Annotated in this window: 54 protein-coding genes and 2 pseudogenes (2 of these 56 cut by a window edge); 27 read left to right on the top strand and 29 right to left on the bottom strand. The window is 65.9% G+C overall.

Translation table 11 applies throughout. The features are described 5' to 3' along the window. Window positions 1-140: the 3' portion of a cytochrome C oxidase subunit IV family protein gene (locus G6N42_RS17205; RefSeq protein WP_163730681.1), read on the top strand. The gene continues 139 nt to the left of window position 1, outside the view; only the last 140 of its 279 coding nucleotides appear in the window; the start codon falls outside the window, past its left edge; its stop codon occupies window positions 138-140. Here G6N42_RS17205 and G6N42_RS17200 read toward each other — a convergent pair whose 3' ends face one another. Then, window positions 141-962: a TIGR03621 family F420-dependent LLM class oxidoreductase gene (locus G6N42_RS17200; protein WP_163730680.1), complete on the bottom strand. Its 822-nt coding sequence runs from the start codon at window positions 960-962 to the stop codon at window positions 141-143. A 172-nt stretch (window positions 963-1134) separates the two neighbouring features. Between G6N42_RS17200 and G6N42_RS17195 the strand changes: the two genes are divergently transcribed. Continuing rightward, entirely contained in the window at window positions 1135-2235 is a 1101-nt protein-coding gene (locus G6N42_RS17195; protein ID WP_163730679.1) for a glutamate--cysteine ligase, read from the top strand. Here the strand turns inward: G6N42_RS17195 and G6N42_RS17190 are convergent. From G6N42_RS17190 to G6N42_RS17130, 13 genes are all read right to left on the bottom strand, one after another. Then, window positions 2232-2951, bottom strand: a complete 720-nt coding sequence (locus G6N42_RS17190; protein WP_163730678.1) for an anti-sigma factor — start codon at window positions 2949-2951, stop codon at window positions 2232-2234. The two genes, G6N42_RS17195 and G6N42_RS17190, sit on opposite strands and share 4 nt — an antisense overlap. After that, on the bottom strand, window positions 2948-3529 hold the full coding sequence (locus tag G6N42_RS17185; RefSeq protein WP_163730677.1) for a sigma-70 family RNA polymerase sigma factor: 582 nt from the start codon (window positions 3527-3529) through the stop codon (window positions 2948-2950). Before G6N42_RS17185 ends, G6N42_RS17190 begins: the two co-directional genes overlap by 4 nt. Then, a complete protein-coding gene (locus G6N42_RS17180; protein WP_163730676.1) occupies window positions 3526-4311 on the bottom strand; it encodes a DUF1295 domain-containing protein in 786 nt (261 codons plus the stop codon). The genes G6N42_RS17185 and G6N42_RS17180 overlap by 4 nt, the downstream gene beginning before the upstream one ends. Window positions 4312-4333: 22 nt before the next feature. Then, a complete protein-coding gene (locus tag G6N42_RS17175; protein ID WP_434059620.1) occupies window positions 4334-5608 on the bottom strand; it encodes a class I SAM-dependent methyltransferase in 1275 nt (424 codons plus the stop codon). Next, window positions 5608-6351 (bottom strand): DUF1365 domain-containing protein, encoded by a 744-nt coding sequence (locus G6N42_RS17170; protein WP_163730674.1) that lies wholly within the window; start codon window positions 6349-6351, stop codon window positions 5608-5610. Before G6N42_RS17170 ends, G6N42_RS17175 begins: the two co-directional genes overlap by 1 nt. Then, window positions 6345-7643: an NAD(P)/FAD-dependent oxidoreductase gene (locus tag G6N42_RS17165; protein WP_163730673.1), complete on the bottom strand. Its 1299-nt coding sequence runs from the start codon at window positions 7641-7643 to the stop codon at window positions 6345-6347. Before G6N42_RS17165 ends, G6N42_RS17170 begins: the two co-directional genes overlap by 7 nt. Window positions 7644-7692: 49 nt before the next feature. Next, on the bottom strand, window positions 7693-8757 hold the full coding sequence (locus tag G6N42_RS17160; protein WP_163730672.1) for a poly-gamma-glutamate hydrolase family protein: 1065 nt from the start codon (window positions 8755-8757) through the stop codon (window positions 7693-7695). Further along, the gene (locus G6N42_RS17155) at window positions 8757-9983 is read right to left on the bottom strand and encodes an Nramp family divalent metal transporter (RefSeq protein ID WP_163730671.1); all 1227 of its coding nucleotides are present in this window, start codon (window positions 9981-9983) and stop codon (window positions 8757-8759) included. The genes G6N42_RS17160 and G6N42_RS17155 overlap by 1 nt, the downstream gene beginning before the upstream one ends. A gap of 78 nt (window positions 9984-10061) precedes the next feature. Then, complete coding sequence (locus G6N42_RS17150; protein WP_163730670.1) at window positions 10062-10307, bottom strand: hypothetical protein; 246 nt, start codon at window positions 10305-10307, stop codon at window positions 10062-10064. Between the two features lie 90 nt (window positions 10308-10397). Next, on the bottom strand, window positions 10398-10724 hold the full coding sequence (locus G6N42_RS17145; RefSeq protein ID WP_163730669.1) for a hypothetical protein: 327 nt from the start codon (window positions 10722-10724) through the stop codon (window positions 10398-10400). Window positions 10725-10755: 31 nt separating this feature from the next. Further along, window positions 10756-11832 (bottom strand): NAD(P)H-dependent amine dehydrogenase family protein, encoded by a 1077-nt coding sequence (locus tag G6N42_RS17140; protein ID WP_163730668.1) that lies wholly within the window; start codon window positions 11830-11832, stop codon window positions 10756-10758. Between the two features lie 10 nt (window positions 11833-11842). Further along, window positions 11843-12634 (bottom strand): SDR family oxidoreductase, encoded by a 792-nt coding sequence (locus G6N42_RS17135; RefSeq protein WP_163730667.1) that lies wholly within the window; start codon window positions 12632-12634, stop codon window positions 11843-11845. 145 nt (window positions 12635-12779) lie between these two features. After that, on the bottom strand, window positions 12780-13859 hold the full coding sequence (locus tag G6N42_RS17130; protein WP_163730666.1) for a methyltransferase: 1080 nt from the start codon (window positions 13857-13859) through the stop codon (window positions 12780-12782). Between the two features lie 72 nt (window positions 13860-13931). Between G6N42_RS17130 and G6N42_RS17125 the strand changes: the two genes are divergently transcribed. Next, complete coding sequence (locus G6N42_RS17125; protein ID WP_163730665.1) at window positions 13932-14594, top strand: TetR/AcrR family transcriptional regulator; 663 nt, start codon at window positions 13932-13934, stop codon at window positions 14592-14594. Between the two features lie 3 nt (window positions 14595-14597). On the opposite strand, the gene ku is transcribed toward G6N42_RS17125, so the two are convergent. From ku to G6N42_RS17105, 4 genes are read right to left on the bottom strand one after another with little or no spacing between them, the layout of a single operon-like run. Further along, window positions 14598-15515: a non-homologous end joining protein Ku gene (ku, locus tag G6N42_RS17120; RefSeq protein ID WP_163730664.1), complete on the bottom strand. Its 918-nt coding sequence runs from the start codon at window positions 15513-15515 to the stop codon at window positions 14598-14600. A gap of 9 nt (window positions 15516-15524) precedes the next feature. Continuing rightward, on the bottom strand, window positions 15525-16472 hold the full coding sequence (locus G6N42_RS17115) for a carbohydrate kinase family protein (RefSeq protein WP_163730663.1): 948 nt from the start codon (window positions 16470-16472) through the stop codon (window positions 15525-15527). After that, the gene (locus tag G6N42_RS17110) at window positions 16469-17857 is read right to left on the bottom strand and encodes a mannitol dehydrogenase family protein (protein ID WP_163730662.1); all 1389 of its coding nucleotides are present in this window, start codon (window positions 17855-17857) and stop codon (window positions 16469-16471) included. The genes G6N42_RS17115 and G6N42_RS17110 overlap by 4 nt, the downstream gene beginning before the upstream one ends. After that, on the bottom strand, window positions 17854-18855 hold the full coding sequence (locus G6N42_RS17105) for an NAD(P)-dependent alcohol dehydrogenase (RefSeq protein WP_163737704.1): 1002 nt from the start codon (window positions 18853-18855) through the stop codon (window positions 17854-17856). Before G6N42_RS17105 ends, G6N42_RS17110 begins: the two co-directional genes overlap by 4 nt. Window positions 18856-18970: 115 nt before the next feature. Between G6N42_RS17105 and G6N42_RS17100 the strand changes: the two genes are divergently transcribed. The 7 genes from G6N42_RS17100 to G6N42_RS17070 all read left to right on the top strand — a co-directional run bounded on the left by G6N42_RS17100 (window position 18971) and on the right by G6N42_RS17070 (window position 27235). After that, complete coding sequence (locus G6N42_RS17100) at window positions 18971-19993, top strand: sugar-binding transcriptional regulator (RefSeq protein WP_174262098.1); 1023 nt, start codon at window positions 18971-18973, stop codon at window positions 19991-19993. Between the two features lie 19 nt (window positions 19994-20012). Next, window positions 20013-21377 carry an ABC transporter substrate-binding protein gene (locus G6N42_RS17095; protein WP_163730661.1) on the top strand — a complete coding sequence of 455 codons (1365 nt, stop codon included), beginning with the start codon at window positions 20013-20015 and terminating at the stop codon, window positions 21375-21377. Next, window positions 21377-22351, top strand: a complete 975-nt coding sequence (locus G6N42_RS17090) for a carbohydrate ABC transporter permease (RefSeq protein WP_163730660.1) — start codon at window positions 21377-21379, stop codon at window positions 22349-22351. The genes G6N42_RS17095 and G6N42_RS17090 overlap by 1 nt, the downstream gene beginning before the upstream one ends. Then, window positions 22351-23217 carry a carbohydrate ABC transporter permease gene (locus G6N42_RS17085; RefSeq protein WP_163730659.1) on the top strand — a complete coding sequence of 289 codons (867 nt, stop codon included), beginning with the start codon at window positions 22351-22353 and terminating at the stop codon, window positions 23215-23217. The genes G6N42_RS17090 and G6N42_RS17085 overlap by 1 nt, the downstream gene beginning before the upstream one ends. Before the next feature lie 28 nt (window positions 23218-23245). Further along, window positions 23246-24325, top strand: coding sequence for an ABC transporter ATP-binding protein (locus G6N42_RS17080; protein WP_163730658.1), 1080 nt, complete (start codon window positions 23246-23248; stop codon window positions 24323-24325). Between the two features lies 1 nt (window position 24326). Beyond that, entirely contained in the window at window positions 24327-25586 is a 1260-nt protein-coding gene (locus G6N42_RS17075) for a DUF4032 domain-containing protein (protein ID WP_163730657.1), read from the top strand. A 128-nt stretch (window positions 25587-25714) separates the two neighbouring features. Continuing rightward, window positions 25715-27235 carry an HNH endonuclease signature motif containing protein gene (locus G6N42_RS17070; protein WP_163730656.1) on the top strand — a complete coding sequence of 507 codons (1521 nt, stop codon included), beginning with the start codon at window positions 25715-25717 and terminating at the stop codon, window positions 27233-27235. 6 nt (window positions 27236-27241) lie between these two features. Here G6N42_RS17070 and G6N42_RS17065 read toward each other — a convergent pair whose 3' ends face one another. After that, window positions 27242-27475 carry a hypothetical protein gene (locus G6N42_RS17065; RefSeq protein WP_163730655.1) on the bottom strand — a complete coding sequence of 78 codons (234 nt, stop codon included), beginning with the start codon at window positions 27473-27475 and terminating at the stop codon, window positions 27242-27244. Between the two features lie 31 nt (window positions 27476-27506). On the opposite strand from G6N42_RS17065, the gene G6N42_RS17060 reads away from it, so the two are divergent. After that, on the top strand, window positions 27507-29813 hold the full coding sequence (locus G6N42_RS17060; RefSeq protein WP_163730654.1) for an ATP-dependent DNA ligase: 2307 nt from the start codon (window positions 27507-27509) through the stop codon (window positions 29811-29813). A 309-nt stretch (window positions 29814-30122) separates the two neighbouring features. Continuing rightward, a complete protein-coding gene (locus tag G6N42_RS17055) occupies window positions 30123-33152 on the top strand; it encodes a serine/threonine-protein kinase (RefSeq protein WP_163730653.1) in 3030 nt (1009 codons plus the stop codon). Here the strand turns inward: G6N42_RS17055 and G6N42_RS17050 are convergent. Together G6N42_RS17050 and G6N42_RS17045 are read right to left on the bottom strand one after the other, a co-directional pair. After that, window positions 33149-33763: an FHA domain-containing protein gene (locus G6N42_RS17050; protein WP_163730652.1), complete on the bottom strand. Its 615-nt coding sequence runs from the start codon at window positions 33761-33763 to the stop codon at window positions 33149-33151. The two genes, G6N42_RS17055 and G6N42_RS17050, sit on opposite strands and share 4 nt — an antisense overlap. Window positions 33764-33880: 117 nt before the next feature. Then, a complete protein-coding gene (locus tag G6N42_RS17045) occupies window positions 33881-34894 on the bottom strand; it encodes a hypothetical protein (RefSeq protein ID WP_163730651.1) in 1014 nt (337 codons plus the stop codon). 222 nt (window positions 34895-35116) lie between these two features. On the opposite strand from G6N42_RS17045, the gene G6N42_RS17040 reads away from it, so the two are divergent. Continuing rightward, window positions 35117-36082, top strand: a complete 966-nt coding sequence (locus G6N42_RS17040; RefSeq protein ID WP_163730650.1) for a linear amide C-N hydrolase — start codon at window positions 35117-35119, stop codon at window positions 36080-36082. Here G6N42_RS17040 and G6N42_RS17035 read toward each other — a convergent pair. Continuing rightward, a complete protein-coding gene (locus G6N42_RS17035; RefSeq protein ID WP_163730649.1) occupies window positions 36079-36954 on the bottom strand; it encodes a TIGR03619 family F420-dependent LLM class oxidoreductase in 876 nt (291 codons plus the stop codon). The two genes, G6N42_RS17040 and G6N42_RS17035, sit on opposite strands and share 4 nt — an antisense overlap. 66 nt (window positions 36955-37020) lie before the next feature. Between G6N42_RS17035 and G6N42_RS17030 the strand changes: the two genes are divergently transcribed. Next, a complete protein-coding gene (locus G6N42_RS17030) occupies window positions 37021-37287 on the top strand; it encodes a DUF4235 domain-containing protein (RefSeq protein WP_163730648.1) in 267 nt (88 codons plus the stop codon). Between the two features lie 26 nt (window positions 37288-37313). After that, window positions 37314-38528 carry an MFS transporter gene (locus G6N42_RS17025; RefSeq protein WP_163730647.1) on the top strand — a complete coding sequence of 405 codons (1215 nt, stop codon included), beginning with the start codon at window positions 37314-37316 and terminating at the stop codon, window positions 38526-38528. On the opposite strand, the gene G6N42_RS17020 is transcribed toward G6N42_RS17025, so the two are convergent. Both G6N42_RS17020 and G6N42_RS17015 read right to left on the bottom strand, forming a co-directional pair. Further along, entirely contained in the window at window positions 38468-38755 is a 288-nt protein-coding gene (locus tag G6N42_RS17020; protein WP_163730646.1) for a DUF4873 domain-containing protein, read from the bottom strand. The two genes, G6N42_RS17025 and G6N42_RS17020, sit on opposite strands and share 61 nt — an antisense overlap. Before the next feature lie 28 nt (window positions 38756-38783). Next, a complete protein-coding gene (locus G6N42_RS17015; protein ID WP_163730645.1) occupies window positions 38784-39674 on the bottom strand; it encodes an AurF N-oxygenase family protein in 891 nt (296 codons plus the stop codon). 126 nt (window positions 39675-39800) lie between these two features. Here G6N42_RS17015 and cobF point away from each other — a divergent pair, with 126 nt between their 5' ends. From cobF to G6N42_RS31250, 4 genes and pseudogenes are all read left to right on the top strand, one after another. Further along, entirely contained in the window at window positions 39801-40544 is a 744-nt protein-coding gene (gene cobF, locus G6N42_RS17010; protein WP_163730644.1) for a precorrin-6A synthase (deacetylating), read from the top strand. A 25-nt stretch (window positions 40545-40569) separates the two neighbouring features. Then, window positions 40570-40971 (top strand): phage holin family protein, encoded by a 402-nt coding sequence (locus G6N42_RS17005; protein WP_163687602.1) that lies wholly within the window; start codon window positions 40570-40572, stop codon window positions 40969-40971. A gap of 15 nt (window positions 40972-40986) precedes the next feature. Next, window positions 40987-41229 (top strand): annotated as a pseudogene (locus G6N42_RS31255) (DNA-formamidopyrimidine glycosylase family protein); the annotation flags it as partial. Between the two features lie 153 nt (window positions 41230-41382). After that, window positions 41383-41850, top strand: a complete 468-nt coding sequence (locus G6N42_RS31250; RefSeq protein ID WP_232076610.1) for a zinc finger domain-containing protein — start codon at window positions 41383-41385, stop codon at window positions 41848-41850. Here G6N42_RS31250 and G6N42_RS16995 read toward each other — a convergent pair. Then, window positions 41843-42430, bottom strand: a complete 588-nt coding sequence (locus G6N42_RS16995) for a chorismate mutase (protein WP_163730642.1) — start codon at window positions 42428-42430, stop codon at window positions 41843-41845. The two genes, G6N42_RS31250 and G6N42_RS16995, sit on opposite strands and share 8 nt — an antisense overlap. Before the next feature lie 11 nt (window positions 42431-42441). Here G6N42_RS16995 and G6N42_RS16990 point away from each other — a divergent pair, with 11 nt between their 5' ends. Then, entirely contained in the window at window positions 42442-43191 is a 750-nt protein-coding gene (locus tag G6N42_RS16990) for an SDR family oxidoreductase (protein ID WP_163730641.1), read from the top strand. Between the two features lie 47 nt (window positions 43192-43238). After that, window positions 43239-43616 (top strand): hypothetical protein, encoded by a 378-nt coding sequence (locus tag G6N42_RS16985; protein WP_163730640.1) that lies wholly within the window; start codon window positions 43239-43241, stop codon window positions 43614-43616. A 125-nt stretch (window positions 43617-43741) separates the two neighbouring features. On the opposite strand, the gene pgi is transcribed toward G6N42_RS16985, so the two are convergent. Next, window positions 43742-45409: a glucose-6-phosphate isomerase gene (gene pgi, locus G6N42_RS16980; RefSeq protein ID WP_163730639.1), complete on the bottom strand. Its 1668-nt coding sequence runs from the start codon at window positions 45407-45409 to the stop codon at window positions 43742-43744. 48 nt (window positions 45410-45457) lie between these two features. On the opposite strand from pgi, the gene G6N42_RS16975 reads away from it, so the two are divergent. Further along, window positions 45458-46906, top strand: a complete 1449-nt coding sequence (locus G6N42_RS16975) for an NAD-dependent succinate-semialdehyde dehydrogenase (protein ID WP_163730638.1) — start codon at window positions 45458-45460, stop codon at window positions 46904-46906. An 87-nt stretch (window positions 46907-46993) separates the two neighbouring features. Further along, on the top strand, window positions 46994-48931 hold the full coding sequence (locus tag G6N42_RS16970; protein ID WP_163730637.1) for an SGNH/GDSL hydrolase family protein: 1938 nt from the start codon (window positions 46994-46996) through the stop codon (window positions 48929-48931). Between the two features lie 3 nt (window positions 48932-48934). On the opposite strand, the pseudogene G6N42_RS16965 reads toward G6N42_RS16970, so the two are convergent. Beyond that, a pseudogene (locus G6N42_RS16965) lies at window positions 48935-49241 on the bottom strand (chorismate mutase). Window positions 49242-49442: 201 nt separating this feature from the next. Here G6N42_RS16965 and pcrA point away from each other — a divergent pair. Then, entirely contained in the window at window positions 49443-51755 is a 2313-nt protein-coding gene (gene pcrA, locus G6N42_RS16960) for a DNA helicase PcrA (protein ID WP_163730635.1), read from the top strand. Here the strand turns inward: pcrA and G6N42_RS16955 are convergent. After that, a complete protein-coding gene (locus G6N42_RS16955) occupies window positions 51752-52333 on the bottom strand; it encodes a hypothetical protein (protein ID WP_163730634.1) in 582 nt (193 codons plus the stop codon). The genes pcrA and G6N42_RS16955 overlap by 4 nt on opposite strands. Further along, a complete protein-coding gene (locus tag G6N42_RS16950) occupies window positions 52334-53407 on the bottom strand; it encodes a M23 family metallopeptidase (RefSeq protein ID WP_163730633.1) in 1074 nt (357 codons plus the stop codon). It lies immediately after the preceding gene. Between the two features lie 276 nt (window positions 53408-53683). On the opposite strand from G6N42_RS16950, the gene sucC reads away from it, so the two are divergent. The 3 genes from sucC to G6N42_RS16935 all read left to right on the top strand — a co-directional run. Continuing rightward, a complete protein-coding gene (gene sucC / locus G6N42_RS16945) occupies window positions 53684-54847 on the top strand; it encodes an ADP-forming succinate--CoA ligase subunit beta (protein WP_163730632.1) in 1164 nt (387 codons plus the stop codon). A gap of 12 nt (window positions 54848-54859) precedes the next feature. After that, window positions 54860-55774 carry a succinate--CoA ligase subunit alpha gene (sucD, locus tag G6N42_RS16940; protein ID WP_163730631.1) on the top strand — a complete coding sequence of 305 codons (915 nt, stop codon included), beginning with the start codon at window positions 54860-54862 and terminating at the stop codon, window positions 55772-55774. Window positions 55775-55861: 87 nt separating this feature from the next. Continuing rightward, a protein-coding gene (locus tag G6N42_RS16935; protein WP_163730630.1) for an acetyl-CoA acetyltransferase crosses the window boundary here: on the top strand, window positions 55862-56748 show its 5' portion. It continues 646 nt past the right edge of the window; the window shows 887 of its 1533 coding nt (coding positions 1-887); its start codon is at window positions 55862-55864; the stop codon falls past the right edge of the window.

The following is a 56748-nucleotide window of genomic DNA, read 5'->3' as shown; positions in this document are numbered from 1 at the left end:
CCATCGCGGCGATCAAGGTGCGCCTCGTCGGCCTGGACTTCATGGAACTGCGCCACGCGCCGATACCGTTGCGCGTGTTGTTCGAGGTCTACTGCCTCGCCGTGTGGGCGGTGCTGTCGGGCCTCTACCTCTGGCTGTGACTAGCGCAGTTCCGCGATCACCTTCGCGAACTCCTCGCCGTGTTGCTGCTGCACGGTGATGTAGGTGACCCCGTACGCGTCGCGCAGGTGTCGAATGGTGTCGGCGATGTCCCTCGGCGTACCCGAGAACACCGCGGGCGTCGCCAGCATCTCTTCCTCGGACAGGTCCGGCAGGAACCTCCTCACCAGCGACAGGTCGGGAATCCCCGAGTTGTCGGTGGGCAGCGCGATCACCGACAGGTTCAGTTCGAGCTCGTCGAACCGGTCGCCGGCGGCCTCGCGGACGAAGGCGATGCGGTCGGCGAGCGGATCGACGCCGCCGATGATCGGGTGACCGCCCGTCAGCCCGATGATGTTCGCCTGCTGCGCGGCGAGGGTCAGCAGCTTGTCGCCGTTGCCCGCGATGAGGATCGGCACATCGGCGGCGTGCTCGTTCATGTGCTCGGTGACGTGACGCAGCCACGCGACGCGTTCACCCGCCGTGGGGTAGGGCAGCTCGGCTTGCTCGAACTCCTCTTTGACGTACCCCGCGCCGAGGCCGAGATCGAAACGGCCGCCGCTGAGGTCGCGCAGCGACATGACGTCACGCGCCAGTAGTGCGGGCCGGTAGAAGCCGGCGTTCAGCACAAAGGTGCCGACCCGCAGCCTCTCGGTGGCCATCGCCATCGCCGTCATCATCGGGAACGGTGCGGTCGTGTAGAGGTGGTCGGCCATGTGGATGATGTCGTATCCCATGTCCTCCGCGCGGCGCGCCCAGTCCTGGACCGACTTCTGCCGACGTGCAGCCTGCAGCCCGACACCGAACCGGAAATCTCTGCCCATCGCCTGATCGTAGAAGTTCTGCTCGGCGGGGTTTAGCCGGTGTCAGCAATGGGCATGATTCTGCCGCCGGCTTCGATACCCGAAGCCCGCCACCACCGACTTGTCACCCCGATCCGGTCCGTCGTGAGCAAGCCTCCGACGGGCCGGATCTATTTTCAGACTCGAACACACCATGGCCACTCATCCCACAATCGGCGTAGAAGAGGAATTTCTGCTCGCCGATCCCGCAACGGGCGAACCGGTCGCCGTCAACAAGACGGTCGCCGGTCACGCCGCCGAGCGCGGCGTGAAGCTACAGCTCGAGCTCACCAGCTGCCAGGTCGAAACCGCCACCGACGTTGTCGGCGGCACCCGCGAACTCGCCGACCAGCTGTCCAGGTTGCGCCGGATCACGGCCGAGGCCGCCGAAGCCGGCGGCGCCCGGCTGCTGGCCGTCGGACTACCGCCCACCGTGCCGCACGAATTCCCGATCACCGACACCCCGCGCTACCGAAAGATCGCCGAAAGGCACGGCATGATCGCGCACGAACAAGGCATCTGCGGTGCCCACGTGCATGTCGCCGTGCCGAACCGTGAGGCCGCAGTACGGGTCAGCAACCGGCTGCGGCCGTGGCTGCCGCTGCTGCTCTCGCTCAGCACGAATTCCGCGATCTACCGCAATACCGACACCGGCTACGCCAGCTGGCGCAGCGTGTTGTGGGCGCGGTGGCCGAGCGCGGGACCGCCGCCGGCATTCGATTCCGTCGACGAGTACGACGCCGTCGTGCAGATGCTCATTCGCGTGGGCGCCGCGCTGGACGACGGGATGGTCTATTGGGATGTCCGGCCGTCGGCGAACTTTCCGACTGTCGAGGTCCGTGTCGCCGACGTGCCGGCCACGGTCGCCGAGACCGTGCTGCTGGCGGCGTTGATCCGCGGAGCGGTGATGACGGCGCTGGACGACGAGCGGCAGCGCCAACCGGTATCGCCGCTGGCACCCCATGCCCTGCGGGCCGCCTACTGGAAATCGGCGCGCGACGGCCTCGACGGCGAAGCGCTCGACCTGGCCGGGGGTCACGAGTGTGCGCCTGCGCGATCGTTGTTGGAAAACCTGGTCGAGCACGTGCGGCCCGCGCTCGAGGCGGTCGGCGACTACGACCTCGTCAGCGGCGAACTGCACCGCGTCGCCGAGGAGGGCAACGGGGCGATGCGCCAACGGCGGGCGTGGCAGCGGGGTCACGACGTCGCCGATGTGATCGCCGAGGCCGCAGCGGCCACTCTCGAGGGGACCTAGGTCAGTGGTAGTGCCGCGAAGGGCGCCGTGGTCGGCATCAGTGAACCGCCGGCCGGTTCGATGGTGAACGCCAGAGTGCTCGACCCGTCCAGATCCGGCAGCACCGCGGTGGTCGACGGCGCGATGGCCTGCGCGTCCATGGTTCCCGCCGAATGCGGCCCCTCGTCGTTGATCAACCACATCTGGTAGACGGTGCCGGTTTGGGGCGGCGCGACGTTGTTCATCACCAGCACGCCCGCGTTTTTGTCGCGGGAGAAGACGACCGTCGCACGTCCGCCGCCGGGAATGTCGCCGGAAACGGTCCGCACATCCGGTGCGGCGAAGATCTGCTCCGCGGTCGTCGGTGGGGGCCGCAGCGCCAAGCCGACGCCGAGGGCGCCGAGTCCGACGATCAATGCAGCCGCGGCGGCCAGCACGGCCGTGCGCCACCGCTTCGCGCGGGGTTTCATCGGGATCACCGGTGCCTGCACGGCAGGCGTCCTGCCGATTTCGGCGAGGACACGGTCGCGGAGTTCGTTCGGCGGCTCGACGGCGGTGGCGGCCGATATCGCCGCCATGGTTTCGCGCACCGCACGGACTTCGTCGCCGAAGGCGCGCGCCACGTCGGGCGGTGCACTCGCAAGACGACGGTCGATGTCGGCACGTTCAACCTCGGACATCGCGTGCAACGCATACGGCGTCGCAAGGGCGGTCAAATCGTCTATCGGTTGAGTCATGTCAGCCCCAAACACCTGCGTAGGCCGCGAATGGCATCGCGCATCCGCGATTTGATCGTCGCGAGGTTGGCCGACAGCCGCTCGGACACCTGAACGTAGGTCAGGCCGTCGTAGTAGGCGAGGTGAATGGCCTCTCGCTGAGTATCGGTCAGTGAGCCGAGACATTCGGCCACCTGGCGATGCTCGTCGCTCTGGATCACCGAGTCGGCGACCTGGTCGGACGGTGGCTCGACATTGGCGGCGCCATAGCGGGACTCGCGCTGACCGGCGGCCTGCTCAGAGCGCACCCGGTCCACGGCACGACGATGCGCGAGCGTCATCAGCCACGACATCGGGGACCCCGCGGCGGGATTGTATGAATCCGCGGTGCGCCATACCTGCAGGTAGATGTCCTGCGTGGTCTCCTCGCTGTAGCCGGGATCGCGCAGAACTCGGGTGACCAGGCCGTATACCCGCGCCCGAGTCTGATCGTAGAACTCCGCGAACGCGTCGACGTCCTGCCGGGCCACTTGGCGGAGCAGCTCGTCGAGGTCCCTTGTCACAGGCCGTAGCCTATCGACCGGCGCAATTAGCGTCATGGTATTCGCGATCTAGGTGGACGCGGTACGAAAAATGAAGTACGCGAACGGTATTCGCCGAAGCCGTTTCTACTGGCCATGTACTTCTCGGTGAGGCGGGCTCCGGTGGCGTACACCAGGAAGTAGGTCATGAGCACCGGGGACAGCACGGTGACGAGCGAAATCGCGCCCGCGATGCTGGCCAGCCACAGTCCCCACCACACACATGCGTCGCCGAAGTAATTCGGATGCCGGGTCCACGCCCACAGTCCGCGGTCCATGATGACACCCTGGTTGGCCGGGTCGGCCTTGAAGCGGCGCAGCTGGCGATCGCCGACGGCCTCGAACAGCAAGCCGAGCGCCCACACGGCGACACCAAGGACGAACACCGGGCGCAGCAACGCCGGCGTCGGACCCAGGACAGCTGAAAGTTGCAGGGGCAACGAGACGAACCACGTCGCCGCCCCCTGGATCAAGAACACCTTTCGGATCACATGCCCCGCCGAGAAGTCGCCGCGCAGCAGGTCACGGTAGCGTGGATCCTCGCCCTTACCAGCCGATTTCAGCGTCATGTGCCACGCCAGTCGCAGTCCCCAGACAGCGACGAGCGCCAGTAGGAGGATCCGCCGGAACGCGTCACCCGTGCCGAGGGCGGCAGCGACGGCGGCCACCGCGACGAATCCCAGACCCCACGCGGTGTCGACGACGTTGTAGCGCCCGATCCGGCGGCCGATCAGGAAAGTGATGGTGTGAACGATGACCAGGATGGCCAGCGACGCCGTGGAGACGACGACGAGATTCATTGCCCGCCTCCGGCGGACGGTGTCATGACGCACGTCCCGACGGCGCGAACGTCCACTGGTAAACGTTGAGGTACCCCGACCGGAAACCGGCCTCTGAGTAAGCCAGATAGAGCTCCCACATCCGGTGAAACACGTCGTCGAATCCCAACTCCGCCAGGGCATCTTGGCGAGCGACGAAACGCTCCCGCCATAACCGAAGCGTCTCGGCGTAGTGCAGGCGCAGCGAGAACATGTCAACGGTGCGCAGCCTGGTGGTGGACTCGGTGATGCCGAGGATCGCCTCGGTCGAGGGCAGCAGACCGCCGGGGAATATGTACTTCTGGATCCAGGTGTAGGTGTTGCGGCTGGCCAGCATCCGGTCGTGCGGCATGGTGATGGCTTGGATCGCCACCCGGCCTTCGGGAGCGACCAGCCGGTCGAGCGTCTGAAAGTACGTGGGCCAGAACGGGTATCCAACGGCCTCGATCATCTCGATCGACAGCACGGCGTCATAACTGCCTTCGACGTCGCGGTAGTCGCACAGGTCGATCTCAACCAGGTCGGACAGCCCCGCCTCGGCCACCCGCTGTCGGGCCAGTCGCTGCTGCTCAGCCGACAAGGTGATCGAACGGACGTGTGCACCGCGCATTGCGGCGCGGATGCACAGTTCACCCCAGCCGGTGCCGATCTCGAGCACCCGGGTGCCCGACCCGACCCCCGTGGCGTCGAGGATGCGGTCGATCTTTCGGCGTTGCGCATCCGCGAGGCTCGACTCATGCGCGGGAAGGGACTCGAACAGCGCGCTGGAGTACGTCATCGTCTTGTCGAGGAATTCGGCGAACATGAGGTTCGACAGGTCGTAGTGGTCCGCGATGTTGCGGCGCGCCTGCCGACGGCTGTTGTACTGCGACCGCGGTGGGCGCACGACGGCGAGCGGCCGGAACCTCTGCAGGACAGGAGGAATCAGCTCTGTCAGCCGCTTGCCGAACTCGGTGAGCAGGCCCGCGATATCCGTAGAGCTCCAGTCGCCTGCCATATACGACTCACCGAAGCCGATGAGCCCGTAGCGACCGACCCGGCGAACCATGACCTCGGGCCGATGCACGACCATGGTCGGCAGCGTGGGGTCAGCCGCCCCGATGACGGTCCCGTCGGGATAGACGACGCGGATCGGCAACCGCGACACGGCTCGGCGGAACAACCGGTCGGCGATCGCGCCCGTTGCGGCACTGAGCGGCCCGCCCGGCACTCTGGCCACGGCCGGCCATCTGTCCGAATCGATGGTGGCCGGGGCGGCGGCTGACGTCAGGTCAATGATCACGACTGGTGGACTCTTTCCGGGACGTGGGATTCGCGGGGCACGATGGGGACTCGTCGCAGCCAGAGAGTGATGCCTTGTACCCGAATACCGATCGCACCCATCAACGGAGCCAATGGCGCGACGAGTTGCAGGCGAAGGATCTCGGCAACACCTGCGCGCCTTCGGTTTCCACGCATCGTGACGACGAAGGCCGGCTGGTTCTCGCGGTGCAGGGAGATGCGTACGTCGAGGTTTTCGTCGGGCCGTGGGGCGGTCACCAGGTAGTAGCCGTCCACGTCATTGAATGGTGAGACGTACAGCCTTTTCATGACGATCGTGGGGTGGTCGCTGTCGGGCGGCAGCACGTAGGCATGACGTCCGCCGTAGGTGTTGTGTACCTCGGCGATGATGTGGCGCAGCGTCCCGTCGGCGTCGTGGCACCAGTACAGGCTGAGCGGGTTGAAGACGTACCCGAGGACTCGCGCCTGCAGGAGTGCGGTGACACGGCCGCCGTGCAGGTCGATGCCCCGGTCGGCGAGGAACGCGTCGATGCGTTGACGCAAGGTGTCGTTCGGACCGTCGGATTCGAAGAGGTGGTCGCGTGCGTCGAATCGGGCGAACGGCCGGAGCCATCGGGGCAGCTTGGGTAGCGCGTCGACGTCGACGTACCAGCTGTACCCGCGATGCTCGAAGTAGTGATGCACCGGGGCGCGACGGAGGTGGGTGATCCGAGTGCGGTAGATGGCGGGTGGTGTCAGCATGCCACCGCCTCGCGGGCGACAGCCGGCCAATCGACCCCCAGACGCTGCGCCGCCCGCAATCCGGAGGCCGCCCCGTCCTCGTGGAAACCCCAGCCGTGGTACGCGCCTGCGAATACCACGCGGTCGTCGTCCAAGGTCGGCAAAAGTCGTTGAGCGGCAACAGAGGTCGGCGTGTACATCGGATGGCTGTATGTCATCTCAGTGAGCACGGTGGCGGGGTCGACGCGGTCCCTGCCGCCGAGCGTCACCAGGAACCGGGAGCCGCCGCCGAGGCGCATCAGTCGCGTCACGTCGTAGGTGACCATCACCGATGCGTCGTCGGAGGTCGCCAGGTAATTCCACGACGCCCTCGCGCGTCGGTTCTTGGGCAGCACCGACTCGTCGGTGTGAAGCTGTGCATGGTTGATGCTGTATTCGATGGCACCGAGCACTGCGCGTTCGGTCGGTGTCGGGTCGGCGAGCATGAGCAGTGCCTGATCGGGGTGGGTCGCGATCACGGCGGCGTCGTAGTGCCGCGGTCCGTTGATTTCGTCGGAAACCTCGACGCCATCGGGCAGCCGTGCCACCGAGCGCACCGCGGCGCCCAGGCGCACCTCGTCGATCTCTTTGGCCACCGCGTCGACGTAAGTCACGGAACCGCCGACCACCGTCCGCCAGGTTGGTGAGTCGAACACCGACAGCATCCCGTGGTGCTCCAGGAAAACGAACAGGTAGCGGGCTGGATAGTTCAGCGACTGGCCAGGCGGAGCCGACCACACCGCGGCGATCAGCGGCGTCATGAAGTACTCGATGAAGTACTGGGAGAAACCGTGGCGGTCGAGGAACTCGCCGACCGTCGCGTCGTTCTCGTCACTCTCGAGCAGGCGCAGCGCCGCCCGGTGGAATCGTTTGACCTCGACCAGCATGTACAGGTAGCGCGGGCGGGTGAGCGACGACCACGACGGGAACAACCCGCCGATCCCGCGGGCGCCGGCGTATTCGAGGCCACTCGCGTCGTCGCGCACCGACATCGACATGTCGGTGTCGCGGGTGGCGATGCCGAGTTCGTCGAAGAGCCGGCACAGCGTGGGGTAGGTGCGGTCGTTGTGCACCAGGAATGCCGAGTCGACGCCGATCGTGCGGCCGTCGTCGGTGTGGGGGATCTGGTGGGTGTGGGCGTGCCCTCCGAGCCGGGTGTCGGCCTCGTAGAGGGTCACGCGGTCGCGTTGTGCCAGGACATAGGCGGCGACCAGGCCTGATACGCCGCTGCCGATGACGGCGACGGAGCGTGAAGCGGGGCTGGAACTTTCCACATCCCGTATTCGGAGCCGGGGCAGGTCCGGATGGGTGAGGTGGTGCCCGCTACGCCGAGGGCGATTCCCAAGAACGCGCCGCAGCGGCCAGCCCCTGCACCAACGTCGAAGTCGCGGGGGAGAGGCCGTCGTCACCGGGCAGCTGGCTGCGCGGGCTGATGCCCCGTACCCGCGGCGTGAGTTCGAGCTGGGTGCCGCCCCGGCGCACCCGGTTCACCGGGTTCTCCGGATGCAGACCCCGCAGCTCACGGGGTATGGCGTCGATGTCGGTGACCACCTGATACCCCGGAACGGTGACGTGGTGCGCGACATGTTCGGCCAGTCGGCGGTTGCGGCCACCGGCGAGCAGTTGTGTGCTGCGACCGATGCGGCCGTAGCCGTGCAGCGACACCACCACATCGACATGGTCGAGGAACTCGGCCAGTCGTTCGGACTCCGCGGGGTCATAGCGCGCCGATGACAGGTGGTGCGGGTATTGGTCGGGGTGACGCACCACATACAGCGACGCGTCGGCGGCATCGGCGGCGCGCTCGGCGATGACGTCGGTCATCTGCTCCAGGCCGCCGCCATGGAAGGCCATGAACCCAAACCGGGACCGCAGAGTGAGCTCTTCGACGACGCCGGGGTCCGCGAGTAGTTCCGAAAGTGACTGTGGTCCAGCTGAACTCGGATGTGCCATGCTGCCGGGCCACCGGGTCGGATCCCATCGCCTCAGGAAGTCGATCCAGCGCTGCGGCAGGCCGTGCTGCAGCGCGCCGTCGACGACGCGTTCGAGATAGCCCGGCCGCGGCGGACCCGGTTCGACGCGGTGATCGATGTAGACCCACGCCTGGTACGGGCCGTCGTCGGTGTGCACCGTGAGGCGGTCGCGGCGATACCGCACCGGCACACCTTCCGCGCTGTCGAGGGTCGCGAGGTCGGTATCGGTCAGCTGCCACACGACGCCGTGTACCTGCGACCCATCGAACTGTTCGACAGTCGCCACGCCGCGCTCGTTGATCAGCCAGTCGTGGTCGGCCAGCGTCGCCGGCCGCGGGTCGGCCGCCCCAGGGCACCGCCGCGCCATCTGCCGAACGCACAGGTTCGACCCGTAGGCGAAATAGATATGCCGCATCAGCCCTTGACGGTGAGATAGATCAGCACCACATTCAGCACTGTAATCAACGCGGCGACCAGCCACCCAAGAGCAGTGGTCACCCGATGGTTGGTGTCGTCGCCCATCACTGCGCGGTCACTGGTCAGCCGCACCAGCGGGATCAGCGCAAACGGGATTCCGAACGACAGCACCACCTGGGACAACACCAGTGCACGGCTCGGGTCGACGCCCACCGCCAAGATCACCAGTGCGGGCACGAGGGTGATGAGCCGTCGGGCCACCATCGGAATCGACACGTGGAGCAGGCCCTGCATGATCATCTGGCCTGCGTACGCACCCACCGACGAGGACGCGAGACCCGACGCCAGCAGTCCGATCGCGAACAGCAGGGCGACCGTCGGGCCCAGTGTGTCGCCGACCGCGGCGTGGGCACCCTCGATCGAGTCGGTGTTGTCGCGGCCCTGCAGGTTCGTCGCCGCCACGAGCAGCATCGAGAGGTTGACCGCACCCGCGACGACCATCGCGATTCCGACGTCCCAGCGGGTGACGCGCAGCAGCATCCGGCGCATCGGGCCGGGTTCGGGGTGACCATGGCGGTCGCGGGTGAGACCGGAGTGTAGATAGACCGCGTGCGGCATCACGGTCGCTCCGAGCATTGCCGCGGCAAGCAGCACGCTCTCGGTGCCCGCGAACATCGGCAGCAGACCGGCTGCTGCCTCGCTCGCGGGGGGCGCCGCGACGAACAGGCTGGTGCAGAACCCGATCGCGATGACCAGCAGCAGGCCGGTGATGACCCGCTCGAACATCTGCTGGCCTCGGCGGTCCTTGAGCACCAAGAGCAACAGCGAGACGGCTCCGGTGATCACGCCACCGGTGAGCAGTGGGAGATCGAAAAGCAGGTACAGCGCGATGGCTCCGCCCACCACCTCGGCGAGATCCGTTGCCATCGCGACCAATTCGGCTTGCAGCCAGTAGGCCAGCCGAGTCGAGCGGCGCATCCTGCTGCCGACGGCCTCGGGCAACGACTGACCGCTCACGAGACCGAGCTTCGCCGACAGGTACTGCACCAGGCACGCCATGATGTTGGCCACCACGATGACCCACACCAGCAGGAAGCCGAACTGCGCGCCCGCGCTGACGTTGGCGGCGACGTTTCCCGGGTCGACGTAGGCGATGGCGGCGACGAAGGCCGGTCCGAGCAGCAACCAGCTCGGCCGCAACCGCACGTCAGCGTCCTGTGCCACCAACCCACCTTCTATCGGAACGTCGAATAGAAAAGTTAGGTTAGCCGAAACCTCTGCTGACGCGAAACTAGGGCAGCGTTACCAGCCCAAGCCCCATCCGCCGAGTCCGATGACCAGGCCGCCGCCCCAGTAAGGTCCCCAACCGCCGTTGCTGATCGGTGGCGGTGAGGTGACGATCTGTGAGCTGCCGTTCGTCTGGCACTGTGTCGTGTTCGGGCCGGTGTGGATGCATTCGGGTGTGGCCGCAGCGGCCGGAGCGAAGGCCACGGCGCATGCGCCCGCCATCGCGAAAACTGTTGCGGTATAACGAATCCTGGACCGCATGGTAGGCCTCCTCAAGGCCGCGGTTGGGGTGATCAGCGGCCGCCGTGGCCGCCGCCGCCACCCGGTGGTAGCGCCGCCCCACGACCCCGATCAGGGGAAGAACAAGCCGGGCTCGCCCCACATGTCGCCCCACGGGCCGACGTACTCCTGCTGGGCGGGCGTGTCGTTGATCTGCACATTGCCCGGCGTCGCGCACTCGGTCGCAGAGCCGCCGAGGGCTGCGGAGCCGCCCTCGTTGACGCATTGTGGGAGACCCGACGCCTGCGGACGCTGTTCCTGGACAGGTGCAGGTGCAGGTGCAGGTGCAGGAACAGGTTCGGGTGCCGGTTGGGCGCTGGCCGCCGGGGCGGCCACGATAGCGATCGCTGCCCCGGCAGCGGCAACGAGCGGAGTGAAGATTCGGATTGTGGTCCGCATAGGCGCGCCCTTCATCAAGTTTTTCCCCGGCTTATCGATCAGAGTACAACCCTTTTCCGGTGATCAGGGGTAGGTCCAGGGTGGTCCTGATGCCGGCCGGAGCGGCTACCACCGCGGGGATCGCGTTGACGACGCGGGCCGCCGTTGCCACCAGTCCGGCATGGTTGTGATCACCATTGGGGCTGCTGAGGCAGAGGTCCAAAGCGTAGGACGGCTCACCGGTGATCTCGATGCGATAGGAGCCGCCCTCCTGCGCCGGCTGCGGCCAGTCGGGCCGCAGATCGTCCCGCAACCGGGTGACGTGTTCGAGGACGACGGCCACCTTGCCGTCCTTCTTTCCCTGGACCTCGAAGCGCAGCGCCGCCGCGGTGCCCTTCTCGACATGGCCGGACGCGATGTCGAAATCCTCTGGGGCGGGCTCGCGAACGTAGGTCTCGGTCACCTCGTCCAGTTCGACACCGATGCCCGCGGCCAGCTGCCGAACCACCGAACCCCACGCGAGGCTCAGCACCCCCGGCTGCAAGAGCATCGGAAGTTCGTCGAGCGGCCGGCCGAAGCCCATCACGTCGAACATCACGGTGGCGCTGTCGTAGGTGTCGTAGTTGATGATCTCCATGCACCGGATCTGCTCGATGCTCTGGCACGTTCCGGCCAGTGCGAGCGGAAGCAGGTCGTTGGCGAACCCAGGGTCGATGCCGTTGACGAATATGCTGGCGTTGCCTTCCTTCGCCGCATCCTCGATCGGTTTGAGGAGTTCTTCGGGAATCACACCCCATGGGTATTGGAGGAACACCGCGCTGCTGGCGACCACGTTGACGCCCGCGGCCAGGATGCGCCGGTAGTCCTCAAGCGCGTCGGGCAGACGGTTGTCGGCCATCGCGGTGTAGACCGCACAGTCCGGCTTGGCCGCCAGGACGGCGTCGAGATCGGTCGTGGCGATGATCCCCGTCGAAACATCAAGTCCAGCAAGCTCTCCGGCGTCCTTACCGGCCTTGGACTCCGACGACACCCACACCCCGGTCAGCTCGAACTGCGGATCGTTGATCAGCTGGGTCAGAGCGTGACGTCCGACGTTGCCGGTGCCGATTGCTGCTGCTTTGATACTCAAGAGTTGCTCCTCACAGATCCGGGATGGGCAGGTCGAGGTTGGGGAAGGTGAGGCCGCCGTCGACCTCGAGTGTCTTGCCGGTCAGGTAGGACCCGGCGGGGGAGGCCAGGTACACGGCCGCCGCGGCGATGTCCTCGGGTTGGCCCAATCTGCGCATGGGCGTGGCCTTTTCCATCGGTGCGCGCAGTTCGTCGTTGGAGGCGACCACGTCGAGCGCCGAGGTGAGGATCGAACCGGGGGCGATCGCGTTGACGCGAATCTTGGGGCACAAGTCCAGTGCGGTGAGCCGGGTGTAGTGCGCGAGCGCGGCCTTGGCGGTGCCGTATGCGGCGAATCCGCGACCCGCTTCGCGGCCCATCGTCGACGTGATGTTGATGATGTTGCCGCCGCCCGAATGCTCGAGCATCAACGGGACGGCCGCGACGGTGAGCGCGTGCGCGGTGGCCACGTTGAAGGTGAAGGCGTCGCGCAGGTCCTTGGTGGATGTGGTCAGCAGCGTGTTGGGCATGGTGCCGCCGACGTTGTTCACGACGATGTCTAGTTTGCCGAAGGCCTCGATGGCCTCTCCCGCGAGCTTGGCGGTGTCCTCGGGGTGGGCGAGATCGGCGACCACGACGTGGGCTTTGCGACCGAGACCCTTGATCTGCTCGGCCACCTCTTCGAGTTGCGATTGCGTGCGGGCGGCAATGACCACGTCAGCACCGGCTTCCGCGAATGCCAGCGCCATCGCCGCGCCGAGGCCGCGGCCAGCGCCGGTCACCACCGCGACGTGGTCGTCCAGCCGAAATCTGTCCAGTATCACAATCGTTTCCTTCCGTCGCCCGGGCGAACCTTAGCAAGCCTAGACAGCACCGGAAAGGACTTTCTGAAACACGTTCTACTTATGTCAGGGATGGTGGCGGCGCCGGCGATCGGGCCGTGGGCCGGCCGTTCGACCGACCGTTACTTCAAGCGACTCTTGCCTCGACCAGGCTGTATGGAGACGCCGTCGGTATGACGCGCGTCATCTCGAGTCCGCTTCGGCGCAGTAGGTCGCGATACTCGTCGGCGCTGCGCTCACGGGCGCTTCCGCCGAGCAACATCTCCAGATCGGCCCACTTGCCGATGAAGTCGCGGTCGTGTTCGGGAATCACGAGTTCCACCAACACGATTCGGGCTGCGGGGCCGACAGAAGCGCGGACCGTGCGAAGGATGTCGAGGGCCTCATCGTCGGGCCAGTCATGAATGATGTGCTTCAGGAGGTAGACGTCGCCGTCGGCCGGGACCTTCTCGAAGAACGACCCGCCGTCGATGCGGACACGGTCGGCCACTCCCGCTTTCTCCAGCAGCGCAGGCGCGTTCGCCACCACCTGCGGCAAGTCGTAGAGCACACCGCGGGCGCCAGGCGTAGCAGCCAGGACGGAAGCGAGCAGTCGGCCGTGTCCACCCCCCACATCCACGATCGTCGAGCCGCCGCTGAAGGGGTATGCGGTAATGACGAATTCCTCGGACAGGCCCGAAATGTTGGTCATGGTTTCGTTGAACAAGGCAGCGAGTTCGGGCTCGTCGTCGAGGTACTCGAAGAAGTCCTTGCCGCGTAGCCGCGGAATACTTGCCTGGCCCGTCCGAATCGAGTCGACGAGCATGCTCCAGTGTTCGCGGTGCTGCGGCGAGCCGTAGTACTTCGCGGCCGCGGCCATGGACTGCGGCGCGTCGGACCGCAAGGTGTCGGCAAGAGGATTGAGCGCGTAGCGGCCATGGCGGTCCTGACGGAATACGCCGCGCCCGACGAGAGCTCGTAACAGCCTGCGGAGCGCGTCGGGGTCGGCGTCGACGCGACGCGCCAAGTCCTCGAGGGACAGCGGACCCGACGCCAGAGCGTCGGCAACGCCCAGCTGGGCGGCGGCCTGGATCGCCTGCGACGTCCACGCCGCCAGGATCAGTTCCACCATCGCCACCGGGGCAGGCGCGAGCCGGAGATGCAGTCGGTTGACATGATGCCGTGCGCGCTCGACGACCCTCGCGAGTCCAGGGGGAACGGTAGTCATGGCGGCCTCCATGCTAATTTAGATAAAGCAGCATATATTGGATATAGCGAACTATAAGGAAGTCGAGAATCAGTGTCAACAGCTGCCGAATCAAAGCCGCGGCGCAAGTACGACAACAGCCGCCGGCGCGCCGACGCCGAAGCACGCCAACGCAGCATCATCGAGGCGGCCACCGACTTGTTCGTCGAGCAGGGTTTCGGTCCGACGACGATCGATCAGATCGCCGCCGCGGCCGATGTGTCGGCTCAGACCATCTATGCGACCTACGGTTCCAAAGCCGCTGTCCTCTTCCGCGCCATCGAGATCGCCGTCGCCGGCGATTATGAGGAAGCCCCGCTCATGGATTTCGCGCCCGATCTCGCGGAGCTGTCCGAGCATCGTTCACAGTTCGCCGCCGCCGCGCATTTCGTGCGTGAAATGCATGACCGCGTCGCGGCGCTCATGCGGGTGATGGAGGGGGCCGCTTCGGCTGATCCCAGTCTCGAGGAAAGGCGCACAGACCTACTTCGCCAGATTCGATCCGCGGTTGCGGTGTGGATCTCGCAGATCGGATCGGAGGCGCTGCGGCCCGGCCTATCCGAGGATCAAGCGACCGACGTGGCGTTCACCGTGCAGGCGCCGCATCTGTATTCGATATACACAGCCGATCTTGGCTGGACGCCGGACCAATACGAGGAGTGGCTCGCGCACGCGCTGCCCCGCCTCTTGCTGCGTCCAGAACTTCTGACCGAATGACGGCTACTTCTTGGCAGCGGCCTTCTTGGCCGCCTTCTTGGCGGGCGCTTTCTTCGCGGCTTTCTTGGCCGGGGCCTTCTTGGCCGCCTTCTTTGCGGGTGCCTTCTTGGCAGGCTCGTCCGAACCGCCTTCGCGGCGGGCCTTGACGCTGGCCTCCAGCTTCGCCAGCAGATCCGAGACGTCCTCGGTCTCGTCGAGTTCCTTCGGCTGCTCCTCGGTGGTAAACGCCTCTCCGCCTTCGAGTTTCGCCTGGATCAGCTCGTGCAGCTGTTCCTGGTAATCATCGTGATAGCGGTCGGGCTTGAAGTCGTCGGTCATCGACTCGACGACCTGGCTCGCCATCTTGAGCTCGGCCGGCTTGATGTCGGTCTTCGTATCGAGCGACGGGAAGTCAGGATCGCGGATCTCGTCGGGCCACAGCAGCGTCTGGATCACCATGACGTCGCGCTTTGAGAAGTCCTGCACCCGCAGTGCCGCCAGCCGCGTCTTGTTCCGCAGCGCGAAGTGCACGATCGCGACCCGGTCGGTATCCATCAGCGTCTTGGCCAGCAGCACGTACGACTTCGTCGACTTACCCTCGGGTTCGAGGAAGTAGCTCTTGTCGTACATCATCGGATCGATGTCGCTGGCGGGAACGAACTCCAACACCTCGATCTCACGGCTGCGTTCCTCGGGCAAGGTCGCGATGTCGTCGTCGGTGATGATCACCGTCTGACCGTCGTCGGATTCGTAGGCTTTCGCGATGTCACGGAACTCGACGACCTCGCCGCACACCTCGCAGACGCGCTTGTACCGGATGCGTCCGTTGTCCTTCTCATGCACCTGGTGAAACTTGACGTCGTGGTCTTCGGTCGCGCTGTAGACCTTGACCGGGACGTTCACCAGGCCGAAGGCAATTGAACCCTTCCATATGGAGCGCATAAACCCACGTTAGCCGGGCCGGGGCGACCGCGGGCCGGAGCTCGCCGCTGCAGCCTCACGTGTTGCGCGATCGGGAAGGTCGGCACCGGCACGGCCGACGGTCAGCGCCGACGAGAGCGCCGCCGTCGAAACTACCGAGTTGAGCGCATCGAGACCGATGGCGCGCAGGTCGTGGCGTCTCTCGGCGCCCAGCAGATTCAACTCCCACAACGCATCGATCAGCCCGGTCATGAACGCATCGCCGGCGCCGACCGTGTCGACCACGTCGACCGGGAGGGCCGCGATCCGCGCCGTACCCGCGTCGCACATTGCGAAGGCGCCGCGATCGCCCATCGTCACCGCGACGATGGACGGGCCCAGGCTCAGCCAAGTCCGGGCGATCTGTTTGGCCGTGCGATGCGGGTCGATCCAGCGCAGGTCCTCATCGCTGGCCTTGACCACGTCGCACTTCTCGAGGAGCCGGTCGATGCGGCCCCGCGTGGCGTCACCGTCTTCGATCAGCGCCGGGCGCACGTTGGGATCGAAGGTGATCGTTGCCGACGGGTGGTAGGTGTCCAGTAGTGCCGCGGTGGCACGGCAGCCCGGCTCGTGCCAGCTCGCGATCGATCCCGTGTGCGCGACGAGCGGCGGTGTGACCTCCGGAGTGCCCGTAAGCTCCCAGTCGATGTCGAATGTGTACTGCGCCGAACCGTCTTCGTCGAGCGTGGCGACGGCGGTCGGGGTGTGGTCGGCGGACATACTGCCCGAGACCAGTTGTACTCCAGAGCTTTCCACGTACTCGGCGATGCGTCTTCCGCGCGCATCGTCGCCGATGTGGGTGAGGAAGTCGACTCCCCGGTCCAGCCGAGCCAACCCCACCGCCACGTTGAGCGGGCTACCCCCGACGTGCTCACCAGTCACCTGACCGTCTCGCTCGACGATGTCGATCAGCGCCTCGCCGATCACCAGCGCTCTCATCGCGAATCCTTGCGAAGCAAGGTCTCGAGCGTTGCCCGCGCCCCGTCGCGGTGCAGCGATTCCAGTGCCCATACATAGGCCTCGACGAACCGCGAATCGTTGGCGAGGTCGCCGAACACCTCGGCGTTCTCGATGAACGCAGTCGGGTTCTTTCGTTGTGACTTCGCCAGCGGGACAAGGGTATCGGCCAGTTGGTCCTGAACGTCGATCGGATCACCCTGCTCGTCCACGCCTTCGGCGTACCGCGCCCAGCTGGCCACGGTGGCGGCCGACAGCCGAATCGGTGCATCAGTTCTCAGATTCTCTCTGATCACCGGAAGCAGCCATTTGGGGATGCGGTCGGACGAGCCGTAGCACAGCCGCGCAATCGTGTCCTTGACACCAGGATTGGCGAACCGCTCGATCAGTGTTCGCTTGTAGTCCGGCAGGTCGATACCGGGCACCGGCTTCAGCGTCGGGGTGGCTTCCTCGTCCATGTAGTGCATCAGGAACTCGGCGAACAGCGGATCACCTGCGGCATCGTGCACCAGCCGGTATCCCGCCAGATATGCGAAGTAGCACAGACTTTGATGGCTGGCGTTGAGCAACCGCAGCTTCATCAACTCGTACGGTGTTACGTCGTCGACCATCAGCACATCGACCTTCTCCAACGGCGGGCGGCCATCGGAGAAATCGTCCTCGAGCACCCATGAGGTGAACGGTTCCGCGACCACTGGCCACCGGTCGTCGACGCCGAATTCGTCCTTGACGGTGGCGATCACGTCGGGTGTCGTGACCGGGGTGATGCGGTCCACCATCGAGTTGGGGAACGTGGTGTGCGCGGTGATCCATTCGCCGAGGCCGCGGTGGACACGGTCGGCGTAGGTGGTGAACGCATGCCGGGCCACGTCACCGTTGCCCTCGATGTTGTCGCACGACACGATCGTTGGTGAGGCGATGCCGCGGTCGCGCCGTCGTGCCAGCGCCTCGGCGACGAGACCGAATACGCTTTCGGGTCCCGCCCCGTCGATGTTGTAACCACCCTCGGTGATGGTCAGCGAGATGATGCGAGTGCTGGGTGCGGCGAGCAGCTCGATCACCGACTCGGGATCGTCGGGCGCGTACCGGTAGTCGATGATCGACCCGATCACCCGCGCAGTGCGGGTGCCGTCGGGGTTCTCGAGCAGCAGCGTGTACAGCCCGTCCTGTGCGGCCATCACGTCGGCCATCTTGCGGTCGGCCGCCATGACACCGACGCCGCAGATCCCCCAGTCTTTGGCGAGGCCCATCTCGAGGAGCCGGTCGATGTACATCGCCTGGTGGGCGCGATGGAAGCCGCCGACCCCGAAATGCACTATGCCCACGTTGATCTCGTCGCGATCATAGCTAGGCCTGCTGACTGTCATGACACGGTCACCACCGACTTGACGCTACCCGGCATCCGGTCTGAGTCCAGTGCCTCAGCGGCTTCCTCCAGGGGGAAGCGGGCGGTCACCATGGCATCGAGGTCGACGCGCCCGGATTGCACCAACGCGATCGCCGTCGGCCACGTGTTGGCGTACCGGAACACCCCCGTCAGCACCAGCTCACGATTCTGGATCAACTGCGTAGGCAGTTCCATGGACTCGGCGCCCGAACCGACGAGGACAATCCGTCCCGCGGGACGCACGGCGCGGATGCCGGCGGCGACGGCCGCCGCCGCACCGGACGCATCGATGAATGCGTCGACCGCCAGATCTTCATCGCTCCCGGCGGCGGGGTCGACGGTTGTCGTGGCGCCGAAGGTCAAGGCGCGGTCGCGACGGGTCGGGTCGGGATCACTGACGACGATCTCCGTTGCGCCATAGGCCTTGGCGAGCTGGGTCAGCACGATGCCGATGGGTCCGGCGCCTGCAATCAGCACCCGCGATCGGCCGTCGAGTTCGGCCTTGCGGATCGCGGCGATGCCGACGGACAACGGCTCACACAGGGCCGCGGCATCGTCGGACATCGAGTCCGGCACCGGGTGCGCGAACTCCGCACCGATGGTCACGTAGTCGCACAGCGCGCCGTCGACCGGCGGCGTGGCGAAGAACTGCATGTGCGGACACAGGTTGTAGTGACCGCGCCGCGTCTCATCGCTGTCGGGGTCGGGCCGCTGAGGTTCGATCGACACCCGTTGACCGATACGCGACGGGTCGACCGAATCGCCGACGCCGACGATGGTGCCCGCCGCCTCGTGCCCGAGGACCAGTGGCGCTTCCACGACGAAGCCACCCACCCGGCCATGCCGGTAGTAGTGCGTGTCCGAACCGCAGACACCCACCGATGAGACCTGTATCAGCACGTCACCGGCCTGCGGCGTCGGCACCGGGCGCTGCTGCATTTCGATCCGGCCCGGCTCGATGAGTACGGCGGCCCGCATTCGGGTATCGGACGAAAGTGTTGTGTGCGTCACAGTGAACATGTTAGCGTTATGAGCATCTACTCGCACCCCTGAGCAAATGCTCACGCGGTCGAGGGAAAGAGGGGCGCATCACGTGACCGCTTCGACGTCGAACGGCGAGGTCGCCAGGCCGGCTGCGCAGAGTCGTGCCGGGGCGCCCGAGGACCTTCGGCTCGCGCTGCGGGCGGCGACGCTGTACTACCTGGACGGCCTGACGCAGGCCGAGATCGCTGCCCGTCTCGGCGTCTCACGCCCGACCGCAGGTCGGTTGGTGGCCAGGGCGAAGGCCAAAGGCCTGGTACGCATCGAAGTCGTCGTACCGCCGGATCTGCGTGACAACCTGCACGCCGACGAGGAGCGCGAGCTCGAACGCTGCTTCGGCCTGACCGAGGCCGTGGTGGCCGGACACGGTGTCGACGTCGGATCGCCCGGACGTCCGGCCGCGTACGCGAGCGTGGGTCGCGCCGCGGCCGCGCTGTTGATGCGCCGGCTCTCGCCGGAGGATGTCCTCGGATTCACCTGGGGCCCAGAGCAGGTGGCGGTGGCCACCGGGCTGCTGCCCGGCGTTGCCAGCTGCCGGGCCGTGGTGCAGCTGGACGGCGCGATGTCCACCGCGGCCTACCAGACCGGTACCGAGCTGATCCTCAGCCGTTGCGCAGATATGTTGCGCGCCACTGCGATCCGGCTACCCGCCCCACTCTATGCTGATCCTTCTACCGTCGCCTCGATGCGCAGCGACTCGGTGATCTCGCGGACGCTCGAGGCGGGCAGGCGTGCCGACGTCATGGTGTTCGGCGTGGGCGCGGTTTCGACCTCCACGACGCTGTTCGAAGGCAGTTATCTGGACACCCGCATGCTCGACGAGCTGATCTCGCTGGGCGCGGTGGGGGAGATCGGCGGACGCTTCTTCGACGCCGACGGTGCGCCCGTGGACACCGAACTGCAGCAGCGCGCGGTCTCGGTTCCGCTCGAGGACATCCGCCGCTGTCAGAAGACGCTCCTGATCTCCAGCGGCGTCACCAAATATCCCGCCACGCTCGGTGCACTACGCGGAAATCTGGCCAGGCTACTGGTCTGTGACATCGATTGTGCCCGTTGGCTACTGGCCCAGGCATGATCCAGCGAAAGGTGATGTGATGGTGAAAGTGCTCAAGCGATGGGCCGCATTGACCGCCGTGGCGGGGTTGACGCTGACGGCGGTCGGCTGTTCCGGCGCGGGCAGCCTCGGCGCCTCCGACAACCAGGTGACGATCGCGCTGGTGTCCAATTCTCAGATGACGGATGCCCAACAGCTGTCGTCGGATTTCGAGAAGAAGAATCCGGGCACGAAGCTGAAGTTCGTCACGCTGTCGGAGAACCAGGCGCGCGCCAAGATCACCATGTCGGCCGCGATGGGCGGCAGCGAATTCGACGTGGTCATGATCAGCAACTTCGAAACCCCGCAATGGGCGCGCGACGGCTGGCTGGTGAACCTGTCGGACTACATCGAGAACACGCCGGGATACGACCCCGACGACTTCATCCCGTCGCTGCGGGAGTCGCTGTCGTATGAGGGCGACATGTACTCGGTGCCGTTCTATGGCGAGTCGTCGTTTCTGATGTACCGCAAGGATTTGTTCGAACAGGCCGGCATCGAGGTCAATCAGGACCCGAACTACCAGCCGCAGTGGCAAGAGGTCGCCGACTGGGCGAGAAAGTTGAAGACCGACGACCGAGCGGGGATATGCCTGCGCGGCAAGCCGGGTTGGGGTGAGGTGCTGGCACCACTGGACACCGTGATCAACACGTTCGGTGGCCGGTGGTTCGACGAGCAGTGGAACGCGCGGCTGGACAGCCCCGAGGTGAAGGAAGCTGTCAACTTCTATGTCGACACACTCAACAGCGCGGGCGAACTCGGAGCGTCGTCGACGGGATTCCAGGAGTGCGCCAACCTGTTCGGTCAGGGCCAGACGGCCATGTGGTACGACGCGACGTCGGCCGTTTCGGTACTCGAGGACCCAAAGTCCTATCCGGAACTGCAGGGCAAGATCGGTTACCTGCCCGCCCCCATCGTTGTCAAGCCGAACTCGGGGTGGCTCTACACCTGGTCGCTGGGAATTCCGAAGGGAGCGAAGAACCCCGACGGCGCGTGGAAGTTCATCTCATGGATGACCAGCAAGGAATACCTGAGAATGGTTGGCGAGAAACTCGGCTGGGCACGCGTGCCACCGGGTAGCAGGACGTCGACCTACACGGAATTGCCGGAATACGAGGCGATCTCGAAGGCATACGGCCCATTGACGTTGCAGTCGATCAGGAACGCGACGCCGAACGACCCGACGGTGAAACCTGTTCCGTACACCGGCGTGCAGTTCGTCGGGATCCCCGAGTTCCAGGATCTCGGGACGAGAGTGAGCCAGCAGATCAGCGCCGCAATCGCCGGACAGAAGTCGGTCGAAGACGCGCTCGCACAATCACAGGAATACGCCGAAGTCGTCGGCCGCACATATCAGGAGAAGTGATGACCGTTACCGCTGATGCCGCGGCCGAGGCCGACGAAAGGGCCGTGGCCGAAAGGGTTCGAAAAATTCGGGAGGCCCAAGACGTCGGCGTGAGCCGCGCCGAGGGCTGGCGGCGGCGCGGGCCGTTGCTTCCCGCCCTGATCTTCATGATCGCCGTCACGCAGATCCCGTTCTTGCTCACGCTCTACTACTCGACGCTGTCGTGGAACCTGGTGCGTCCCGGCTCACGGCAGTTCGTCGGCCTGCAGAACTACATCGCGGTCGCCAAGGACAGCCAGTTCTGGTCGGTCGCCTTCAATACCGTCATTCTCATCGTCGTGGTGGTATTGATCTCGGCGTTCTTCGGCCTGTTACTCGCGCTGCTCTTGGACCGGGCATTTCTCGGACGCGGTGTGGTCCGAACCCTTTTGATTACGCCGTTTCTCGTCACACCCGTTGCGGCAGCATTGATCTGGAAGACCACCATCCTCGACGCAACGAACGGCATCCTGAACTGGGTGCTGTCGCTGGTGGGCATAGGCCCGGTCGACTGGATAGGCCAGTTCCCCCTCACCATGGTGATGGTTGTCCTGATCTGGCAGTGGACGCCGTTCATGATGCTGTTGATCCTCGCCGGCCTCCAGTCGATGCCTCGCGACATCCTGGAGGCCGGTCGAGTCGACGGTGCGGGCGCGTTTCAACTCTTCCGCGAGTTGACGCTGTCCCACCTTCGACGCTTCATCGAGTTGGGCGTGGTGCTCGGCGCGATCTATCTGGTAAACACCTTCGACACCATCTACATGTTGACTCAGGGTGGTCCGGGTATCGCCAGTGCGAACCTGCCCTTCTACATCTATCAGCGCGCGTTCCTCGGCTTCGACATGGGTGAGGCCGCGGCGATGGGTGTGGTGGTAGTGATCTTCACGATCATCATCGCGAACTTCGCGCTTCGACTGATCTTCAAATCGTTCACCGGCAAGGAAGAGGCCGCATGATGACGACGACAATTGAGAAGGACACGGCCACCGCGACTTCGGCATCGTCAAAGAAGAAGTCCCGGAAGTTCAGCCCATGGGGTGTTTTGGCATGGATTGTTGGACTCGGCTTCTTCTTCCCGGTGTTCTGGATGGTGTTGACCGCCTTCAAATCCGAGGCCGATGCGGCGACGAGTCCGCCGAAGCTTTTCTTCACCCCTACGCTGGATCAATTCAAGGAGGTCTTCGAACAGGGTATCGGCCCGGCATTTCTGAACTCGCTGTTCGCCACCGGGATCTCGACGCTGTTGGTATTGCTACTCGGTGTCCCGGCCGCGTTCGCGCTGTCGCTGCGACCGGTGAAAAGGACGCAGGACGCACTGTTCTTCTTCATGAGCACCAAGATGCTGCCGATCGTCGCAGTGATCCTGCCGCTATACGTGATCGTGTCCAATATCGGCCTGCTGGACAACATCTGGGCATTGGTCATTCTCTACACCGCGATGAACCTGCCGATCGCGGTGTGGATGATGAGGTCGTTCTTCCTGGAGGTACCCGGTGAACTGCTCGAGGCAGCCAGCCTGGACGGCGCAAGCCTATGGCGGTCGGTGCGCGAGGTCATCTTGCCGCTCGTCTCACCAGGCATCGCCGCCACGGCGCTGATTTGCGTGATCTTCGCCTGGAACGAGTTCTTCTTCGCAGTGAACCTGACCGCGGTGAATGCCCAGACCATGCCGGTGTATCTGGTCGGCTTCATCGCCGGTCAGGGTCAGTACTGGGCCGTGTTGTCGGCGGCCGCAACCATGGCTGCGCTCCCCGTGATCCTGTGCGGGTGGCTCGCCCAGAACAAGCTAGTGCGCGGACTTTCGTTCGGTGCGATCAAGTAACCGTCAAAAGCAAACCAGGAGAAGACCAATGGCTTCTATAACCTACAAGAACGCGTCGTGCATCTACCCGGGCTCCGACAAGCTTGCGGTGGACTCGCTCAACCTCGACATCTCCGACGGCGAGTTCGTCGTGCTGGTCGGTCCGTCGGGTTCGGGCAAGAGCACCGCGCTGCGCATGCTCGCCGGACTCGAGGACATCGACGAGGGCCACATCGAGATCGGTGGCAAGAACATGGTCGGCGTGCCGTCCAAGGACCGCGACATCGCGATGGTGTTCCAGAACTACGCGCTGTATCCGAACAAGACCGTCGCCGAGAACATGGGTTTCGCGCTGAAGCTGCGCGGCGTGTCCGCCGAGGAGCGTCGCAAGAAGGTCGAGGAAGCGGCGAAGATCTTGGATCTGACCGAGTTCCTGGACCGCAAGCCGGCCAAGCTGTCCGGCGGTCAGCGGCAGCGCGTCGCGATGGGCCGCGCCATCGTGCGTGAGCCACAGGTCTTTTGCATGGACGAGCCGTTGTCGAATCTCGACGCCAAACTCCGGGTGCAAACGCGCACCCAGATCGCCGCGCTGCAAAGGCGTCTGGGTACCACCACCGTCTACGTCACGCACGATCAGGTCGAGGCGATGACGATGGGCGACCGGGTGGCCGTACTGCGGTTCGGCAAGCTGCAGCAGTTCGCCTCGCCGAACGAGCTGTATGACCGGCCGGCGAACGCCTTCGTCGCAGGCTTCATCGGTTCGCCCGCGATGAACCTCGTGACGCTGCCCGTCGCGCCCGAAGGCGTCAAGATCGGTGATTCGGTGCTGGCACTCGAGCGTGACGATCTGACCAAGCTGAGCGACGCGGGCCTGTCGGAGGTCACCTTCGGTATCCGGCCCGAGCAGCTCGAGATCTCCGAGTCGGACGGCGTCGAGGTCGTGGTCGACCTGGTCGAGGATCTCGGCAGTGAGGCGTATGTGTACACGCACGCAGGTTCGGGGGTGGAACTGGTCGCGCGGTGCAACCCACGCACCGCGCCCAGACTGGCCGACACGGTGCGACTGCGTAAGAACCCCGAAGGCGCGGTGCATCTGTTCCACCCCGAGTCGGGTGAGCGCCTGAATTAGCATGCCAGCGCCGGACTTCCGGCTCCGGACACCGACTCCCGGTCTGCTGGGGCTCCCGTGGGACCGGCCACTCCACGACTGGACGGTTCCCGACGTCCCGTTGCGCGACATCGCGGTGGGGCCCAGCCGTCACCTGGTGAAGTTCGTCGACGCCGATGGTGCGCTGTGGGCGGTCAAGGACATGCCGCCGCGGATCGCGGCCAAGGAGTACGACGTCCTGCGGCGGCTCGAGGAGATGGGCCTGCCCGCGGTGCGTCCCGCCGGTGTGGTGGTGCAGCCCGAATTCGACACCGCGATCCTGGTCACCCGCTACCTCGAAGGGTCTTGGCAATATCGCCGGCTGTTCATGCGGCTGCCGCCGGACCAACCGAAACACCGTGCGCGGCTGCTGGACGGAATGGCCGGCCTTCTGGTGGAACTGCACCGGCACGGTGTGTTCTGGGGTGACTGCTCGCTGGCGAACACATTGTTCTCCCGCGACGGTCAGCTGCTGCAGGCGTGGCTGGTCGACGCGGAAACCTCGGAAGTACACCCGAGTTTGAGTCGGGGGCAACGCGAGCACGACCTCGACATCATGGTCGAGAACGTCGCGATGGGAATGGTCGACCTGGCCGAGCGGCTTGGACAGACGGCACTGGAGGACGTGCTGATCTCCGAGGTTCAGGACACCAGGGCTCGCTACGACATGCTGTGGGACGCGTTGCACGCCGAGCCCGTCTTCGGGTTCACCGATCGTTACCGCGTCGAGGGGACGGTGCGGAAACTGAACGACCTCGGCTTCGCGGTCGACGAAGTGTCGCTGCAGCCGATCGAGGCGGGCAAGCTCAAACTCCGTGTCGCCGTGGGTGATCGGCGCTACCACGCGCAGCGTCTGCAGGAGCTCGCGGGACTCGATGTGGGCGAGGGTCAGGCCCAGATCTTGCTTGGCGATCTGCTCGCGTATCAGGCGCAGTTGTGCCGAGAGGCGGGCCACGACGTCGACGAGCGCACCGCGGCGAGGTTGTGGGTGATCGAAGTGTTGACCCCGTACGAGAGGCTGGCCCACGACGTCGTCGGCAACAAGGGCACCCCGATCCAGGCGTACTGCGATCTGCTCGAAGTCCGCTGGCTGCTGAGCGAGCGGGCGGGTCACGATGTGGGTACGAACGCGGCGCTCGCCGCGCTGCACGGGGACGTGATCCCCACTGACTCGGCGGCGAAGGTGGCTGTCGCCGAGACGCCGACGGAGCCGTTCGAGGTGCTGGCGATGGACGACGACTGAGCGACAATCGAGCGACATTCGAGCGACAATGTCGCTCGAATTCGACTGCACGACAACGCTTTAGGTTCTTAGAGGTCTCTTCGGATTTCTTCTAGAGTTTCCTTAGAGTTCGAACGTATGTTCGAGTCATGAGTGCGGAGGCGGTGCGGGAAGCGATCGCCGCCCTGCGTGCCGCGCACGATCATGTGGCCGCGCTGCCCATCGACGTGCTGACCAAGTCCGAACTGGTTGCTGCTCTTGATGAACTGGAAACGCTGTCGTGTCAGTTGCCGACCCAGGCCCACCGGATGTTGGCCCGCTTGCAGATCGAGGCGACGGCCAAGGAGATGGGCGCCAAGTCCTGGCGTCAGGTGTTGGCGACGCGATGGCGCCTCTCGACGTCGGAGGCGGGGCGTCGCCTCGATGAGGCGGCGCTGTTGGGACCGCGCCGCGCGTTGACCGGAGAGCCGCTGGATCCGGTGCTGCCGTGTGTTGCGCTCGCGCAGGCGCGCGGAATGATCAACGGCGAGCATGTCGAGGTGCTGCGGAAGGCGATGGACCGCATCCCGCCTGCGATCGACACCCTGACCCGCGCGCAGATCGAAGTCGATCTGGTCGGCCACGCGGTCGGATTGGGACCCAAGGAACTCAGGGATCAGGCCGAGCGCACCCTGTTCCTGCTGGACCAGGACGGCCCCGAACCCGACGATGCCGAACGCGCACGCCGCCGCGGCGTGTCAAAGGGGCCGCAGGGTTCGGACAAGATGACCCCGTTGAAAGGCAATCTCACCCCGGAGTTGGCGGCCACGCTGGAGGCGATCCACGCCAAGTGGGCCGCGCCGGGAATGTGCAATCCCGATGATGAGAGCCCCTGCATCTCGGGCACTGCGAGCCAAGCCCAGATCGACAACGATCATCGGACGCTTGCACAGCGTCAGCACGACGCGCTGCTGGCGGTCGGGCGCAGCGTGCTGGCCAGCGGGGTGCTGGGACAGCACAACGGGTTGCCGACCTCGATCATCATCCGCACCACCCTGCAGGACTTGGAGAGCCGCGCCGGGGTCGGCGTCAGCGGCGGCGGCACGGTGGTGCCGATCGGCGATGTGATCCGCATGGCCGCGCACGCGAATCAGTTTCTGGCGGTGTTCGACGAGGCGACTGGTTCGGCGTTGGATCTGTTTCGGGCTCGGCGGGTGGCGTCCCCGGCGCAGCGGCTGATGCTGATCGCCCGCGACGGGGGGTGCACGAAACCGGGGTGCACCGTCCCGGCGTATGGCAGCCAGGTTCATCACGCGGCCAAGGATTGGGCCGATGACGGGTTGACCAATGTCGATGAGCTCGGGTTGGCGTGCGGGCCGGATAACCGGATGGTCGGCGCGGGCGGGTGGACCACCCAGATGAACGAGGACCACGAGGTGCAATGGATCCCGCCCGCGCACTTGGACACCGGCCAAGCCCGCGTCAACGACTACCACCGCCCCGAACGGCTGCGCCCACCCAGCGACGAACCATTCAAGGAACCGGCAATACGGGCCGATGACACACCCTCAGACGATGTCCCACCATTCGAAAACCCGCCGTTCGACGATGAATGGCTCATCGGACCACCCGATTACGAACCGATCCTCAACCCACACGAACCCGGCGGCCCAGAACCCAACGCCGCCTGACGTCGGTCAGCCGACGACGGCCGGGTTGCCAGGGTCGAGGCCGCTCGGCAGGTTCGGGCTCAGACCGCTTCCGCTTCCGTGGGTGGCTTCTTGGTGAGCCATCGGCCGGCAGTTGTTGTCCATCGGCGTCTGATCGCCGGAGCAGTAGGGCAGCAGATCCTCGGGGTCGGCGGCCGCTTGCGGCGCTGAGAAGACGATGGCTGCGCCCGCGAGCAGGCACGCCGCGAAGATTCTCGTCATAGTCGCACGCTACCCGGGGTAATACCGTGGTGTGGTGGATCAGTTCGGTCGGGTGAAACTGACCAATCCGGACAAGGTGCTGTATCCCGCCACGGAGCTGCGGCCGAAGGCCGTCACAAAGCAAGAGGTCTTCGACTATTACGTCAACGTGGCCGAGGCGATGCTCCCGCACATCGCAGGCCGGGCCGTCACCCGTAAACGCTGGCCCAACGGGGTCAACGAGCCGGCATTCTTCGAAAAACAGCTCGCGTCCTCGGCGCCGGACTGGCTCGAACGGGGATCGATCAGCCACAAGTCAGGCACCACGACGTATCCGATCATCAACAGCGCCGAGGGGCTGGCGTGGATCGCCCAGCAGGCGTCGCTGGAAGTGCACGTGCCGCAATGGCGATTCGTCAGTACCTGGACCAGAGAGGAAGGCGCCGAGCAGACGCCGGGTCTGGCCACCCGGGTGGTCTTCGACCTGGATCCGGGCGACGGTGTCACGTTCCGGCAGCTGTGCGAGGTGGCGCACGAGGTGCGTGAGCTCATCACCGGCATCGGACTCACAACGTTCCCGTTGACCAGCGGCAGCAAGGGGTTGCATCTGTACGTGCCGCTGGAGAAGCCGATCAGCTCACACGGCGCTTCGGTGCTCGCCCGCCGCATCGCGGTGCAGCTGGAGAAGACGATGCCCAAGCGCGTGACGGCCACCATGACCAAGAGTCAGCGCAGCGGCAAGGTGTTCGTCGACTGGAGCCAGAACAACGGCAACAAGACGACCATCGCGCCGTACTCACTGCGCGGTCGCGACGAGCCCACCGTCGCCGCCCCGCGTACCTGGGATGAGATCGAGGACCCCGATCTGCGGCACCTCCGATTCGACGAGGTGCTCGAGCGGTTGGAACGTGACGGTGACCTGTTGGCCGAGATGGACGCCGACGCACCGGTGGCCGACGCGCTAAGCACCTATCGCAGCATGCGCGACGCGGGCAAGACACCCGAGCCGGTACCCAACATCTCGCCCACGCCGGGCAATGACGACTTCTTCGTGATCCAGGAACACCACGCCCGCCGACTGCACTACGACTTCCGGCTGGAGCGCAACGGCGTCCTCGTCAGCTGGGCAGTGCCGAAGAACCTGCCGGACAGCCCCGCGGTCAACCACCTCGCCGTGCACACCGAGGATCATCCGTTCGAATACGGCAGCTTCGAAGGTGAAATCCCGAAGGGTGAATACGGCGGCGGCAAGGTGATCATCTGGGACACCGGCACTTACGAGACCGAGAAATTCCGCGACCACTCGCCGGACGGCCCTGAAACGGGCGGCGAAGTCATCATCACGTTGCACGGCAAGAAGATCGACGGCCGCTACGCGCTGATCCAGACAAACGGCAAGAACTGGCTGGCGCATCGCATGAAGGAGCAGGCCAACCCGCAGGCCAGCGATTTGGCCCCAATGCTCGCGACAGAAGGCTCGATCGCGAAGATGACCACGGCGCAATGGGCCTTCGAGGGCAAATGGGACGGCTACCGCGTCCTGGTTGACGCCAACCACGGCAAGCTCAACGTGCGGTCGCGCCGAGGGCGTGACGTCACAGACGAGTATCCGCAATTCGCCGCGCTCGCAGCCGATCTCGCCGATCACCACGTGATCCTCGATGGTGAAGCCGTGGCTCTCGACGACTCGGGCGTGCCGAGTTTCGGCGAAATGCAGAACCGCGCGCGTTCGACGCGGGTCGAGTACTGGGCGTTTGACATCCTCTACCTCGACGGTCGCTCGCTGCTCAAGGCCAAGTACTCCGACCGCCGCCGCGTGCTGGAAGCGCTCGCCGAGGGCGGTGGTCTGATCGTGCCGGATCTGTTGCCCGGCGACGGCCCCGAGGCGCTGGAGTTCGCACGCAAGAAGCGTTGGGAGGGTGTGGTCGCCAAGAAGCGCGACGCTACCTATCAACCGGGACGACGGTCGTCGTCGTGGGTCAAGGACAAGATCTGGAACACCCAGGAAGTGGTGATCGGCGGCTGGCGCAAGGGCGAGGGCGGACGCTCCAGCGGCATCGGCGCATTGATGCTGGGCATCCCGGCCGAGGGCGGCCTGCAGTTCGTCGGCCGGGTCGGCACAGGGTTCACCGACAAGGCGCTGAAGCAACTCAAGGACATACTCAAGCCGCTCGAGACGGACGAATCACCCTTCAACGCACGCCTTTCCAAGATCGACGCCCGCGGCGTCACCTTCGTTCGGCCGGAACTGGTCGGCGAGGTGCGCTACAGCGAGCGGACCTCCGACGGCAGACTGCGGCAACCGAGCTGGCGAGGGCTGCGTACCGACAAGGAACCGTCTGACGTCGTCTGGGAGTAGGAGCCGCTGGTCGCGCGTACGCCGCGGCGCAGTCGACGTGACCGAGGTGTCGGCGCTGTCGGAGCGGACTCAGCGCTATCGCGCTTGGCGGCAGCTGATTTCCCGGCGATCACCGTTAGCCGACCGGACGCCGACAGGGCTGAAGTGCGGTGACTACTGGTCCGATTACCCCGGCGGTAGATGAAGTCAAGGACGCGTGGGCTCGCCGTGGACGTCGGAGCCGCAACGAAAGCGCAAATGCGGCGCTTGCGGGATCTTTGCTCGGTACCTTTAGCGAAGTATTCGCATTTCACGGAGGTCGAGAACACGATGAGCGGGATAGCGTCGGAACTGGCGGCCGCCGGGTTCGAAGACGCCATCGAAGTGGGCCGAGGCGGCAGCGGTGTCGTCTATCGCTGCTCCCAGAAGTCGCTCGGACGAAGTGTTGCCGTCAAGGTGCTGGCGTCTGATCTCGACGACTCCGATCGCGAGCGTTTCCTGCGCGAGGGTTACGCGATGGGAAGGCTCTCCGGGCACCCGAACATCGTGAACATCCTTCAGGTCGGCGTCACCGAGAGCGGCCGGCCGTTCATCGTAATGCCCTATCACGCAGTGGGTTCGCTTGCGGAGCGGCTGCGCCGCGAGGGCCGCATCGCGTGGCCCGAGGCACTGCGCATGGCGGTGAAACTGTGCGGCGCCCTCGAGACCGCCCACCGGGCGGGCACTTTACATCGCGACATCAAACCCGCGAACGTCCTCTTCAACGACTACGGCGAACCGCAACTCAGCGACTTCGGGACCGCGCGAATCGCCGGTGGATACAAGACGGTGACCGGATTCTTCACCGGCACCCTGTCCTACACCGCCCCCGAGGTGCTCGCCGGCAACCCGCCGACGGTCGCGGCCGACGTGTACTCCCTGGGCGCCACGATCTACGCGCTGATCGCCGGTGGGCCGCCGCACGAGCGCAAGGCCGAAGAGGATCTGATCGCGCACTACCTGCGCATCACCTCCACTCCCGTGCCAGACCTGCGACCGCACGGAATCCCCACCGATGTCTGCGCTGCGATCGAGAAGGCGATGTCCCGCGAGCCCACCGATCGGCAGGTATCGGTCGCCGAGCTCGGCCACGAACTGCAATTGGCGCAGCGTCACAACGGCTTGGCGGCGGATCCGATGGCGCTCAGTGAGCCCGGCGGTGAGCCCGAGCCGACGGGCGGCACCCAGGCGTTGCCGCTCTCGGGAGCGCCTCGCGAGCCCGAGCCGTCCCAATCCAAGACCGAGATTCCGGAATCCGCACCCAACCTGCCCGTGAGCCCGGAAAGCTCGGCGCCGCCGCTGGACCCGAACATGTTCGCGCACACCGCTTCGGTCAGCCAGGGCAGTATGCCCTGGCAGGTTCCGCCGACCCCGCCCACTCCGCCCGCCCCGCCTGCCGAGACGGCGTCGCAGCCCGGTCCCGAGCCGACGACGGACAAGAGAGATCCGAAGCGTCTCCTGATCACCGTCGGCGCGGCCGCCGTCGCGCTGCTCCTCGTCATCAGCGGCATCGTCATGTTCACCTCGCGCGACAAGGGCGAGGAACAGCAGGCGGCCCCGACCCGGCCCACCGTCGAAGCGCAACCGGAATGGGCACCGATCGCGGACGCGCGCGTCGCCCGCGATGCGGTGGCCGCCACCGAAGCCGACGGCACCATCTGGGTGTTCGGCGGTCAGGGAGCAGGCAACCAGGTGAGCGGAGCGCACGAGGGCTACGACCCTGCCCTCGACAGCTGGAAGGGCGGCGAGAATCTACCCGTTCCCGTCCAGCACGCGATGGCGGTGACGTGGGAGGACACCCCGGTGGTGCTCGGCGGATGGCGCACCGACGGCACCAATCGGGAGGTGGCGACCGACAAGGTGTGGCGGGTCGTCAACAGTCGCTGGATCGAGTTGCCGCCACTGCTGCAGCCGCGCGCGGCGGCAGCCGCCGGCGTCGTCGGCGACCTACTCGTGGTGACCGGCGGTGTGGACGCCGACGGGAAGCTGCTCAACACCACCGAGATCTACGACGGCACCGGCTGGAGACTCGGCGCCCCCATTCCGACGCCACGCCAGATGTCCGGTGCGGCGTCGGACGGCAAGCTCGTCTACGTCGTCGGCGGCTCCGACGACACCACAGACCTGACCGCCGTCGAAGCCTATGACCCCGTCACGGACAAGTGGGCGACCATGCCCGCACTTCCGCAGGGGCGCAGCGACTTTGGCGTGGCGATCGCCGACGCCCGGCTGATGGCCGTCGGCGGGATGTCGGATGGTGACGCCCTCAAGAGTGTGGCCGCGCTCGACCTCACCACGGCGACCTGGACCGCGCTCCCGGATCTGGGGACCGCGCGGCACGGGGCCGCGGTTGCCGCCGTGGGCAAGACCGTTTACGCGATCGGCGGGTCGACGGGTGCGTCGAACCAGATCACCGCGTCGGCCGAATCGTTGAAACTCGCACCACGCAAACCTCAACCGGCAGCGGAATGGCGGTTGTTGCCGGACGCGCCGACTGCACGACTGATGATGGCGTCAACCGTGCTCGACGGAAAGATCTTCGTTGCGGGCGGCATGTTGGGACACGCCGAAACGCTCGACACATTCGAGAGCTACGACCCCAAGACCGGCGACTGGGAGACGCTCCCTTCGTTACCCGTTCCGCTACACCACGCGACCGCGACGGCGTACCGCGGCGAGGTCGTCGTCATCGGAGGGGCCAGCGAAACCGTCACCGAGGCGTCGAACAAAGTGTTCGCCTTCCGCAACGGAAAGTGGGAGGAGCTGCCGAGCCTGCAGCATGCCCGGGCCGCGCCGTCGGCGGCGGTGGTCGACGACAAGATCGTGGTAGTCGGCGGACAGGACGACAAGAAGCTCGTCACGCAGACCGAGGTCTTCGATGGCGACTCTTGGACGACGGCTGCCGATATGCCAACGCCGCGTGAGCATTTGGCCGCCGTATCGGACGGCGTCTACGTGTATGCGGTCGGTGGCAGGTCGCTGAGTGCCGACGAGAACTCGGCCGCCTTCGAGCGCTTCGATCCGGAATCAGGAAGCTGGGAGAAGCTCACGGACATGCCGACTCCGCGCGGCAGCTACGGGGCCGCACTCATCGACGGCCGGATCATATCGGTCGGTGGGGAAGAACCGACACGGGTGCTCGCCACAGTCGAGATGTACGACATCTCCACCGGGAAGTGGACGACGCAGGCGCCGATCAACACGCCGGTGCACGGTCAGGTGGTGGCCGCCGTCGATACGACACTGTTCTGCATCGGCGGCGCCGACCGGCCCAGCCACGAAGGTCCGGTGGCGATCGTCGAGGCACTCGACTTCAACTAGCTCCCGCTGTCGCGCAGCTGCGCGATGGTGACGGCGCCGCGCCGGAGCGCCTCGTTGGCCAGCCGCACCCGGCGGTCACCCTCGGTGGGGATGGCGAACTTGTCGTAGAGGTTCTGCAGGTGCTGTTTGACTGCGGCCTCGGTGACGTACAGCTCGCCCGCCATCCGCCGGACCGACGCCGGCTCGGGAAACGGGTCCTCGGACACCAGCGGACGGCACAACACCATGAGCACGTCGACCTCCCGCCGGGTCAGCCGAGGCGGGAGCTGCGCGGCGTCGGGCACGATCGTCGCCTCGTCGACCGGCTCGCCGGATTGCCGTGCCTGCAGGTACACCAACCGGGACTTGCCGATGCGCACCTCGTCCCCGGGTCGCAGCACCTGTTCGAAGGCGATCTTCTCGCCGTTGACGAACGTGCCGTTGCGACTGCCCACGTCGCGGATCGACCACGCCGACCCGTGGTTCTCCAGGATTGCGTGCAGGCGAGAGACGGTGGGGTCGTGTTCGAGTGCCACCGCATTGGTCGCAGCCTTGCCCACCGTCACCCGGTTGCCGGTCAACGGGACCAACTCACGTCCCGTCGGCTTGAAGACTTCCAGATGGGAAGACATGCAGACCTCCTATAGGGGGCAATTTTCACCCACGGCAGGGGTCTGTGGTCTGCGAACGCGCCGGGCATGTGACCGCGGGTCGTCGGAGAACACCCCGACGACCCGCGGCGCGCACTCCTAGTGCGGCGAATTGGTGATCTTCTTCCTGAACCGGATGGCCCGCTTGGCCACCGCCGATTCCGACAGGGGTGGCCAAGGCCAACCGCTCTGGTCCCCGCGCGGCGCCTTCAGGAACGCCAGTCCGAGGAAGAGCCCGAAGATGACGTGCCCCAGCAGCGTGATGATCACCGTGGCCGTGTTCAGCGGGAACATCCGCTCCTCGCCGTTCGGCGACAGCGCGACGGTTGCCATCAGGCCGGCCCAGGTGGGAAACACTCCGAAGGCAATCGCAGCCAGCACCGCGTAGACGTTCTTCCACCTGTCGATGCCGATGGCGTACGCGACGACGAAGAAGGCCACTCCCAGCCCGCCGGCATCGCCGAGGTACCGGTACACGTAACCGACCGCCGCACTACCCGCCGTGTCCGGCTCGCCGGTGACGAACGACCCCATCACGGGGATGAAGTCGCCCATCAATCCCAGCACGTGCACGGCGAACAGCCTGGCAGCGTCGTACACGATGCAGGCCACCATGCCCGCGATCAGGCCACGCCCGACGATCATGTCGATCCGGTGCGGCGCGAACGCGATGAGCGTTGCGAGCAACGCAACCAGCGAAATGGTCACCAACGTGATGCCGCTCTGGGGCAGCAGACCGAACACCTCGACCGAGATCGCGAGGATCGGCATCGACGCCAGCAACAGCACCAGGGCGATGCGCGCGTACTCCCACTTGGTCGGCGGTGTGACCGCCGCCTTGCTCAGGTCGAGGTAGCGCTGCCGGATGGTGTTGGTGACCTTTCCGACGACCGGGATGTCGACGAGTGGACGCAGCCGAACGGTGTCGCCGTCGACGCCGCTGACGGCCTTCGGAAGTGCCTTCAGCCGCACGGTTTTCGGCTCGCCGAGGTCTGCGGCCCGCTGGGGAGCGGTGGCGTGCGGGTTCGGCCTGGCCGGCAGGTCGCCGGGGCGCAGCCGCACAGTTTCTTCAGGAGCTCGTGCGGTTCGGCCGGTCGGTGCTGTCGTGGACATCGGATATTCCTGTTTCGTAGTGTTGACGACCTTTGCGATCGTTTTCAGTCGTTCTGTACGACATTCATGATGGTTTTCGGAGGTGACCGCGGGTAATCGCCGCGAAGTCAGTTTTTCTGGCCGCAGCCGACAGGTTTTCCTATCCGTCAGGCAAGTGTCCGCGCGAACCCGCGACCGGACATGGCAGGGTGAGCATCGATTCTCAGGGGAGGTGGCGCGCAAATGTGCACGCGGGTGCTGTGGAACACCGAGGGCGGATACGTCATGTCGGGTCGCACGATGGACTGGCCCGAGTCGACGCAGCCGACGATCGTCGCCTTTCCGCGGGGGCGGCAGCGCGACGGCGGCAAGGTCGGCGACATCGTCGCGGTCGCCGACAACCCCCTGCGATGGACGAGTCGCCACGCGAACCTGGTCACCACGGTGTACGGGATCGGCACCGTCGACGGGTTCAACGAGGCGGGCCTCGGAATGCACGCCCTGTTCCTCAAGTCCACCGACGTCGGAGCACGTGATCCGGGCCGGCCGGGTCTGCAGATGGGGCTGTTCGGCCAGTACCTGCTCGACCAGGCAGGCAGCGTCGCCGAAGCCCTCGAGTTGATCGGCACGTTCCAGCCGGTGATGGTGGAGGCGCACGGACGCCAGGCCACCATCCATTTCGCGCTTGAAGACGTCGGCGGGGACTCGGCGATCATCGAGTTCGCCGAAGGGGAACCCGTCATTCACCACGGTCGTCAGTTCACCATCATGACCAACGATCCCACCTACGACCAGCAGCTGGATTTGCTTGCACAGCAGGACTTTTCGAATCCGAGCAGTGACACCCCGTTACCCGGAAACGTGAACCCGAGGGATCGGTTCCAGCGTGCGGCCTATTATTCGGCCCTGCTGACGCCGCCCGCCGATCGGCGGCAGGCGGTGGCGAGCGTGATGGCGATCATGCGCAACGTCTCGGTGCCGTTCGGTGCGCCGTACCACGACTTCGGCGTCTACAACACCGAATACCGGACCGTCATCGACCTGACGGAGAAGCTGTATTTCTTCGAATTGTCGACCAGTCCGAACGTGATCTGGATCGACTTCGACGCGCTGAAGCTCGATGGTCAGCCGTTGGAGATCAACCCGTACGACACCACTCTGGTCGGCGACGTCACATCCCGGTTCGAACCGCATCCGGTGCCGTTTTAGATCCTTGACATGACCTTCTCGCCGTACTTCTCGATGGCGCGCAGCTTGTTCTCCAGCGGTTCGGGGTCGGGTCCTAGGGCGTAGGGCATCCGGAAGCCGACCATGATGTTCGTGACGCCGCGGTCCTCGAGCCGCTTGATGCCGTCGGGTTTGTAGGCATCGAGCGACTGGGCGTGAATCTCGAACGGTCCCGTGCGGCCCTCTTCCTCGCGAAGCTCGTTGAGCCGCTTGATATATCGGTCGAGCGACTCGGGGTCGCCGAGGTCACCTCCGCCGTGCATCCAGCCGTCGTTGCGGGCCGCACGCTGCAACGCGGCCTCGGCGTGCCCGCCGATGAGAATCGGGATCGGCCGAGTGGGCGCCGGTGACATCTTGGTCTTCGGGATGTCGTAGAACTCGCCGTGGTACTCGAAGTAGTCGCCGGTCGTCAGGCCCTTGACGATGTCGATGCACTCGTCCATGCGTTTGCCGCGCCGCGCGAACGGCACGCCCATCAATTCGTAGTCCTCGGGCCACGGGCTGGTACCGACGCCGAGGGCGAGCCGATTGTCGGACAGCGCGGCGAGCGAGCCGGCCTGCTTGGCCGTCAACGCCGGCGGGCGGATCGGCAGCTTGAGGACGTAGATGTCGAACCGCAGCGTTGTGGTCACGGCGGCGAGTGCGCTGGCGAGGACGAATGTCTCGACGATCTCCTTACCGTCGAGGAATTCGCGGTTCCCGTCGGGGGTGTACGGGTACTTCGAGTCCGACTCGTACGGGTAGGCGACGCTGTCGGCGATCGTCATCGCGTCGAAACCCGCGGCTTCGGCCGCCTTGGCGAGCGGGATGTAGTACTTCGGATGAGTCAGTGATTCCGCATAGGTGAAGCGCACCAGCCGATATTAGAACGTGTTCTAGTCTCAGGTTTGAGCATTGACGCGAAGGGAACTTCAAACGTCGTGAGTGCGGCTAAGACGTTTTACAAGCCTCTGTCGATCGTGAGCAGCGTGATGGGCGGCCTGATCGCGGGCAAGATCTTCACCGAAATCTGGCAGCGCGCCAACCCCGACGACGAGGAACCGGATCCGAAGGATCTGAGTCGCTCGTTGCGGGAGGTCATGATTGCCGCCGCGGTCCAGGGGTTGATCGTTGGCGTGGTTCGTGCCGGGCTGGCCCGTGGGCAAGCCAAAGGATTCGCGGCGATCACCGACGAGGACTTGAGCTAACCGGCCCAACCGGCATCATGGCCTAGGTGCGCAGCTGGTTGACCCGCAATGTGCGGGTGCTCGCGGCCGTGTCGTTTCTGCAGGACACCGCCAGCGAGCTGCTCTACCCGCTGCTGCCGATCTATTTGACATCGGTGCTCGGTGCGCCCGCCGCGGTGGTCGGCGCCGTCGAAGGCGCGGCCGAGGGTGCGGCGTCGCTGACGAAGCTGGCGGCCGGGCCGCTCGGTGATCGTTTCTCGCGCCGGCCGCTGATCGCCACCGGCTACGGCATGGCCGCACTGGGCAAGGTGATGGTGGCTGCCGCCTCGGGGTGGACGGGCGTGCTCGCGGGCCGGGTGGTGGACCGGCTGGGTAAGGGCATCCGTGGCGCGCCTCGCGACGCGCTTCTGATCGTCGACATCGACGCGGCCGCGCGCGGTCGGGTGTTCGGATTTCACCGTGCGATGGACACCTTCGGCGCCGTGGTCGGTCCGCTGCTGGGTCTGGTGGGCTATCAGCTGCTGGACCAGCAGATCGCACCTCTGTTGTGGGTCGCGGTCGTGCCCGCCGTGCTGAGCGTCGCGTTGGTGTTCCTGGTGCGCGAACGTGTGCCGCTGCCGAACAAGGCGACTCGCCGCGCGGTGTTCTCCCGGGTCAAGGATCTGCCCCGCAGCTATTGGCGGGTGACGGCGGTCGTGGTCGCGTTCGGATTGGTGAACTTTCCCGACGCGTTGCTGTTGTTGCGGCTCAACGAGATCGGGTTCTCGGTGACCGAGGTGATACTCGCGTATGTGGGTTACAACGCCGTCTACGCGGTGGCCAGCTATCCGGCGGGGCTGCTCGCCGACAGGGTCGGCAAACCGCTGGTGTTCGGCATAGGGTTAGTGTTCTTCGCGATCGGCTACACGGGTCTCGGTATGACGACCGACGCGCTGTCGGCGTGGCTGCTGATCGGCGTCTACGGTCTGTTCACCGGATGTACCGACGGTGTGGGTAAGGCCTGGGTCTCGTCGCTTGTCGCCGACGACGTACAGGGCAGCGCGCAGGGAGTCTTCCAGGGCCTCAGCGGTTTTGCAGTGCTTGCGGCAGGTCTGTGGGCCGGGTTTCTGTGGGGCGCCGACGGTCGACTACCGCTGTTGATTTCGGGTGTCGCGGGCGGGGTGGTCGCCGTTGTGGTGCTGGTGATCGCGATCGGCGGACGTCACCGCACCTCGAGTTCCTCCAGCGCGAATGGCGGTGCGCCGACTCCGGCCACCGAATAGCCGCCCTGCGGGGGCCGCTCGACGATGCGTGCCTGCGCGTGGTGCTCTCCGATCGAGACGGTCGCCTGTCGCGGCAACTTGGTGTCGCCGGGCAAGTCGTCGAAAACCTTTCCCTGCCAGTGATATCGGCCGTCTATCGGGTCGACGTGGCCGGCCAGTCGCACGCGCACGGTGCGTTCGTCCTCGCCGATGCGCACGCTGGCGGGCCCGTCGTAGATCTCGCTCACCGTTGTCTGTTCTTCGCGCAAGCGCTCATCACCGGGGCAGGAACCCGCTGCGCCGCCACATGCGCCGCGCGATCGGGCCCATCAGCCCGACCTCCTCCAGGAACGCCGCCAGCGGCGCGAACCCGAGGACGTGCGTTTCGTGCCGGTGTGCGCTGCTGCGCGCTGCGCGGCGGGCCTCGCGCGCGTCCAGGCCGACGCGGCGGTACTGCACCTTGTTGGTGAACAGGAAGCGGAAGAAGTAGCCGCCGACGCCGTTGATGTTGGCGACGAAGAACTTCGGTAGCCGCCGCATGGTCGGGGTGCGCTTACGCAGCCCGTCGCGGGCGAATTGGATGTGGCGGGCTTCCTCGGTGACGTGGATACGCATGAGGCGCTGGATGATCGGCTGCAGGTCGTCGTCGTCCATCATCTGCCGTTGAAGGGAGTCGAAGATCTCCTCGCCAACCAGCGCGGCGACCCAGAGCATCGGTCCCTGGAAGGCGAAGGGCAGCAGGTTGATGATGAAGCGCTGGTAGTACCTGGGCTGCACCGGGTTTGCGCCGACACGTTCGATCGCCTTGCCGAACATCACCATGTGGCGGGTCTCGTCACCGAGCTCGGTGAGTTCGTAGTGCGTGGCGCTGGCGGTGGGGTCCTGGTGCATCATCTTGCGCAGCAACGCCTGGTTCAGGATGTTCTCGAACCAGATGCCGGCCGACAGCGTGTTCACCAGCTCCTGGCGTGACAACTCGATCTGCTGCTCGCGGGTCATCGCGTTCCACATCGGCGTGCCATAGAGCGAGACGCATTTCGGCGGCAGGAAGAACTTGTCAGGGTCCAGCGGCGCATCCCAGTCGATATCGACGACCGGCGCGTAGGACTTCTTGACGGAACCCTTCAGCAGACGTTCGGCGAACTCTTCACGAGTGGGTGCGGTCATCAACGACTCCCTCCGACTGCGCTGTCGTGAACGTTGTTCGAAAGGTACGGAGCCGGGTGCCAACATGTCAATACCCCGGGTATCGGGTACCCATGGTATCCCCAGCTCGTGCCGTATTCTCGGCGCGTGACCCGTCGGATCCACGTCATCGGCATCGGCGCGGGCGACCCCGACTACGTGACGGTGCAGGCAGTGACCGCGCTCAACGACACCCGGGTGTTCTTCGCGATGGACAAGGGCGACACCAAGGACGACCTGGTCGCGCTGCGACGCCTGATCTGCGAGCGATTCATCCGCGAACCGGGGTATCGGTTCCACGAGATGCCTGATCCGCCACGCGCCAAGGGCGGCGACTACCGACAGGCCGTCGCCGACTGGCACGCCGAACGCGCCCGCCTGTGGGCTGACGCGATCACCTCAGAACTCGGCCCCGGCGACGTGGGTGCGTTTCTCGCATGGGGTGATCCATCGCTCTACGACAGCACACTGCGGATCCTGGACCGCGTGGCCGAACACGTCGACATCGACTACGACGTCATTCCCGGGATCACCGCGATCCAGGCGCTGACGGCCCGACACCGCATACCGCTCAACGACGTTGGCGAGCCCGTGCTCATCACCACCGGACGGCAGTTGCGCGCCAGCGGTTTGGCGGGCAGCGCGGTCGTCATGCTCGACGCCGACTGCTCGTTCCAGGGGTGCCCGCCCGACACCCGGATCTGGTGGGGTGCCTACCTCGGCACGGCCGACGAACTGCTGTTCTCCGGAACGGTCGGCGACGTCGGTGCGCACATCGTGACGGCGCGCGCAGCAGCCCGCGCCGAACACGGCTGGATCATGGACACCTATCTGCTGCGCGGCCCGGAATAGCCCGCATCGTGGGAAGATCAGCCGCATGGGATCTTTCCTGCTGCGTGCGGCACTGACCGGGTTTGCGCTGTGGGTTGTGACCCTGATCGTTCCCGGGATCAGCTTCATCGGCGGGGATTCGACGCTGCAGAGAGTCGGCATCATCTTCGTCGTCGGCGTGATCTTCGGTCTGGTCAACGCGATCATCAAACCGATCGTGCAATTCATCTCGATCCCGCTCTACATTCTGACGCTCGGCCTGATTCACATCGTGATCAATGCGCTGATGCTGTGGATCACGTCGTGGATCACCGAGCACACGACGCACTGGGGCCTGTTCATCGACGACTTCTGGTGGACGGCGATCTGGGCGGCGATCGTGCTGTCGATCGTGACCTGGTTGTTGTCGCTCGTTGTCGGCTCGAGTGAACGCGCAGCGGACCGCTAGCGGCACACTGGAGATATGCCCGAACTGCCCGAGGTCGAAGCGCTCGCCGATCATCTGCGCCGCAACGCCGTCGGGTTGACCATCGGGCGCATCGACGTGTCGGCGTTCTCGGTGCTCAAGACGTTCGACCCCGCTATCGCGGTGCTGCACGGCCAGACCGTCACCGGCGCCAATCGGTGGGGCAAGTACCTCGGAATTCAGTCCGGCGATCTGCACCTGATCACGCACCTGTCGCGGGCCGGATGGCTGCGGTGGTCGGACAAGCTCGCGGCGGCGCCCCTGAAACCCGGTAAGGGTCCGATCGCGCTGCGCGTCCACCTCGGCACACCGGGGGAAGGGGCGGGCTTCGACCTCACCGAGGCCGGGACGCAGAAGCGGCTGGCGGTGTGGCTGGTCGACGATCCGGCCAAGGTGCCGGGCATCGCCGCGCTCGGACCCGACGCGCTGTCGCTGGGACCGGAAGACCTGGCCGCCGTTCTTGCCGGCAACAGCGGTCGTATCAAGACCGTGATCACCGACCAGAAGGTGATCGCCGGCATCGGCAACGCCTACAGCGATGAGATCCTGCACGTTGCGAAGATCTCGCCGTTCGCGACGGCGGGCAAGCTCACCGAAGCGCAGCTCTCCGCATTGCACGACGCGATGATCTCCGTCCTCACCGATGCCGTGAGCCGATCCGTGGGTCAGGGGGCCGCAACGCTGAAGGGGGAGAAGCGATCCGGGCTGCGCGTGCACGCCCGTACCGGCCTGCCGTGTCCGGTGTGTGGTGACACCGTGCGCGAGGTGTCCTTCGCCGACAAGTCGTTCCAATACTGCTCGACGTGTCAGACGGGCGGCAAGATTCTGGCGGACCGGCGAATGTCGCGGCTGCTCAAGTAGATCGGCAGTACGAGCGGGTGGCCGACGTCAACGCCTGCTGGTAGAGGCCGTCGAGTTTTCGTGCGGTGACCACCGCGGCCGTCGCATCCGCCAGGTCTCTCCCGCAGCCCTGACTGTGTAGCGAATTCCAGTGCAGGGCAATCTCATCAACCAGGGTCTTGTTCAGCCCGTTGATCTGGGTTCGTGATTCGGCGAGGTCCGGTGCGCTTGTCGGTGCGATGCCCGGATCGAACTTCCACTGGCCGAAGCGGGTGTACTGGACCCCTTCGTTGGCGGCTATCTGATCGGTGAAGACGGTACGCACGTAGGCCGGGTCGATACCGTGGGCCGTCGCATCGGCTGCCACCGAGTCCAGTACCTGGTTCGCCCTCGCGGGGTCGGTGATGGCGCCGCCGTTGATCCACTTGGTGGCCGCCACCGGATCGGCGGTCGCCAAGCGTTGGGCTGTCGCGTCGACCAGTTGATAAAAGGGGTAGACGGGCTGGGCCGCGGCGACCGGCGCCAGGACTACCTGGCCCGCCAGCAGGGCAGAGGCCACGAGAAGTGAACTTCGATTCGGGATCACACCATCATCATGCATAAGCTGACCGCGTGACTCGGCAGAAAATCTTGATCACCGGCGCCAGTTCGGGGCTCGGAGAAGGCATGGCCAGGGCGTTCGCCGCCAAGGGGCGCGACCTCGCATTGTGCGCCCGCCGCGTCGAGCGGCTCGACGACCTGAAGGCAGAACTCCTGGAGCGCCATCCCGGCATCACGGTGGCCGTCGCCGCGCTCGACGTCAACGACCACGATCAGGTGCCCAAGGTTTTCGCCGAGCTCTCCGACGAGTTGGGCGGTATCGACCGCGTCGTCGTCAACGCGGGTATCGGTAAGGGCGCACCGCTCGGGTCGGGCAAGCTGTGGGCGAACAAGGCCACGCTCGAGACGAATCTCATTGCCGCACTTGTCCAGATCGAGACCGCGCTGGAGATGTTCAAGGCCGCCGGCGGTGGACACCTGGTGCTGATCTCTTCGGTGCTCGGCAACAAGGGCGTCCCGGGAGTGAAGGCCGCGTATGCGGCGAGCAAGGCCGGTGTGACGTCGCTTGGAGAGTCGCTGCGTGCCGAATACCTCAACGGTCCGATCAAGGTGACCACCCTGGAACCGGGATACATCGAATCGGAGATGACGGCGAAGTCTGCGTCGACGTTGTTGATGGTGGACAACGAGACTGGGGTCAAGGCGATGGTCGACGCGATGGAGCGCGAGGCCGGCCGGGCAGCCGTTCCGTGGTGGCCGTGGGGGCCGCTGGTACAGCTGATGCGGGTCCTCCCGCCGCGTCTTGCAAAACGTTTTGCTTAGAAAAGCTTCATGTTTAATGGCCGCGCGGCCGCGGGTAGCCCAATTTCATGAACGCGAAGATGATGAAGTTGACACCTTTCCTATTCGCGGGTGCGGCGGCCGCCGCGATCGCTGCTGCGCCCATCGCCAGTGCTCAGCCGGCGCCGCCGCCGTGCGTGAACGCTGACGGCACGCCCTGTGGGGCCATCGGCAACGTCACAGCCGGGCCGGGCGGCGGAGCGAACGTCGCCATTCCCAACGGGCCGGTCGGCACTGCCGACGGCGGCGGGGCCTCCGGTGTGATTCCCAACGGTCCTGGTGGTTCCGCGGACCTTGGCGGTGCTAGCGGCTCACTGTCGCCGGTCGGACCGGGCGGTTCAGCAGGTCCTGGTGGGGCCAGCGGATGTCTCCCCAATGTCGGGTGCATCAACATCCCGGCGGGATAACCCCAACGCCCAGTTGTGATTTCGGTGCGCCTGTGATCGCTCCGCGAGTGTAGGCGCACCGGAATCGCTAGGCGGAGCGACCCCGCTCCGCGCGGCTCAGGCGGTTCTACCGCGCTCCGCGCGGCTCAGGCGGTTCTACCGCGCTCCGCGCGGTAATGACGCACCAGCGCGTCGGTCGAGGAGTCCGACTGTTCGGCGGGCGCGTCGTCGGCGGTGATCACCGGAAGCAGCGCCTTGGCCTGGGTCTTGCCGAGTTCCACACCCCACTGGTCGAACGAGTCGATGCCCCAGACGACGCCTTCGGTGAACACCTGGTGTTCGTAGAGGGCGATCAACTGGCCCAGCACCGACGGCGTCAGCTTGGTCGCCAGGATCGACGTGCTGGGCCGGTTACCCGGCATCACCTTGTGCGGAACGACATCCGGGGGAGTCTCTTCCGCGGCAATCTCTTCGGCGGTCTTGCCGAATGCCAGCACCTGCGTCTGGGCGAAGAAGTTGCTCATCAACAGGTCGTGCATGCTGCCCGTGCCGTCGGCGGTCGGCAGGTCGTCGGTGGGCTGCGAGAAGCCGAGGAAATCGGCGGGCACCAATCGGGTGCCCTGATGCAGCAGTTGGTAGAAGGCGTGCTGGCCGTTGGTTCCCGGTTCGCCCCAGAAGATCTCGCCGGTACTCGTCGTCACCGGTGAGCCGTCGGCACGCACCGACTTGCCATTGGATTCCATCGTCAGCTGCTGCAGGTAGGCGGCGAACCGTGACAGATCATTCGAATACGGCAGTACCGCACGGGTTTCCGCGCCGAAGAACTCGTTGTACCAGAGGCCGATGAGGCCGAGCAGCGCTGGCGCGTTCGCCTCCAGTGGCGCGGTACGGAAGTGTTCGTCGACGATGTGGAAACCGGAAAGGAACTCTGCGAACCGCTCCTTGCCGATGACCGCCATCACCGACAACCCGATTGCCGAGTCCACCGAATACCGTCCGCCGACCCAATCCCAGAAGCCGAACATGTTGTCGGTGTTGATACCGAAGTCGTCGACCAGCTTCTTGTTCGTCGACACCGCCACGAAGTGCTTGGCCACCGCGGCGTCGCCGAGCGCGTCGGTGAGCCAGCGACGCGCGGCAGTCGCGTTGGTCAGCGTCTCCAGTGTCGAGAACGTCTTGGACGCGATGATGAAAAGCGTTGTGGCCGGGTCGAGTCCGTCGAGCTTGGCCACCAGGTCGGCGGGGTCGACGTTGGAGACGAACCGGGCCGAGATACCAGCGTCGGCGTAGTGACGCAGGCCGAGGGTGACCATCGCAGGGCCCAGATCCGAACCGCCGATGCCGATGTTGACCACCGTCGTGATGCGCTCGCCCGTCGCGCCGGTCCACTCACCGCTGCGCAGCCGGTCGGTGAAGTCGCCCATCTTGTCGAGCACCTCATGGACGTCGGCGACGACGTTCTGGCCGTCCACGGACAGCTCGGCACCACGCGGCAACCGCAGCGCGGTGTGCAGCACCGCGCGATCCTCCGAAGTATTGATGTGCGCGCCTGCGAACATCGCGTCGCGGCGCTGCTCCAGGCCCGCCGCGCGGGCCAGGTCGACAAGCAGCGCCAGCGTCGCGCGGGTGACCCGGTGCTTGCTGTAGTCGATGTAGAGATCGCCCACCGTCAGCACCAGCTCCGACCCGCGGGCAGGATCTTCGTGGAAGAACTCGCGTAGGTGTTCCTCGCCGATATCGTCGTGATGCCGTTGCAGGGCCTGCCATGCGGCAGTGGCGGTGATGTCGGGAATCTGCGAGGTATCGGCGGTCATGTAGCCGACATTAATGCGGCCAAATGTCCAAAGGTGTAAGAGGGAGTAATGGATACCGCCAAGCTGCTGTCGTCTGTGCCCACCGGCCTGTGGATCGGGGGCGAGGAGCGCAAAGGTTCCTCGACGTTCGACGTGCTCGACCCGTCCGACGACAAGGTTCTGATCTCTGTTGCCAACGCGACGCCCGAGGACGCCGTCGCCGCCCTGGACGCCGCGTGCGCGGTACAGGCCGACTGGGCGGCCACCCCGCCACGCGAACGCGGCGAGATCCTGCGTTCGGTGTTCGAGAAGATCACCGAACGCGCCGAAGACCTGGCCACCCTGATGACGTTGGAGATGGGCAAGGTGTTGCCCGAGAGCATGGGTGAGGTCAAGTACGGCTCAGAGTTTTTCCGCTGGTTCGCCGAGGAAGCCGTGCGCATCGCGGGCCGCTTCACGCCGAGCCCGGCGGGCACCGGCCGCATCCTTGTCACCAAGCAGCCGGTCGGGCCGTGCTACGCGATCACGCCGTGGAACTTCCCGCTGGCCATGGGGACCCGCAAGATCGGCCCGGCGTTCGCGGCCGGCTGCACGATGATCGTCAAGCCCGCCCAGGAGACGCCGCTGACGATGCTGCTGCTGGCCAAGCTGATGGACGAGGCGGGGCTGCCCAAGGGCGTGCTGTCGGTGCTGCCGACGAGCAGCCCCGGCCCGGTCACCGAGGCCCTGATCAACGACGGCCGGCTTCGCAAGCTGACCTTCACCGGATCCACCGGCGTCGGGAAGGCGCTGGTGAAGCAGTCGGCCGACAAACTGTTGCGCACCTCGATGGAGCTCGGCGGCAACGCGCCGTTCATCGTGTTCGACGACGCCGACGTGGACGCCGCCGTCGACGGCGCGATCCTGGCCAAGATGCGCAACGGGGGCGAGGCCTGCACGGCGGCCAACCGCTTCCACGTCGCGAACTCGGTGCGCGAGGAGTTCACCGACAAGCTGGTCAAGCGGATGAGCGAGTTCACGCTCGGCAAGGGCACCGACGAGTCATCGACACTGGGGCCGCTGATCAACGCCAAGCAGGTCGCCACGGTCGAGGACCTGGTGTCCGACGCGGTGTCGCGCGGCGCGACGGTCGCGGTCGGTGGCGTCGCTCCAGGCGGTCCGGGCAACTTCTACCCGGCGACCGTGCTGGCCGACGTTCCCGCCGACGCCCGCATCCTCAAGGAGGAGGTGTTCGGGCCCGTCGCGCCGATCACCGGCTTCGACACCGAGGAGGAGGGCATCGCCGCCGCCAACGACACCGAGTACGGGCTGGCCGCCTACGTCTACACGCAGTCGCTGGACCGCGCGCTGCGCGTCGCCGAGGGCATCCAGTCGGGCATGGTGGGCATCAACCGCGGGGTGATCTCCGACCCGGCGGCACCGTTTGGGGGAGTGAAGGAATCCGGATTCGGCCGCGAGGGTGGCTCTGAGGGCATCGACGAATACCTCGACGTCAAGTACATCGCGCTGACCAAGTAACACCCCTTGCGCGAGGCTGCGTAAAAGTCCGTCCGGCACGGCGTGTCGGGGACTTTTGCGTCTGCTCGCGCGGGAAAGATTTCGGCAGTGCGCACCGCTGAGAGCCGTGGGGGCATCCCCGCGTTGGACGGCATCCGTGCGGTGGCGGTCGCGCTGGTCCTGGCCGACCACGGCGGTATCCCGGGCCTGTCGGGCGGGTTCCTGGGCGTTGACGTGTTCTTCGTGCTCAGCGGATTCCTGATCACGTCGCTGCTGCTCGACGAGCACCGGCGGACGGCGCAGATTCGTCTCGGCGACTTCTGGATTCGGCGCGCCCGTCGACTGCTGCCCGCCCTGCTGGTGATGGTGCTGGCCGTCGTGGCGGCCCGCGATCTGTTCTCGCCCGAATCCACGGCGTCGCTGCGCGAAGACGCCGTCGCCTCGTTCTTCTGGATGTCCAACTGGGCCTTCGTCGCGCAGCGCGCTGACTACTTCTCACAGGGCGCGCCGCCGTCGCCGCTGCAGCACACGTGGTCGCTCGGGGTGGAGGAGCAGTACTACCTGCTGTGGCCGCTGCTGCTCGTCGGCGTCGCGGCGCTGTTCTGGTCCCGGCTACGACTGGCCGTTTTCGTGCTGTCGACCGTCGGCGTCATCGCTTCGGCGACCGCGGCGATCGTGCTCACCACCGACTCGACGCTGAACCGCATCTACTTCGGCACCGACAGCCGCGCACAGGCGTTGTTGGTCGGCTCTGCCGCGGCCGCACTGCTGGTGCGGGACTGGTCGGTGCTCAACGACGGCGGAACGTTGATCCGGACGCGGTGGGGCCACATCGTCGCGCGCATCCTGCCGTTCATCGGCCTGGCTGTGCTCGGCGCGGCGGCGCACTATGCGACCGGCAGCGTCGGCGACTTCCGCGGCGGCCTGCTGATTGTGGTGGCGATCGCGGCCGTCCTCGTCGTCGCACCGGTGGCACTGGAGCAGGAGGGACCCGTCGCGCACGCCCTAGCGTGGCGGCCGCTGGTGTGGCTCGGCGCGATCTCCTACGGCGTGTACCTGTGGCACTGGCCGATCTTTCTGGCGCTCAACGGTGAACGTACGGGGCTGTCCGGCTGGCCACTGTTCGTCGTGCGCTGCGCGATCACGGTGGGCCTGGCCGCGGCGTCGTGGTGGCTGCTGGAGCAGCCGATCCGTCGCTGGCGGCCTATGCATGTGCCGCTGCTGCCGTTGGCGGGTGCGACGGCCGCGACCGCCGCTGTGGTGACGATGGCGGTGCTACCCGTCGGCGTGAAGACCGAGCAGCCGCCGCTGGGCCCGGCGATCGACTCCGCCGCGCTCGCGCTCGTCGGGCCGGAGGTGCCCGTCGAGGTCCGCAAACCGACTGCGCACGAGCCCGGCACCCGCACCGTCGCGGTGTTCGGCGACTCGATCGCGTGGACGATGATGCGGTACCTGCCGCCGACACCAGGGCTGGCGTTCACCAATTACACGACGATCGGGTGCGGCATCGCCCGCGGCGGCCCCTACCGGTACGTCGGACAGACGCTGAACCAGAAACCCGAATGCGACACCTGGCCCAGCCGGTGGTCGCAGCGCATCAACCATGACCGCCCGGACGTGGTGTTGCTGATGGTCGGCCGCTGGGAGGTGGTCGACCGGATGAACGAAGGCGTCTGGACCCACATCGGCGAGGACGGTTACGAGGACTATCTGCGTGGCGAACTCGACCGCGCGCTCGACATTCTCGGCTCGACCGGCGCGCAGATCGTGGTCACCACCGAGCCCTACAACCGGCGCGCCGAAAAGCCGGACGGCAGCTTGTATCCCGAAGACAATCCCGATCGCGTCGACCAGTGGAATGCGTTGCTGCGCAGCGTCGTGAAAACGCGCCCGAACGTCGAGTTGCTCGACCTGAACCGCAAACTCGGGCCCAACGGCGTCTACACCAACTGGGTCAACGGCATCCGTGTGCGCAGCGACGGTGTGCACCCGACACCGGAAGCGGTGGAGTGGCTGACGCCGTGGCTGACCGACGCGCTGCGCTGAGTCCTAGTGCCCGAGGCGGCCGCGGCCCAGCCGCAACAGCAGCATCGCCAGGTCCTTGCCGTCGGGTCCGAGTTCGCTGTAGCGCTCGATGACCTTCATCTCACGGCTGTGCACCAGACGGGTGCCGCCGGACGCCATCCGGGCCTGGCCGATGAGCTTGGACACCTCGGTGCGGCGTTTCACGGCTTCCAGGATCGTCGCGTCCAACTTGTCGATTTCCTGGCGCAGGTCGTCTATGTCTGGCAACTGTTCGACCTCGATAGTCATGGGATTCTCCGGTTTCTCGTTGTGTAAGGGACTGCGGTCTCATCCGGTGATCGGGCCTCACACAAGAGACGAGCCCCGGATCCGGAAGAGGACCGCGGGGCTCTGTGAAGCAGCTAGACCACGGGTACCTCTGGCCGGTACCCGTAAAAAAATCGTCCTTGCTGCATGAGCACGTAATGAGTGTGCCATCAAGGGCCGCGCCGGCGCAAAGATGTCGCTGGACAGCGGTAAGTTCGGTGATGAAATGTCGATTTCTTCGCCACCATCCTCCATGGACACCGAGACCGACCAGCTCCTCGACGGGCTGAACCCCCAGCAACGGCAGGCGGTGCTGCACGAAGGCTCGCCGCTGCTGATCGTCGCCGGGGCGGGTTCCGGTAAGACCGCCGTGCTGACCCGCCGGATCGCCTACCTGCTCGCCGCCCGAGAGGTCGGTGTCGGCCAGGTGCTGGCCATCACGTTCACCAACAAAGCGGCCGCCGAGATGCGCGAGCGGGTGGTCAACTTGATCGGCCCGCGCGCTCGGAACATGTGGGTGTCGACGTTCCACTCCACGTGTGTGCGGATCCTGCGCAACCAGGCCTCGCTGCTGCCCGGGCTCAACTCGAACTTCTCGATCTACGACTCCGACGACTCGCGCCGCTTGCTGATGATGATCGGCAAGGACATGGGCCTGGACACCAAGCGGTACTCACCGCGGTTGCTGGCCAACGGCATCTCCAATCACAAGAACGAGCTGGTCGGCCCCGAGCAGGCGGCGGCCGAGGCGTCGGAGGCCGGCGAGGAACTGCCGCGCATCATCGCCGAGGTCTACGGCGAGTACCAGCGGCGCCTGCGTATGGCCAACGCACTGGACTTCGACGACCTCATCGGCGAGACAGTCGCTGTGCTGCAAGCCTTTCCGCAGATCGCGCAGTACTACCGGCGGCGGTTCCGGCACATCCTGGTCGACGAGTACCAGGACACCAACCACGCGCAGTACGTCCTGGTGCGCGAGCTGGTCGGCAGGGAAACCGAAGACGGGGTGGCGCCGGCCGAGCTGTGCGTCGTCGGCGACGCCGACCAGTCGATCTACGCCTTCCGCGGTGCGACCATCCGCAACATCGAGGACTTCGAACGCGACTTCCCCAACGCCACAACCATTCTGCTGGAACAGAACTACCGCTCGACGCAGAACATCCTGTCCGCGGCCAACTCCGTCATCTCCCGGAATGCCGGCCGTCGTGAGAAGCGGCTGTGGACAGACTCCGGCGAGGGTGAGCTGATCGTCGGCTACGTCGCCGACAACGAGCACGACGAGGCACGCTTCGTCGCAGGCGAGATCGACGCGCTGGCCGACCGCGGCGACATCTCCTACAACGACGTCGCGGTGTTCTACCGCACCAACAACTCCTCGCGCGCGCTGGAGGAGGTGTTCATTCGGGCCGGCATTCCGTACAAAGTCGTTGGCGGCGTGCGCTTTTACGAACGCAGGGAGATCCGCGACATCGTCGCCTACCTGCGCGTGCTGGACAATCCCGGCGACTCGGTGAGCATGCGGCGCATCCTGAACACCCCGCGGCGCGGCATCGGCGATCGCGCCGAGGCGTGCGTGGCGGTGTACGCCGAGAACACCGGCGGCAGCTTCAACGACGCGCTGCAGGCCGCTGCCGAGGGCAGGGTGCCGATGTTGAACACCCGCTCGGAGAAGTGCATCGCAAGCTTCGTCGAGATGCTCGACGAACTGCGCGGGCGCCTGGACGGTGAGCTCGGCGAGCTCGTCGAGGCGGTGCTCGATCGCACCGGCTATCGCACCGAGCTCGAGAATTCGAGCGACCCGCAGGACCTCGCACGCCTCGACAACCTCAACGAATTGGTCAGCGTCGCACACGAATTCAGCACCGACCTGGCCAATGCTGAGGCCCTGGGCGAGCCTGAGGACGAAGACATCCCCGACACCGGGGTGCTCGCCAAGTTCCTGGAGCGGGTGTCGCTGGTCGCCGACGCGGACGAACTGCCCGAGCACGGCGCGGGTGTGGTGACGATGATGACGCTGCACACCGCCAAGGGGCTCGAGTTTCCGGTCGTGTTCGTGACGGGCTGGGAAGATGGCATGTTCCCGCACATGCGGGCGCTCGGCGATCCGACGGAGCTGTCCGAGGAGCGTCGGCTGGCCTACGTCGGCATCACCCGTGCCCGTCAGCGGCTCTACGTCAGCCGGGCCAAGATCCGCTCGTCGTGGGGTCAGCCGATGCTGAACCCGGAATCGCGCTTCCTCAAAGAGATTCCGCAGCACCTGATCGACTGGCGGCGTACCGACCCGGGGCCGTCGATGCCGGCGCCGGTGAGTGGGGCGGGCAGGTTCGGGACACCGCGTCCGTCACCCACACGTTCCGGCGCGGGCAAGCGGCCGCTGCTCGTGCTCGAGCCCGGCGATCGGGTCAATCACGACAAGTACGGCCTCGGACGCGTCGAAGAGGTTTCCGGCGTGGGCGAATCGGCGATGTCGCTCATCGACTTCGGCAGCTCAGGCCGCGTCAAGCTCATGCACAACCACGCCCCGGTCTCCAAGCTCTAACCGCTGCTGCGACCCCACCGCGCGGTAGCGGGCAACAACGCGCACGCGATCGTCGCCAGCGGCAGCACTGGTATCGCGTAGACGATCGTCGGCAGTCTGGCCCCGGCGACGAACAGGCTCGAGAAGATCATCAGCGCGACGACGGCGCCGACGACGATCAGCAGGCGGCTCACCCGACGGCGCAGCAGCAGCCCGATCAACCCGGCGATGAGCGCCGCCGCGGAGATGGCGGTCAGAAACGCGACGGCCACGCAGAACAGCAGGTCGGTTTCCCACCAGCCAGTGATCAGGTCGGTGGCGATGACCGCCGTCGCCCAACCACTGAGAATGCTCAAGATGGCCGCCGCGATCGCCGGGCGCGGGTTCGGCCACGGATTCGTGGGCGTCACCGGGGTGGGCCTGGCGCGCGGGATGTAGGACGTCTGCGGATCTGCCGCGGCGGGAAACTCGCCGGTGGGGTGGCGGCGGATGATCGACGTCTGCGGATCCGCTCCGACGGGGATTTCGCCCGTGGGGTGTCGGCGGATTATGCGGGTGGAGCTGGGTTCGTCGTCGTCACTTCCACTGTCACTGGCCACTTAGCCAGAGTAATTGGACAACGCGAGTCCCCGTTTGGAGAGCCAGCCGACGGGGTCGACGCGGTCGGTGCCGTTGAGCAGCACCTCGAAGTGCAGATGCGGGCCCGTCGAGTTGCCGGTGTTGCCCATCTTGGCGATCTGATCGCCCGCCCACACGCGCTGCCCGATCTCGACGTTCCACGCGCTGAGATGTCCGTAGAGCGTGACGGTGCCGTCGGCGTGCCGCAGCTTGACCCAGTTGCCGTAACCGCCCTGCGGCCCGGCGTCGATGACGATGCCGTCCGAAGCCGCAAGGATCGGGGTGCCGATCGCGTTGGCGATGTCGATGCCGCCGTGCAGTACACCCCAGCGGTAGCCGAAGCCAGAGGTCCAGGCGCCCTTGGTGGGCATCACGAACATGGGGCGCTGCAGGCGGGCCTCGCGTTCGGCGCGCTCGCTCGCGAACGCGGCGGCCTTGGTGACCTCCTCGGCGTGCACAGCAGCATCGAACGTCGAGGAGACGGTCACCACCTGCATGCCGTCGGTCGAACCGGTGATCGCACCGCCGGCGAGGACGTCCTGGTCCGCTGCCAGCACGGTCGCGGGGCCTTCCTCGGACGCGTTGGCCATCGTGTAGGCGCCGGCAGCGGTGGCGCCGACCGCCATCGCTGCGACCATCAACCGGCCCTTGACGGGCACTTCCTGCTTGCGGTGCGCGCCGCCGCGGGTGATCGCGAAGATGTCGGTCGCGGCCGCGCCGTCGCTGACGTCGGTGTGGCTGTCTCGGTACGCGTGTGATGAGCGCCGTTCGTCGCGCGGATCGCGGCGGAATTCGGACGGCACAGCCAGTCGCTGAGGTAGCTGATCGTCGGTGTCGTGCAGGTCGTCGAGCTCGGGAGCGTGGATGACCTGAGCTTCGCGATCGAAGGCACTGTTCTGATTGAAGTCCAGCTCAGCCCCGAGATCAGGCAGGTCGCCGAACTCGTTGAACGGAATGATGTCGGTGATTTCCGCGGGTCGTTCAGCGGGGCGGCGGATGGTTAGCCGGGTGGTCGACACTCCTGATGGAGATCGTGACGCACGGTGCTGAGCCAACCTGAAAGTCCCTTTGCTCGTGATCTATTCGTTACCAACGCGGACCAAAGGCACGTTAACCAAATCCCAATGTTGGTGGCAACCCGAGGGAGTATTCCGCCGGGGATTGTGACGTGTATCACTGATACCCGGCGGTGAGATCCACCACATGACAGGTAGGCGGTTCAGAGGGCTCAACCTCGTGTGGATAAAGTTCCCCCGAGCCTGTGAGGCCCAAACCTTCGACTTCATTACTCAAACAGACACGCAGCACAGACAAGGGATGTTTCAGAGCCCATGGACCTTTTCGAATACCAAGCCAAAGAGCTGTTCGCGAAACACCACGTGCCGACCACACCTGGCCGTGTCACCGATTCCGCCGAGGACGCCAAGGCGATCGCCGAGGAGATCGGCAAGCCGGTGATGGTCAAGGCGCAGGTGAAGGTCGGCGGACGCGGTAAGGCCGGCGGCGTGAAATACGCCGCGACTCCCGACGACGCGTTCACCCACGCGCAGAACATCCTCGGCCTCGACATCAAGGGTCACGTCGTCAAGAAGCTGCTGGTCGCCGAGGCCAGCGATATCGCCGAGGAGTACTACATCTCCTTCCTGCTCGATCGTGCCAACCGCACCTATCTCGCGATGTGCTCGGTCGAGGGCGGCATGGAGATCGAAGAGGTCGCGGCGACCAAGCCCGAGCGGCTCGCCAAGGTGCCCGTCAACGCCGTCAAGGGTGTCGACCTGGCCACCGCCCGCTCGATCGCCGAGCAGGGCCACCTGCCGGCCGAGGTGCTCGACGCGGCCGCAGTGACCATCCAGAAGCTCTGGGAGGTGTTCGTCGCCGAGGACGCCACTCTGGTCGAGGTCAACCCCCTGGTGCGCACTCCGGACGACCAGATCCTCGCCCTCGACGGCAAGGTCACGCTCGACGCGAACGCCGACTTCCGCCAGCCCGGTCACGCGGAGTTCGAGGACAAGGACGCGACCGACCCGCTGGAGCTCAAGGCCAAGGAGCACGACCTCAACTACGTCAAGCTCGACGGTTCGGTCGGCATCATCGGTAACGGCGCCGGGCTCGTCATGTCGACACTGGACGTCACCGCCTACGCGGGGGAGAAGCACGGCGGAGTGAAGCCGGCGAACTTCCTCGACATCGGTGGCGGCGCGTCGGCCGAGATCATGGCCGCGGGTCTGGACGTCATCCTCAATGACGCTCAGGTCAAGAGCGTCTTCGTGAACGTGTTCGGCGGCATCACCTCCTGCGACGCGGTCGCGACCGGCATCGTCAACGCGCTGAAGATTCTCGGTGACGAGGCCAACAAGCCGCTGGTCGTCCGTCTCGACGGGAACAACGTCGAAGAGGGGCGCCGCATCCTGGCCGAGGCCAATCACCCGCTGGTCATCCAGGCCGACACCATGGACGCCGGTGCCGACAAAGCCGCCGAGCTGGCGAATAAGTAAGGGAATCTTGATATGTCGATCTTTCTGAACGCAGACTCCAAGGTCATCGTCCAGGGCATCACCGGCGGTGAGGGCACCAAGCACACCGCGCTCATGCTGAAGGCAGGTACCCAGCTGGTCGGCGGCGTGAATGCCCGCAAGGCCGGGACTGAGGTGTCCCACGTCGACAGCGAGGGCAAAGAGGTCCGTTTACCGGTGTTCGGCTCGGTCTCCGAGGCGATGAAGGAGACGGGCGCCGACGTGTCCGTCGTCTTCGTGCCACCGAAGTTCGCCAAGGACGCGATCATCGAGGCCATCGACGCCGAGATCCCGCTGCTGGTCGTCATCACCGAGGGAATTCCGGTGCAGGACAGCGCTTATGCGTGGGCGTACAACCTGTCTAAAGGTGGCGACGGGGCGCCGAAGACCCGCATCATCGGCCCCAACTGCCCGGGCATCATCACGCCGGGTGAGGCGCTGGCGGGCATCACGCCTGCCAACATCACCGGCTCGGGCCCGGTCGGTCTGGTGTCGAAGTCGGGCACGCTGACCTACCAGATGATGTTCGAGCTGCGTGACTTCGGCTTCTCGACCGCCATCGGCATCGGTGGTGACCCCGTCATCGGCACCACCCACATCGACGCCATCGAGGCGTTCGAGAAGGATCCGGCGACCAAGGTCATCGTGATGATCGGTGAGATCGGTGGCGACGCCGAGGAGCGGGCTGCCGACTACATCAAGGCCAACGTCAGCAAGCCGGTCGTCGGCTACGTCGCGGGCTTCACGGCACCCGAAGGCAAGACCATGGGCCACGCCGGCGCCATCGTGTCGGGCTCGTCGGGCACCGCACAGGCCAAGAAGGAAGCCCTCGAGGCCGCCGGTGTGAAGGTGGGCAAGACCCCGTCGGAGACGGCGCGCCTGGCGCGGGAGATCCTGCAGAGCCTCTGACTCGGGGCGTGAGATGCGCCGCAGAATTAGTAACACGTTCTAGTTATCGATTAGCCTGACGAATTAACACGCGTCAGGAGGTCTGTAATGGCGGTCGATCCGCGCACGCCGGTGTTGGTCGGTGTCGGCCAATTCACCGAGCGCATCGACGATCCCTCCTATCGGGGCATGTCATCGGTGGAGCTGGCGACGGCTGCGGTACAGGCCGCCCTGGCCGACACCGGTGTCGACGCCGGTAACGTGGCGAAGGCCATCGAGGTGTTCGTCGGACTGCGGCAGTTCGAGATCTGTACGCCGTTCGAGAAGCCGCCGCTGGGTTGTTCGGACAACTACCTTCGGTCGGTGGCCAGGCGCGTCGGCGCGGATCCGGCCCGCGCGGTGCTGGAGCCCATCGGCGGCAACGGACCGCAGAAGCTGGTGACGGAGTTCGCCGGGGCGATAGCGGCAGGCGACATCGAGGTCGCGCTGATCCTGGGTTCCGAGAACGGCTCCACGTTGCGGACTTTCGCGCGCCGCGACGACAAGCCAGATCACAGTGAGACCGTCGGGGGCCAGCTCGAGGACCGGGGTTACGGCTTCGAGCAGTACATGAGCGAGTACACCGCGACGCACGGGCTGACCGGTGCGCCGGTGCAGTACGGCCTGCTGGACAACGCGCGCCGCGGCCGACTGGGTCTCAGTGTCGCCGACTACCGCGTGCAGATGGCTGAACTGTTCGCGCCGTTCTCCAAAGTGGCTGCCAAGAACCCGTTTTCGTCATCCCCGGTCGAACGTTCGGTGGATGAGCTGATCACGGTCACCGACGACAACCGGATGATCTGCGATCCGTATCCGCGTTTGATGGTGGCCCGCGATCAGGTGAACCAAGGTGCGGCCGCACTGCTGATGTCGGTTGCCGCTGCGCAACGGCTTGGCGTGTCCGAGGACAACTGGGTGTACCTGCGTGGTCATGCCGACCAGACCGAACAGGATCT

Origin of the sequence: Mycobacterium gallinarum (assembly GCF_010726765.1) — a bacterium.
In the GTDB taxonomy this organism is placed as follows: Bacteria; Actinomycetota; Actinomycetes; order Mycobacteriales; family Mycobacteriaceae; genus Mycobacterium; species Mycobacterium gallinarum.
The sequence above is the reverse complement of the archived record's forward strand: the minus strand, read 5'-3'. Positions and strand labels throughout refer to the sequence as shown.

What these genes read in the sequence shown, in the direction of transcription:
- sucD (WP_163730631.1), top strand. Translation starts at nt 54,860, where the DNA reads ATGTCGATCTTTCTGAACGCAGACTCCAAGGTCATCGTCCAGGGCATC.
- pgi (WP_163730639.1), bottom strand. Translation starts at nt 45,409, where the DNA reads ATGACCGCCGATACCTCGCAGATTCCCGACATCACCGCCACTGCCGCA.
- G6N42_RS17200 (WP_163730680.1), bottom strand. Translation starts at nt 962, where the DNA reads ATGGGCAGAGATTTCCGGTTCGGTGTCGGGCTGCAGGCTGCACGTCGG.
- sucC (WP_163730632.1), top strand. Translation starts at nt 53,684, where the DNA reads ATGGACCTTTTCGAATACCAAGCCAAAGAGCTGTTCGCGAAACACCAC.
- G6N42_RS17145 (WP_163730669.1), bottom strand. Translation starts at nt 10,724, where the DNA reads ATGCGGACCACAATCCGAATCTTCACTCCGCTCGTTGCCGCTGCCGGG.
- G6N42_RS17110 (WP_163730662.1), bottom strand. Translation starts at nt 17,857, where the DNA reads ATGACAGTCAGCAGGCCTAGCTATGATCGCGACGAGATCAACGTGGGC.
- G6N42_RS17105 (WP_163737704.1), bottom strand. Translation starts at nt 18,855, where the DNA reads ATGCGGGCCGCCGTACTCATCGAGCCGGGCCGGATCGAAATGCAGCAG.
- G6N42_RS17055 (WP_163730653.1), top strand. Translation starts at nt 30,123, where the DNA reads ATGAGCGGGATAGCGTCGGAACTGGCGGCCGCCGGGTTCGAAGACGCC.
- G6N42_RS17180 (WP_163730676.1), bottom strand. Translation starts at nt 4,311, where the DNA reads ATGAATCTCGTCGTCGTCTCCACGGCGTCGCTGGCCATCCTGGTCATC.
- G6N42_RS17075 (WP_163730657.1), top strand. Translation starts at nt 24,327, where the DNA reads ATGCCAGCGCCGGACTTCCGGCTCCGGACACCGACTCCCGGTCTGCTG.
- G6N42_RS16995 (WP_163730642.1), bottom strand. Translation starts at nt 42,430, where the DNA reads ATGCATGATGATGGTGTGATCCCGAATCGAAGTTCACTTCTCGTGGCC.
- G6N42_RS17130 (WP_163730666.1), bottom strand. Translation starts at nt 13,859, where the DNA reads ATGACTACCGTTCCCCCTGGACTCGCGAGGGTCGTCGAGCGCGCACGG.
- G6N42_RS17065 (WP_163730655.1), bottom strand. Translation starts at nt 27,475, where the DNA reads ATGACGAGAATCTTCGCGGCGTGCCTGCTCGCGGGCGCAGCCATCGTC.
- G6N42_RS17045 (WP_163730651.1), bottom strand. Translation starts at nt 34,894, where the DNA reads ATGTCCACGACAGCACCGACCGGCCGAACCGCACGAGCTCCTGAAGAA.
- G6N42_RS17115 (WP_163730663.1), bottom strand. Translation starts at nt 16,472, where the DNA reads ATGAGAGCGCTGGTGATCGGCGAGGCGCTGATCGACATCGTCGAGCGA.
- G6N42_RS17195 (WP_163730679.1), top strand. Translation starts at nt 1,135, where the DNA reads ATGGCCACTCATCCCACAATCGGCGTAGAAGAGGAATTTCTGCTCGCC.
- G6N42_RS17185 (WP_163730677.1), bottom strand. Translation starts at nt 3,529, where the DNA reads ATGACGCTAATTGCGCCGGTCGATAGGCTACGGCCTGTGACAAGGGAC.
- G6N42_RS17080 (WP_163730658.1), top strand. Translation starts at nt 23,246, where the DNA reads ATGGCTTCTATAACCTACAAGAACGCGTCGTGCATCTACCCGGGCTCC.
- G6N42_RS17005 (WP_163687602.1), top strand. Translation starts at nt 40,570, where the DNA reads ATGGGATCTTTCCTGCTGCGTGCGGCACTGACCGGGTTTGCGCTGTGG.
- G6N42_RS17015 (WP_163730645.1), bottom strand. Translation starts at nt 39,674, where the DNA reads ATGACCGCACCCACTCGTGAAGAGTTCGCCGAACGTCTGCTGAAGGGT.
- G6N42_RS17150 (WP_163730670.1), bottom strand. Translation starts at nt 10,307, where the DNA reads ATGCGGTCCAGGATTCGTTATACCGCAACAGTTTTCGCGATGGCGGGC.
- G6N42_RS17070 (WP_163730656.1), top strand. Translation starts at nt 25,715, where the DNA reads ATGAGTGCGGAGGCGGTGCGGGAAGCGATCGCCGCCCTGCGTGCCGCG.
- G6N42_RS17085 (WP_163730659.1), top strand. Translation starts at nt 22,351, where the DNA reads ATGACGACGACAATTGAGAAGGACACGGCCACCGCGACTTCGGCATCG.
- pcrA (WP_163730635.1), top strand. Translation starts at nt 49,443, where the DNA reads ATGTCGATTTCTTCGCCACCATCCTCCATGGACACCGAGACCGACCAG.
- G6N42_RS17095 (WP_163730661.1), top strand. Translation starts at nt 20,013, where the DNA reads ATGGTGAAAGTGCTCAAGCGATGGGCCGCATTGACCGCCGTGGCGGGG.
- G6N42_RS16985 (WP_163730640.1), top strand. Translation starts at nt 43,239, where the DNA reads ATGAACGCGAAGATGATGAAGTTGACACCTTTCCTATTCGCGGGTGCG.
- G6N42_RS17170 (WP_163730674.1), bottom strand. Translation starts at nt 6,351, where the DNA reads ATGCTGACACCACCCGCCATCTACCGCACTCGGATCACCCACCTCCGT.
- G6N42_RS17050 (WP_163730652.1), bottom strand. Translation starts at nt 33,763, where the DNA reads ATGTCTTCCCATCTGGAAGTCTTCAAGCCGACGGGACGTGAGTTGGTC.
- ku (WP_163730664.1), bottom strand. Translation starts at nt 15,515, where the DNA reads ATGCGCTCCATATGGAAGGGTTCAATTGCCTTCGGCCTGGTGAACGTC.
- G6N42_RS17090 (WP_163730660.1), top strand. Translation starts at nt 21,377, where the DNA reads ATGACCGTTACCGCTGATGCCGCGGCCGAGGCCGACGAAAGGGCCGTG.
- G6N42_RS16975 (WP_163730638.1), top strand. Translation starts at nt 45,458, where the DNA reads ATGGATACCGCCAAGCTGCTGTCGTCTGTGCCCACCGGCCTGTGGATC.
- G6N42_RS17160 (WP_163730672.1), bottom strand. Translation starts at nt 8,757, where the DNA reads ATGCGGCATATCTATTTCGCCTACGGGTCGAACCTGTGCGTTCGGCAG.
- G6N42_RS17190 (WP_163730678.1), bottom strand. Translation starts at nt 2,951, where the DNA reads ATGACTCAACCGATAGACGATTTGACCGCCCTTGCGACGCCGTATGCG.
- G6N42_RS17040 (WP_163730650.1), top strand. Translation starts at nt 35,117, where the DNA reads ATGTGCACGCGGGTGCTGTGGAACACCGAGGGCGGATACGTCATGTCG.